The organism is Streptomyces sp. NPDC047525 (genome assembly GCF_040643025.1).
Classification (GTDB): domain Bacteria; phylum Actinomycetota; class Actinomycetes; order Streptomycetales; family Streptomycetaceae; genus Streptomyces; species Streptomyces durmitorensis.
Window position 1 is genome coordinate 115,344 of record NZ_JBEYTL010000014.1, and the last position, 57,671, is coordinate 173,014.

At 70.8% G+C, this 57,671-nt stretch carries 45 protein-coding genes (2 of these 45 cut by a window edge); 21 read left to right on the forward strand and 24 right to left on the reverse strand.

Annotated elements, in window-relative coordinates; all coding sequences use genetic code 11:
• Window positions 1–391, reverse strand: the 5' portion of a protein-coding gene (locus ABZ833_RS33020) for a VOC family protein (protein ID WP_361054403.1). 26 nt of this gene lie to the left of the window's left edge; the window shows 391 of its 417 coding nt (coding positions 1–391); it begins with the start codon at window positions 389–391; its stop codon lies beyond the left edge, outside the window.
• A 161-nt stretch (window positions 392–552) separates the two neighbouring features.
• On the opposite strand from ABZ833_RS33020, the gene ABZ833_RS33025 reads away from it, so the two are divergent.
• Together ABZ833_RS33025 and ABZ833_RS33030 are read left to right on the forward strand one after the other, a co-directional pair.
• Window positions 553–1,227: a DUF4389 domain-containing protein gene (locus ABZ833_RS33025; RefSeq protein ID WP_361054406.1), complete on the forward strand. Its 675-nt coding sequence runs from the start codon at window positions 553–555 to the stop codon at window positions 1,225–1,227.
• Between the two features lie 37 nt (window positions 1,228–1,264).
• A complete protein-coding gene (locus tag ABZ833_RS33030; RefSeq protein WP_361054409.1) occupies window positions 1,265–1,678 on the forward strand; it encodes an NUDIX hydrolase in 414 nt (137 codons plus the stop codon).
• Here the strand turns inward: ABZ833_RS33030 and ABZ833_RS33035 are convergent.
• The 3 genes from ABZ833_RS33035 to ABZ833_RS33045 all read right to left on the reverse strand — a co-directional run bounded on the left by ABZ833_RS33035 (window position 1,668) and on the right by ABZ833_RS33045 (window position 6,872).
• On the reverse strand, window positions 1,668–2,435 hold the full coding sequence (locus tag ABZ833_RS33035; protein ID WP_361054629.1) for a hypothetical protein: 768 nt from the start codon (window positions 2,433–2,435) through the stop codon (window positions 1,668–1,670). The genes ABZ833_RS33030 and ABZ833_RS33035 overlap by 11 nt on opposite strands.
• A 41-nt stretch (window positions 2,436–2,476) precedes the next feature.
• Window positions 2,477–3,856 carry a hypothetical protein gene (locus ABZ833_RS33040; protein ID WP_361054412.1) on the reverse strand — a complete coding sequence of 460 codons (1,380 nt, stop codon included), beginning with the start codon at window positions 3,854–3,856 and terminating at the stop codon, window positions 2,477–2,479.
• Window positions 3,857–3,935: 79 nt separating this feature from the next.
• Window positions 3,936–6,872, reverse strand: coding sequence for a glycoside hydrolase family 2 TIM barrel-domain containing protein (locus tag ABZ833_RS33045; protein ID WP_361054415.1), 2,937 nt, complete (start codon window positions 6,870–6,872; stop codon window positions 3,936–3,938).
• 186 nt (window positions 6,873–7,058) lie between these two features.
• Here ABZ833_RS33045 and ABZ833_RS33050 point away from each other — a divergent pair, with 186 nt between their 5' ends.
• On the forward strand, window positions 7,059–7,739 hold the full coding sequence (locus ABZ833_RS33050; RefSeq protein WP_361054418.1) for a pyridoxamine 5'-phosphate oxidase family protein: 681 nt from the start codon (window positions 7,059–7,061) through the stop codon (window positions 7,737–7,739).
• Window positions 7,740–7,763: 24 nt separating this feature from the next.
• Here the strand turns inward: ABZ833_RS33050 and ABZ833_RS33055 are convergent, their stop codons facing one another.
• The 5 genes from ABZ833_RS33055 to ABZ833_RS33075 all read right to left on the reverse strand — a co-directional run bounded on the left by ABZ833_RS33055 (window position 7,764) and on the right by ABZ833_RS33075 (window position 13,797).
• Complete coding sequence (locus ABZ833_RS33055) at window positions 7,764–9,035, reverse strand: hypothetical protein (RefSeq protein ID WP_361054421.1); 1,272 nt, start codon at window positions 9,033–9,035, stop codon at window positions 7,764–7,766.
• Window positions 9,023–10,258: a hypothetical protein gene (locus tag ABZ833_RS33060; RefSeq protein WP_361054424.1), complete on the reverse strand. Its 1,236-nt coding sequence runs from the start codon at window positions 10,256–10,258 to the stop codon at window positions 9,023–9,025. The genes ABZ833_RS33055 and ABZ833_RS33060 overlap by 13 nt, the downstream gene beginning before the upstream one ends.
• 105 nt (window positions 10,259–10,363) lie before the next feature.
• Window positions 10,364–11,254, reverse strand: coding sequence for an ANTAR domain-containing protein (locus ABZ833_RS33065; protein ID WP_361054427.1), 891 nt, complete (start codon window positions 11,252–11,254; stop codon window positions 10,364–10,366).
• A gap of 24 nt (window positions 11,255–11,278) precedes the next feature.
• Complete coding sequence (locus ABZ833_RS33070) at window positions 11,279–13,201, reverse strand: CheR family methyltransferase (protein WP_361054430.1); 1,923 nt, start codon at window positions 13,199–13,201, stop codon at window positions 11,279–11,281.
• Window positions 13,201–13,797, reverse strand: coding sequence for a chemotaxis protein CheB (locus ABZ833_RS33075; protein WP_361054433.1), 597 nt, complete (start codon window positions 13,795–13,797; stop codon window positions 13,201–13,203). The genes ABZ833_RS33070 and ABZ833_RS33075 overlap by 1 nt, the downstream gene beginning before the upstream one ends.
• 188 nt (window positions 13,798–13,985) lie before the next feature.
• On the opposite strand from ABZ833_RS33075, the gene ABZ833_RS33080 reads away from it, so the two are divergent.
• The gene (locus ABZ833_RS33080; RefSeq protein ID WP_361054436.1) at window positions 13,986–16,535 is read left to right on the forward strand and encodes a polysaccharide lyase family 8 super-sandwich domain-containing protein; all 2,550 of its coding nucleotides are present in this window, start codon (window positions 13,986–13,988) and stop codon (window positions 16,533–16,535) included.
• Between the two features lie 70 nt (window positions 16,536–16,605).
• Complete coding sequence (locus ABZ833_RS33085; protein WP_361054439.1) at window positions 16,606–16,782, forward strand: hypothetical protein; 177 nt, start codon at window positions 16,606–16,608, stop codon at window positions 16,780–16,782.
• 15 nt (window positions 16,783–16,797) lie between these two features.
• Here the strand turns inward: ABZ833_RS33085 and ABZ833_RS33090 are convergent, their stop codons facing one another.
• Window positions 16,798–16,998, reverse strand: a complete 201-nt coding sequence (locus ABZ833_RS33090; protein WP_361054442.1) for a ferredoxin — start codon at window positions 16,996–16,998, stop codon at window positions 16,798–16,800.
• An 18-nt stretch (window positions 16,999–17,016) separates the two neighbouring features.
• Window positions 17,017–18,234 carry a cytochrome P450 gene (locus ABZ833_RS33095; RefSeq protein ID WP_361054444.1) on the reverse strand — a complete coding sequence of 406 codons (1,218 nt, stop codon included), beginning with the start codon at window positions 18,232–18,234 and terminating at the stop codon, window positions 17,017–17,019.
• A gap of 351 nt (window positions 18,235–18,585) precedes the next feature.
• Between ABZ833_RS33095 and ABZ833_RS33100 the strand changes: the two genes are divergently transcribed.
• A complete protein-coding gene (locus tag ABZ833_RS33100) occupies window positions 18,586–19,449 on the forward strand; it encodes a radical SAM protein (RefSeq protein ID WP_361054632.1) in 864 nt (287 codons plus the stop codon).
• Window positions 19,450–19,459: 10 nt separating this feature from the next.
• Entirely contained in the window at window positions 19,460–19,870 is a 411-nt protein-coding gene (locus ABZ833_RS33105; protein ID WP_361054447.1) for an NUDIX domain-containing protein, read from the forward strand.
• Here ABZ833_RS33105 and ABZ833_RS33110 read toward each other — a convergent pair.
• From ABZ833_RS33110 to ABZ833_RS33120, 3 genes are all read right to left on the reverse strand, one after another.
• Window positions 19,842–21,542 (reverse strand): hypothetical protein, encoded by a 1,701-nt coding sequence (locus ABZ833_RS33110; RefSeq protein ID WP_361054449.1) that lies wholly within the window; start codon window positions 21,540–21,542, stop codon window positions 19,842–19,844. The two genes, ABZ833_RS33105 and ABZ833_RS33110, sit on opposite strands and share 29 nt — an antisense overlap.
• A gap of 43 nt (window positions 21,543–21,585) precedes the next feature.
• Window positions 21,586–22,356, reverse strand: a complete 771-nt coding sequence (locus ABZ833_RS33115; protein ID WP_361054451.1) for a serine protease — start codon at window positions 22,354–22,356, stop codon at window positions 21,586–21,588.
• Window positions 22,357–22,487: 131 nt separating this feature from the next.
• Window positions 22,488–23,057 carry a hypothetical protein gene (locus tag ABZ833_RS33120; protein ID WP_361054453.1) on the reverse strand — a complete coding sequence of 190 codons (570 nt, stop codon included), beginning with the start codon at window positions 23,055–23,057 and terminating at the stop codon, window positions 22,488–22,490.
• A 174-nt stretch (window positions 23,058–23,231) separates the two neighbouring features.
• Between ABZ833_RS33120 and ABZ833_RS33125 the strand changes: the two genes are divergently transcribed.
• Complete coding sequence (locus tag ABZ833_RS33125; protein ID WP_361054455.1) at window positions 23,232–24,074, forward strand: dienelactone hydrolase family protein; 843 nt, start codon at window positions 23,232–23,234, stop codon at window positions 24,072–24,074.
• Here the strand turns inward: ABZ833_RS33125 and ABZ833_RS33130 are convergent.
• Complete coding sequence (locus ABZ833_RS33130; protein WP_361054458.1) at window positions 24,044–25,069, reverse strand: AraC family transcriptional regulator; 1,026 nt, start codon at window positions 25,067–25,069, stop codon at window positions 24,044–24,046. The genes ABZ833_RS33125 and ABZ833_RS33130 overlap by 31 nt on opposite strands.
• A gap of 70 nt (window positions 25,070–25,139) precedes the next feature.
• Between ABZ833_RS33130 and ABZ833_RS33135 the strand changes: the two genes are divergently transcribed.
• From ABZ833_RS33135 to ABZ833_RS33145, 3 genes are all read left to right on the forward strand, one after another.
• Window positions 25,140–26,786, forward strand: coding sequence for an NAD(P)/FAD-dependent oxidoreductase (locus ABZ833_RS33135; RefSeq protein WP_361054461.1), 1,647 nt, complete (start codon window positions 25,140–25,142; stop codon window positions 26,784–26,786).
• Window positions 26,787–27,004: 218 nt separating this feature from the next.
• Window positions 27,005–28,135: a ribosome small subunit-dependent GTPase A gene (rsgA, locus tag ABZ833_RS33140; RefSeq protein WP_361054465.1), complete on the forward strand. Its 1,131-nt coding sequence runs from the start codon at window positions 27,005–27,007 to the stop codon at window positions 28,133–28,135.
• A gap of 98 nt (window positions 28,136–28,233) precedes the next feature.
• Entirely contained in the window at window positions 28,234–29,595 is a 1,362-nt protein-coding gene (locus ABZ833_RS33145; RefSeq protein ID WP_361054635.1) for an AlkA N-terminal domain-containing protein, read from the forward strand.
• A 245-nt stretch (window positions 29,596–29,840) separates the two neighbouring features.
• On the opposite strand, the gene ABZ833_RS33150 is transcribed toward ABZ833_RS33145, so the two are convergent.
• From ABZ833_RS33150 to ABZ833_RS33165, 4 genes are all read right to left on the reverse strand, one after another.
• The gene (locus tag ABZ833_RS33150) at window positions 29,841–30,209 is read right to left on the reverse strand and encodes a PPOX class F420-dependent oxidoreductase (RefSeq protein WP_361054468.1); all 369 of its coding nucleotides are present in this window, start codon (window positions 30,207–30,209) and stop codon (window positions 29,841–29,843) included.
• A 9-nt stretch (window positions 30,210–30,218) separates the two neighbouring features.
• On the reverse strand, window positions 30,219–32,564 hold the full coding sequence (locus ABZ833_RS33155; RefSeq protein WP_361054471.1) for a Tat pathway signal sequence domain protein: 2,346 nt from the start codon (window positions 32,562–32,564) through the stop codon (window positions 30,219–30,221).
• Window positions 32,565–32,733: 169 nt separating this feature from the next.
• Window positions 32,734–33,216: a DUF456 domain-containing protein gene (locus tag ABZ833_RS33160; RefSeq protein WP_249586990.1), complete on the reverse strand. Its 483-nt coding sequence runs from the start codon at window positions 33,214–33,216 to the stop codon at window positions 32,734–32,736.
• Window positions 33,217–33,285: 69 nt separating this feature from the next.
• A complete protein-coding gene (locus ABZ833_RS33165; protein ID WP_361054475.1) occupies window positions 33,286–34,269 on the reverse strand; it encodes a helix-turn-helix transcriptional regulator in 984 nt (327 codons plus the stop codon).
• A 204-nt stretch (window positions 34,270–34,473) separates the two neighbouring features.
• Here ABZ833_RS33165 and ABZ833_RS33170 point away from each other — a divergent pair, with 204 nt between their 5' ends.
• The 3 genes from ABZ833_RS33170 (at window position 34,474) to ABZ833_RS33180 (ending at window position 41,668) form a co-directional block, all read left to right on the forward strand.
• A complete protein-coding gene (locus ABZ833_RS33170; protein ID WP_361054478.1) occupies window positions 34,474–38,229 on the forward strand; it encodes a S8 family peptidase in 3,756 nt (1,251 codons plus the stop codon).
• Between the two features lie 130 nt (window positions 38,230–38,359).
• Complete coding sequence (locus ABZ833_RS33175; protein WP_361054481.1) at window positions 38,360–39,862, forward strand: protein phosphatase 2C domain-containing protein; 1,503 nt, start codon at window positions 38,360–38,362, stop codon at window positions 39,860–39,862.
• A 63-nt stretch (window positions 39,863–39,925) separates the two neighbouring features.
• Window positions 39,926–41,668, forward strand: a complete 1,743-nt coding sequence (locus tag ABZ833_RS33180) for a pyruvate dehydrogenase (protein ID WP_361054484.1) — start codon at window positions 39,926–39,928, stop codon at window positions 41,666–41,668.
• A gap of 7 nt (window positions 41,669–41,675) precedes the next feature.
• Here ABZ833_RS33180 and ABZ833_RS33185 read toward each other — a convergent pair whose 3' ends face one another.
• Window positions 41,676–44,732 (reverse strand): glycoside hydrolase family 38 C-terminal domain-containing protein, encoded by a 3,057-nt coding sequence (locus ABZ833_RS33185; RefSeq protein ID WP_361054487.1) that lies wholly within the window; start codon window positions 44,730–44,732, stop codon window positions 41,676–41,678.
• Between the two features lie 217 nt (window positions 44,733–44,949).
• Between ABZ833_RS33185 and ABZ833_RS33190 the strand changes: the two genes are divergently transcribed.
• On the forward strand, window positions 44,950–45,432 hold the full coding sequence (locus tag ABZ833_RS33190; protein ID WP_361054490.1) for an ATP-binding protein: 483 nt from the start codon (window positions 44,950–44,952) through the stop codon (window positions 45,430–45,432).
• Between the two features lie 39 nt (window positions 45,433–45,471).
• Here the strand turns inward: ABZ833_RS33190 and ABZ833_RS33195 are convergent, their stop codons facing one another.
• A complete protein-coding gene (locus ABZ833_RS33195) occupies window positions 45,472–46,536 on the reverse strand; it encodes a DUF2637 domain-containing protein (RefSeq protein ID WP_361054493.1) in 1,065 nt (354 codons plus the stop codon).
• Window positions 46,537–46,768: 232 nt separating this feature from the next.
• Window positions 46,769–47,620 carry a (2Fe-2S)-binding protein gene (locus ABZ833_RS33200; RefSeq protein WP_361054496.1) on the reverse strand — a complete coding sequence of 284 codons (852 nt, stop codon included), beginning with the start codon at window positions 47,618–47,620 and terminating at the stop codon, window positions 46,769–46,771.
• A 180-nt stretch (window positions 47,621–47,800) separates the two neighbouring features.
• On the opposite strand from ABZ833_RS33200, the gene ABZ833_RS33205 reads away from it, so the two are divergent.
• The gene (locus ABZ833_RS33205; RefSeq protein ID WP_361054638.1) at window positions 47,801–48,538 is read left to right on the forward strand and encodes a GntR family transcriptional regulator; all 738 of its coding nucleotides are present in this window, start codon (window positions 47,801–47,803) and stop codon (window positions 48,536–48,538) included.
• Window positions 48,539–48,679: 141 nt separating this feature from the next.
• Here the strand turns inward: ABZ833_RS33205 and ABZ833_RS33210 are convergent, their stop codons facing one another.
• Together ABZ833_RS33210 and ABZ833_RS33215 are read right to left on the reverse strand one after the other, a co-directional pair.
• Entirely contained in the window at window positions 48,680–49,441 is a 762-nt protein-coding gene (locus tag ABZ833_RS33210; RefSeq protein ID WP_361054499.1) for a hypothetical protein, read from the reverse strand.
• Window positions 49,442–49,595: 154 nt separating this feature from the next.
• Window positions 49,596–51,296, reverse strand: a complete 1,701-nt coding sequence (locus tag ABZ833_RS33215) for a PucR family transcriptional regulator ligand-binding domain-containing protein (RefSeq protein ID WP_361054502.1) — start codon at window positions 51,294–51,296, stop codon at window positions 49,596–49,598.
• Window positions 51,297–51,634: 338 nt separating this feature from the next.
• On the opposite strand from ABZ833_RS33215, the gene ABZ833_RS33220 reads away from it, so the two are divergent.
• The 5 genes from ABZ833_RS33220 to ABZ833_RS33240 all read left to right on the forward strand — a co-directional run.
• Window positions 51,635–52,525, forward strand: a complete 891-nt coding sequence (locus ABZ833_RS33220; RefSeq protein ID WP_361054505.1) for an FAD binding domain-containing protein — start codon at window positions 51,635–51,637, stop codon at window positions 52,523–52,525.
• Window positions 52,525–53,118 carry a (2Fe-2S)-binding protein gene (locus tag ABZ833_RS33225; RefSeq protein WP_249586978.1) on the forward strand — a complete coding sequence of 198 codons (594 nt, stop codon included), beginning with the start codon at window positions 52,525–52,527 and terminating at the stop codon, window positions 53,116–53,118. The genes ABZ833_RS33220 and ABZ833_RS33225 overlap by 1 nt, the downstream gene beginning before the upstream one ends.
• A 2-nt stretch (window positions 53,119–53,120) precedes the next feature.
• Complete coding sequence (locus ABZ833_RS33230; protein WP_361054509.1) at window positions 53,121–55,511, forward strand: molybdopterin cofactor-binding domain-containing protein; 2,391 nt, start codon at window positions 53,121–53,123, stop codon at window positions 55,509–55,511.
• Between the two features lie 287 nt (window positions 55,512–55,798).
• Window positions 55,799–57,277 (forward strand): NCS2 family permease, encoded by a 1,479-nt coding sequence (locus tag ABZ833_RS33235; RefSeq protein ID WP_361054511.1) that lies wholly within the window; start codon window positions 55,799–55,801, stop codon window positions 57,275–57,277.
• A gap of 39 nt (window positions 57,278–57,316) precedes the next feature.
• On the forward strand, window positions 57,317–57,671 hold the beginning of the coding sequence (locus tag ABZ833_RS33240; RefSeq protein ID WP_361054514.1) for an XdhC/CoxI family protein. It continues 803 nt past the right edge of the window; 355 of the gene's 1,158 nt are visible here — the first part of the coding sequence; its start codon is at window positions 57,317–57,319; the stop codon falls past the right edge of the window.

Genomic DNA, 57,671 nt, shown 5'->3' on the forward strand with positions numbered 1-57,671 from the left:
CGAACAGGTCGACGCCGTTGCCGTCCGGGTCGAGGACCGAGGCGTACCGCTGGCCCCAGAAGGCGTCCCACGGCTTGAGCTCACCGTGGTACCCGGCGCCGACCAGCTCCTCGTACGCCGCGTCGACGCCCTCGGGGGTCTCGCAGTGGAAGGCGAGCCCGATGCGGCCCGCGCTCTGCGGCGGCTCCCAGTTCTTGTCGAAGGAGCGGATGGTCTCCTCCGTGTCGAACGCGATGCGCAGACCGCCGGGCAGCGCCGCCTCGACGTGCGGCTGGCCCTCGGAGCCCTCGGGGAACTCCAGGCCGAGTCGGCGGTAGAAGGCGAGCGTGGCGGCCATGTCGGAGACGACGATGCCGACGAGGTCGAAGCGGGGTGTGATGTTCGTGTTCATGCCTCGCAGCCTAGGCAGCCGCCATCGGCCCGTCTTGAAGAAAACGGACCGCGCGTAGGGGCACCGCGCAAACGGACGCCGCGCCACTCCTTGCCGCCGCCCGCACATGGCCGTACATGTGCAGGAGGTCCACAGCACGGGGGCGAGGGGAGCTGACCGCCATGTCCGCCACGTCCGCCGCCGTGCCCGCGTCGACCACGCTCGACAAGCACCCGGCAAGTCCGGTCCGTCTGGAGGCGCGGGACGACGACGAGGTGCTGTCCCGCTGGCTCTGGCTGGTGAAGTGGCTGCTCGTGGTCCCGCACCACGTCGTCCTGCTCTTCCTGTGGATCGGCTTCCTGCTCGTCACCGTGGTCGCCTTCTTCGCGATCCTGATCACAGGCGGCTATCCACGGGTGCTTTTCGACTTCAACGTCGGTGTGATGCGCTGGACTTGGCGCGTGGAGTACTACGCGTACGGATCACTCGCCACCGACCGCTATCCGCCCTTCTCGCTGCGCGAAGTCGCCGACTACCCGGCCCACCTGGACATCGCCTACCCCGAGCACCTCTCCAGGGGACTCGTCCTCGTCAAGAGCTGGCTCCTGATCCTGCCGCAGCTCCTGGTGGTCGGTCTGTTCACGGGCGGCATGCGCGTCAGCTTCGGCCTCGCCGGGATCATCACCTTCTTCGCGGGCGTGTCCCTGCTCTTCACGGGCCGCTACCCCCGCGGCATGCACGAACTCAACATCGGTCTGCACCGCTGGGCCGCGCGCGTCCTGGCCTATGGCCTGCTGCTCACGGACGTGTACCCGCCGTTCCGCCTCGATCAGGGAGACCGGGAGCCCCTTGGCTGACTGTCCTGGCCCCCGAATCCTCGCTACGGTGGGTGCCATGGACTTGCCGAGCGACAACCGACTGGCGGCTGCCGTCGTGGCGCACCGCGGGCGTGTGCTGCTCGTGCGGCGCAGTGAGACCGAGCGGTTCCTGCCCCGGGTGTGGGGTGTCCCCTGCGGGAAGCTGGAGCCGGGCGAGAGTCCGCTGGACGGCGTGCTGCGGGAGTTGAAGGAAGAGACCGGGCTGCGCGGCGAGGTGCTCCGCAAGGTCGGCGAGTCGTCCTTCGTCAGCCGGTACCGCGGGCACGAGGTCAAGAACTGGCAGGACAACTTCCTGGTGCGGCCGTTGAGCCTGGAGGTGTCGCTGCCGCATCCCGACCAGGACCACCGCTGGCTCGCCCCGGCCGACCTCGGCACGGTCGAGATCGACGACTACAACCTGGACATCGTGCGGCAGGCGTTCAGCGGCTGAGCAGTTCCGCGAGCGACTCCAGCTCCGCCAGGTACTCCTTCACGTCCATCGGCCGCTTGACGACCGCTTCCGCGCGGCCGCCCGCACCTGAGCCTGAGCCTGATTCGGTCGCGTCGGCGAACACGTCCGTGTACCGCCGCCGCCCCGCCCCCGTCTCCAGGAACAGGGTCACCGCCGTCCCCGCCGAGGCGCACCACGCGCGGTGCAGGGAGTACGACGGCAGTCCGTAGCCGCTGCCCGTGCCGTACTGCGCGGTCTGCGTGAGCCGCAGCCGCGCCGGGCCCGCCGGTTCCAGGAGCCAGTGGCCCTCCACGTCCGACAGGGACTCCCGGTACCAGGACGCCGCGATGCCGCTCCCGTCCGGGTCCGCGGTGTTGTGCAGCGGCTCGTACAGCTCCATGCCGAGCGTGCCCCGCACCACGTAAGAGGCAAGCGGCGAGCGGTGGTTGTGGATGTCCTCGCGGCCCGCCGAGCGTGTGCCGGGGTGCCAGACGTGGGCGCGCAGCATGTGCCCCGGGCCGCCGTCGATCAGGAGCAGCTTGTCGAAGCCGAGTACATGGCGGTACGAGAGGGGTGCGCAGGCCGAGGGGGCGCCGACGCCCGTCGCCAGTTCGCACACCAGGCCGAAGAGCCTTTCGGGGGAGCCCAGTTCGGCGACGACCGCACGCGCCGCCCGCACCAGCTGGTCCTCGGGCAGCGCCGCGTCCAGGGTCCCTTCGAGGAGATGCCGGGCCCTGTGGACGTGCCGACCACCCATGCGGTCACTCTCCCCCTCGGTCGCGAGCGCGCCGCCGGGGATCATCCGCCCGGCTGATACATCCATACGGCATGGGCCCGCAGCGCCGAAAGCCCTTGATAGGTCATCCACAGGGGGCGGCCGAGATCGTACCCGTCCCAGTTCCAGATCCCGTCGTCCTGCTGGCGCCACACCGCGCCGACCGCGCCGGCCACCAGCGCGTGCCACGCGTCCTCGCGGCCCTCTTCCGACGCGATCTCCCAGGCGGCCGGTGTGAGCAGCGCCCGCATCATCCACGCGGCGGTGAAGTGCCGTACGGAGAGCACCTCTTGGCGCCAGGAGTCGACCGGATGCGGGCGGCGCACCTCCTCCTGCGTGTTGCGCAGGTCGGCGCAGTCCTCGTGGGCGGGGGCAGGGCAGGCGAGCAGCCAGCGGATGCCGTCCTCGCGTGCGGCGCGGGTGTTGTTGTCCTCGCCGAGCACGCGGGCCGCGCGGTCGAGCGCGACCACCGCCTGCGCGGTGTGCACCGCCGAGGGGCGTGTGACCGGGGCGCGCAGGGCGGGGCCCCAGCAGCGCCGGTGCTCCCGCAGGGGATCGGTGACCGTCCGGTCGACCAGCTCGGCCCGCAGCCGTGCGAGGTCGGGGGAGTCCGGGGCCGCGCGCAGCAGTCCGCGCAGCATGGTGGTCACGACATGGGTCCTGCCGAGCCCCGACGGTTCGCGCTCCTCGGTGAAGCGCGCCGCGCACTGCGCCGCCTCCTCCGCGAGGCGCCCCGGATCCGCTCCCGCCCGCGCGAGCGCGCCGAGCACGAGGGCGGTCACCTCGGGGCGCGCTGTCGACCCTTGCGAGCGTGCGGCCCAGCCGCCGTCCGCGAGACGGAGGCGCCACAGGGTCTCCACCAGTTCCGATGCCCTCAACCTGCCGTCGTGCACGCCGAGTTCGAGCACGATGTGCAGTCCGTACGCGGTGCCGGTCGGGGTGGGCCGCACCGGCAGCGTCGGCTCGTCGAGGGCGTGTGCCCAGCCGGTGAGGCGGCCGCTCCCGGGGGCGTCGACGGTGGCGAGTTCCGCGGTGAGCGTGGCATACGTGGCGGCGGCGAGCCGTGGGAAAGGGCCGGGGGCGGGCGCGGCCTGCGGCCCCGGAAGGGCGGGCCGCCGGGTGCTGTCGTCCGCGTCCGCCCTGGCCCGGATCAGCGCGGCGGCCAGCCAGGCGGCGACGCCCGTGCCGATGCCGCTGACCGCCGCGATCGCATAGCGGGCGGTGTCGCCGGAGATGGCGTCCGGCAACACGCCCACCAGGGACTGGAACACCGCGTACCCCGCAGCGGCGCAGCCGAAGCCGCCGAGCCAGCCCACGAACCGGCCGGGGCGCGAGTCGCCCGGCGGGGGAGGAGGGGTGGACGGTGGCCTCAACGGACTGCGGCCCAGCCGCGGTTGTGACAAGGGGTGCTCCCTCCCCCCAAGGCGGCACGTGGTTCGACGGTGACTTCCAGTCTAGTGCTGAGTCACCGGAAAACCCCGGTCAGGGCGAGGTTCGCCCCGGCGGAGGTCCCACCGGTGGCGGCACCTGAGGCACGGCATCGCGGCGCGAGAAGGTGAACGCGAACTCGGCCGGTGCGGCGTGGAGTTCGTGCTGCAGCAGCACCCCTGGCCCACAGGACTGCGAGCCGATGCCGTGCTGCCCGTGGTCGAGATGGACCCAGACCGTGTCGCCGGGCACGAGATCCGTGCGGTGCGTGGCCGCGTCCAGCTGCTCGGTGGTCCAGCGTCGCGCCGTGAACCAGAAGGTGGGCTCGCCGACCACGCGCACCCCTTCGCCGTCGAAGCCCGCCTGCAGCTCGGCCCAGCGGACGTCCGCGCGGGCGCCGTTCTCCTGCGGGCGGACGTAGGGGGTCTGCATCCGGTCGACCTGCATGAACCAGGTGCCGATGCCGGAGGCCGCCGCCGTGTCCGGATACGCCTCCTGGGGGCCGCCGCCGAACCAGTGCGCGACCCCGTACGCCGCCGGAAGGCCGAGCCGGACGCCGAGCCGGGGCAGCGGCACGGTCCACTCGCCCTCGGGCATCACGGACACGGTGAGGCGCAGCCGGGTGCCGTCGGAGGTCCAGCGGTAGACGGTGCGCAGACCGATGTCGCGCGCGGCGGGTGCCACGCGGGTGCGGACGGTGAGTGTGTCGTCCGTCAACTCGACGGCGTCCAGGCGGTGCTGCATCCGGTGCAGGCCGAGCTCGCGCCAGACGAGCCCGTTGCGCCGCCCGCCCTGCCAGGAGGCCCCGTTGTCGTTGTCGGTGGGGGCGCGCCAGATGTCCAGGCGCGGCGCGCTGGTCAGGGGGATGTCGTTCAGGGTGTGCAGCTCGCCGGTGCGGGCGTCGAAGGCGCCGGGGCCAAGAGTGATCAAATCCCCTTCGCGCTGCGGACGTTCGCCGGTGGCGGGCCGGATGACAGGTCGTGGCGAGACGCGGAACTGGGCCCGCGCGACGCCGTGGTCCAGCTTCGTCCAGTTCGTCGTCGTGACGCCCACCACCGCCGCCAGGTGCAGGAAGGTCTCGGCGTCGCGGCTGGCCAAGGGCGGATCGGGCAGCTTCAGTTCGACGGATTCCCCGGGGCCGAGCTCCGGCGGCACGGCCAGCTCCCCGCCTTCGGAGGCCTCGTCGTCGCTGATGTACGTCCACTCGAAGGACAGATGGGAGAGGTCCGCGAAGTCGTGCAGATTGGTGACCCGGACCGTCCCCGCTCCCGCGTCGTACGCGAAGCCCACCGGCTGGATGACCCGCTTGTACGCGTCCAGCCCCGGCGACGGCATCCGGTCGGGGAAGACGAGGCCGTCGCAGACGAAGTTCCCGTCGTGCAGCTCCTCGCCGAAGTCGCCGCCGTAGGCGTAGCCGAACTCCGGGTGCGAAAGGCCGTGGTCGATCCACTCCCAGATGAAGCCGCCCTGATTGCGCTCATGGGCGTCGAACAGCGCCTGGTACTCGCTCAGGCCGCCGGGGCCGTTGCCCATCGCGTGCCCGTACTCGCAGAGGATGAAGGGGAGTTGGCGTCGCGACCGCGGGCCGTCCGTGTCCTCGCGCCGGCCGATGCGCTCGACCTCGGCGTGGTCGGCGTACATGCGGGAGTACAGGTCGGTGTCCGCGCAGGTCGCGTCGCCCTCGTAGTGGATGAGGCGGTCGGCGTCCCGTGCGCGGATCCAGCGCGCCATGGCGGTCAGGCCGCGGCCCGTCCCGCACTCGTTGCCGAGGGACCAGATGATCACCGAGGCGTGGTTCTTGTCGCGCTCGACCATGCGGGCGGCACGGTCCAGGAGGGCGGGCGTCCAGCGGTCGTCGTCGACCGGGTTGCCGCGCCACCCCTGCTCGGTGAAGCCGTGGGTCTCCAGGTCGCACTCGTCGATGACCCACAGGCCCAGCTCGTCGCAGAGGTCGAGGAACGCGGGGTGCGGCGGATAGTGGCTGGTGCGCACGGCGTTGATGTTGTGCTGCTTCATCAGCAGGACGTCGGTGCGCATCGTGGCGAGGTCGAGCGCGCGGCCCGTCTCCGGGTGGAACTCGTGCCGGTTCACGCCGCGGAACAGGATCCGGCGGCCGTTGACCTTGATGGCCCCGTCCTCGACGGCGACCGTGCGGAAGCCGATCCGCAGCGGGACACGCTCGCCCGCCGTGGCGAGGACCCCGTCGTACAGGCGGGGTGTCTCGGCCGTCCAGGGCTCGACGTCCACCGTCACCGGCTCACCCGTGGCGACGTCGACGCCCAGCTCGGGCACGGTGACCCGGCCGTCCACGTCCGAGTCGACCCGCAGCGTCCCCGCCCCCGCGCGATGGTCGTACGAGGCGTGCGTGAAGAAGTCGAGCGCGCAGCCCTCGGGGCGGTGCAGCAGGGTCACGTCCCGGAAGATGCCGGGCAGCCACCACTGGTCCTGGTCCTCCAGGTACGAACCGGACGACCACTGGTGGACGCGGACCGCGAGGACGTTTCCCGAGGGCTTCAGGAGGTGGCCGACGGTGAACTCGTGCGGAAGCCGGGAGCCCTTGAACTCGCCGAGCTCCGTGCCGTTCAGCCAGACGCGCGCGCAGGACTCGACGCCGTCGAAGCGCAGCGTCGCGCCGCCGACGGTCGTCGTGGGCCAGTCGTCCGGCAGGTCGAAGGTGCGCAGGTGGTCGCCGGTCGGGTTCTCGGTGGGAACGCGGGGCGGGTCGACCGGGAAGGGATAGACCATGTTGGTGTAGATGGGCGCGCCGTGCCCCTGCAGCACCCAGTGTCCTGGCACCGCCACGGTGTCCCAGGCCCCGGCGTCGTAGCCGTCCGAGGCGAAGGAGTCGTCGGCGGTGTCGGCGGCCGGGGAGAGCCGGAAGCGCCAACTGCCGTTCAGGGAGAGGGAAGTGGCGTCCGACCGTGCGTACCACGCGCGGGGCGGGAGGCTGCCGGTGCCGGGGGATACGTCCTCAAGGTAGGGGAGCTCCATGGCTTCCATCAGACAGCGGGGAGGTGGGACGTCACAACCGTCACGCGGCGGGGGTTGTTGGATTCTCGGCGGCGGAGTTGGACGAAAGGTGCATGGGCTGCGGATTTCGTCGTACGCCGTCGATGTGCCGGTTGCAATTCGTTGAGGTATGGCATTTCGGGCGCGATATCGGTAGCTTGCGGAGGCGTGACCACCAGCAAGCAGCAGACCACGCTCCAGGAGACCGACCGCACCCGCCACAGGCGCCTGCGCGAACAGGGCAGCCTGAACCGCGCCGACCTCGAAGCGATCCTCGACGCGGGGTTCATCTGCCATCTGGGCGTCGTCGTCGACGGCCACCCCATGGTGGTGCCCACCGTCTACGGCCGCGACGACACCCAGCTGTATCTGCACGGCTCGGTCGCCAGCCGCAGCCTGGCCGCCGACCCCGGCGCGACGATATGCGTCACCGTCACCCACGTGGACGGCCTGATCCTGGCCCGCTCCGTCTTCGAGCACGGCGTCAACTACCGCAGCGCGATGATCTACGGCGTCCCGCGCAAGGTCACCGACCCGGACGAGAAGCTGACGGGCCTGCGCCTGCTCACCGAGCACGCGACCCCCGGCCAGTGGGACTACGCCCGGAGCCCCAGCCGCAAGGAACTCGCGGCGACGACCGTGCTCGCCCTCTCCCTGGAGGAGGCGTCGGTCAAGACGAGCGTGGGCCCTCCGGACGACGGCGAAGGGCCGGACGCCGGGCTCGGCATCTGGGCCGGGAACCTTCCCCTGACGGCCAGTTGGGGCACCCCGGTCGCCGACCCGCTGCTCCCGTCGGGCATCGCCGTCCCGCCGCACATCGCCGAGCGCGGCGGGACGCGGCACGGCTGAGCCGCGTCAGTCGTGTCCGTCGCGTCAGGGTTTGGCGGCAACAGGCGTCCCGCAGCCGTGCGCCCTCGCCGAGCCTTCCGCGAAGGCCTTGAGCGCGGCGCGCTGATAGGCCCGGTCGGCGGGCGTGGGCTTGTCCTTCTCGTCCTGTTGGTACGAAGGGGAGTCGGACCCCGGCGGCTCGACGGTGAACAGGGCCCGCTCGCCGTCCTTCTCGCACTCCGCGCTCACCCAGTACCCGCCCTCCGGAAGGCGGCCGGAGGGTGCCGCGCCGGGGATGCGGTCCTGCGCCAGGTAGTCGTAGCGGTCCTGGTAGCGATACCGCTCGTCCTGCGCGTACGGGCCGTAGGAGGCGCTCAGCCGATAGTGCCCGCCCACGTCGTCGGTCGACCTGGCGACCGGCAGGCCGTCCCCCGTCACGGTGCCGGGCCCAAGGACACACACCTCGACCGGCGTCCCGCCGCGTGCGCCCTCCCACACCCGCGCGACCTCGGAGCCACGCCCCGGAACGCCCCGGCAGGACGCGGTGGCATCGGCAGGCGGCACCGCCTCGTCCGAGTTCACGGGCAGTTCCACCGTGCGCGGGGCCCTGCCCAGGTCGGCGTCGCAGCCCCAGTGGCCGGAGGCGTTCGCCGCCGTGGCGGTGGCGATCCGGGCGAAGGCGGTGCGCTGCCGGGGGGCGTCGAGGGTCACGCCCTCGTCCTCGGCGTCGACCGTGACCAGGAGCCCGCCACGGCCGCGCGCGCAGTCGAGCAGGACGGCGGTGGTGGCCGACGCCTTGCCGCCGCTCGACTCGTCCGTGGAGAAGACGCCGTTCCAGCCGGGGCCGACCGCGACCGGCGGCAGGGAGGAGTACACGTCCGGGTACACCCCGTCGTACTCGCCGGTGAAGTCCTCGCGCCGCCGCTCCCGTGCCGCAAAGCCGGTGTCGTCCTTCGCGACCCGCTCCGGCACCGCCCGTACGTTCACCTTCACCGAGCCGGCGCGCGTGGACGTGCCCGTGTGGTGCTCGGTGTCGCGGGCGATCGTGCAGTTCACGCGCAGCGAGGCATCGCTCAGCTCGCCTTCAGTCCGGCCGCGCGTGTCGTCCTGGAACGGCCCCTCGCCCAGTACGTCACGTACTTCGGCGGCCGGGAGCACTCCGTCGCAGGCCCCGGCCAGCAGACGCTGTGCCACCCACCGGTCGTAGCCTCCGCTGAACCAGAAGTACCCGCCCGCCACCAGCGCGAGGGCGAGCACCGCGCCGGCCGCCGTGGTGAGCTTCCTTCCCGCCCCGGACCGCCAGGTCAGCCCTGCCACTGCTCCACCTCTCCCATGATCTCCGTGTCACGGCAGTGCGAGCGCCGGGGCCAGCCGTCGTCCGCGGCCAGATAGCGGTCGAGCACGGCCCGCGCGTCCGCCGAGATCCGCCGCCATTCCTTCTTGTCCACGACGACCTCGTTCTGGTGCCGGAAGTCGAGGGCGGGCGTGACCGTGACCCGGTGGAAGGTCGGCCCGCCGTCGCACACCGACCGTGCCCAGAGCGCGAGCAGCGGATCGTCGCCCGGCATGTCGAAGGTCAACTGGCCCTCAGGGCCCCGCTCATGGCGGCTCTGTTCGGTCCCGGGGACGTGTCCGCTGTCGCCGAAGCTCTCGTACGCGCCCGACGCGAGGACACCGGACCAGCTCTGAGCGCCCGCCGCCTTGACCTTCAGACCGGCGGCCCAGCCCGCCGTGTCGTCCCACTGCCCGCCGCACGTACCGGCGCGCTCGCTGTACACCGTGTCGTTCTCGTCGAACCGCCAGCCGCCCCGCGCGAACTTCAGCGCCTTGGGGGAGAGCCAGTCGCAGAGCGCGGCGGCGCTCCTCGGCTTCGCGGCATCGGCCAACGGCTCTGTCCCGCAGCCCTGTTCGCGGCTCACCCAGTCGGCGACCCGGACCGCGGTGCGGGACGCCAGGAGCCGGTCGGACCTGGGGATGTCGTACTCGCTGTCGGCGTGCGAGGGCAGGTCCACGGAGACGAGCAGGTCCTTCGACGGCCGGACCCGGCCGCTCAGCCCCTTCGGGCACCCGGTGAGCAGGGTGGCCGACACCTGGCTGCCGTCGAGCCGGTCCTCGCTGGAGCCCGTGCCGCCCAACGTGCCGCTCGGCAGGGGCAGTTCGAAGTCTCCGGCCGGTGCTTGGGCCTTGCCGAGCACGGCCTCGGCCCGGACCCGCACCTGTGCGTCGGGCTCAAGGCCGCCGGCGTCGCCGCCCCACGACAGCGTGCAGTCCAGCAGTGCCCTGCTCTGCTGACGTGACGTCAGGAGCGTGCCGTATTCCTCCAGTACGCCCGCCGAGTCGTCCGGCACGAAGGAGCTCAGCTCCTCGGGGAGCAGGCCCGCGCAGGCCCGGTTCAGCTGGTCCCGGTTGGCGGCGATGAGGTCGTCACGCCCCTGCGACTGAGAGACGGCGATCCCGGTCCCGGTGGCCGCGAGCGCGAGGGCGGCCACTCCGGCGACCACCAGCCACGTACGCCTCCGGACGGCACGCACCCTGGGCATGGCGCTCCCCTTCCCCCGCGAGCCACGTCAGGCGACACGTTCAGATGACATGTCAAGATCAGAGGAGCGACGCTATCAACCGGGGGCAAGCCTCCCGGACGAGGGTCAGGCGAGCTTCAGTTCCCCGGAGATGACCCGCCGGGCCACCGAATCGAGGGACTCGCCCACGGCGTACGCCCGCGCCTGGATGAGGGCCAGGGCGTCATCGACCGAGCCGCCCGTCTGATGGGACAGCACGCCCGCGGCCTGGTGGACCACGGCACGCAGGTCCGTGCCGCCGTACAGGCCCGGGTCCGCGTCCGGGCCGAGCAGGACGGACTCGGTCAGCGCGTCGGCGACGGCGTCGAAAGCCCTCGTCCGGACCAGTTCGGGCGGGGGATCGAAGACGGTGAGTGCCCCGAGGCAGCCACTGTGCACTCGGAGCGGCAGCGCGGCGACGGAGCTCAGGCCGAGAGCCGCGAGGCCGGAGCCATAGCCGGGCCAGCGCCTCTCCAGGTCCGCCCCCGACGCGTGGACCGCACGGCGGCTGTGGGTCGCGTCACGCCCGGGGCCCGAAGTCAGGATGTACTCCAGGTCTTGGGCGCCGCGGGAAGGCCGGTCCGATGCGGCGACCGCGAGCTGGTTCAGGTCCACCCCGACGAGCGTGAGCGCGGCACTGAGCGTTCCGCAGGCCTCCGCGACCCCGGCCATGAACAAAGGGCGGTGGTCGTCCTCGCCTCCCGCGCGCGGAGGGTCGGTGCGGCCCGCCGCCCATGCCCTGGCCCGGCGGGCGTACGTCTCCTGGAGCCTGGCCGCCGTGCGATGCCGTTCCTCGACCGCGCGGTGCCGCTCCGCCATCGTCGCGTGGAACTCGCGTCCGGACTGCGCGTAGAGCCTCTCGTGCCGCTCGGCGGTCAACGATGACAGCGCCGCGCGTTCGCCCGCCGATACAGCACGCTGCCAGGCGGCGTCCGCCCGGCCGTCATCTGCGCACGAACTGCCTTTCATGGCGCTCATGTTCACAGGATACGACCGGAGTCGTCAGCTGCCTTCTCCGTTGGCGAGGTCTTCCATCAGGAGGACGACGCCGCCGTTGTGGCCGTCGAACGGAGAACAGATGATCGAACAGTTGATGCTCCGCCCGATGCGGTTCACCGCGGGGATCGTCACCGGGCCCGCGCGCTTGCCGGACGCGACGCACTCCTGGATGATCTCGCGCAGGCTGTCGGTGGGGAGCCCGAAGTCCAGGGCGAAGAAGTGCTCGCCAAGCACCTCGTCGGGCCGGAGCCCCCAGAGGTCGACCGCGCCGCGGTTCCAGCTCTTGGCCCGCATGTCGGCGGAGAGCACCACCACCCCCGCCGCGATGCTGCTCACCACGCCCTCCAGGAAGGCGCGCGCCTCGTCCAGGTCGGTGGTGCGCAGGCGCATCTCGTCGTTCATGGTCTCGAGCTCTTCGTTGCCGGACTGGAGCTCTTCGTTCGTCGTCTCCAGCTCCTCGTTCGTGGACTGGAGCTCTTCGTTGGTGGTCTCCAGCTCCTCGATGCTCGACTGGAGTTCCTCGTTGGTGGTCTCCAGCTCCTCATTGGTGGACTGGAGTTCCTCGTACGCGGTCTCCAGGTCCTCGCGTACGCGCTTGACCTCGGCCTTGAGCTGCATGGCCAGGGTGACGTCCGTGAAGGTGATGTTGGTGGCGACCGGAAGGCCTGGGCCGCTCGCGATCGGCTGGATGACGATGTCGAAGTACTGGATCTCGGTGCCGATGCGCCGCTCGGCACCGTTCACCCGCAAGGTCCGGCGCTCATGGACGGCCTGGTCGATCAGGGAGCGGAGCTCGGTGGGCCGGTAGGAGAGCTCCAGGTCCTGGAAGGGGCGTCCCACGTCATGGGCCGTGAGGCCGAACTGGGACCGGGCCTCGTTGTTGATCATCACCAGAATGCCGTCGCCGTCCAGGGCGACAGCGGCACCCGGAGCCGCGTCGAGGATCAGGTCGCGCAGTTGGCGGGTGCGCGTGGCCGCCTGCATCTCGATGCCCACACCGGGCCTGATCTTCACGGGAATCGAGGGGTAGGGAGCGGCGCTGCCGCCCGGCCGGCGCCGGAAGACGCGCTGGCGGATGCTGACCGCCTCGAACCGCTCGCCGTCATTCAGGAGCATCTCGGCCTTGCCGAGGAAGAGGTAGCGGCCCTCGCGCAGGGCGAAGTGGAAGCGGTCGACGATCTGGGCCTGCGCCTCGACGTTGAAGTACATCAGGGCGTTGCGGCAGACGAGGAGGTCCAGGCGGGAGATCGGGGCGTCGCGGGTGATGTCGTGGCGGCCGAAGATCACCCGGCGCCGCAGGTCGGGGCGGAAGACGTAGTGGTTGTCATGCTGCTCGAAGTACTTGTCGCGCAGCTCGACCGCGAGCGATTCGAGGCTCTTTTCCGGGTACTGCCCGGCGCGGGCGTCGCGCAGCGCCTCCTCGTCGACGTCCGTGGCGTAGATCTTGACGCGGTTCAGGCTCTCCTCGATGCCGAGCGCCTCCGCGAAGATGATGGCCAGGGAGTACGCCTCCTCGCCGCTGGAACAGCCCGCGCTCCACACCCGGATCTCGTCGTCGGCACCCAGGTCCGCGATCAGCTCCGGCACCACCTCACGCTGGAGAAGCTCCCAGGCTTCCGGGTCGCGGAACATCGAGGTGACGTTGATCAGGATCGTGTTGAAGAGAGTGCGGAACTCCACCGCGTCGGCCTCGAGCAGATCGCGGTAGTCGGCGTAGTCACGGGTGCCGACGTCGTCCATCCGCTTGCGGATGCGGCGGCCGAGGGTGGACCGCTTGTAGCCGGTGAAGTCGAATCCGCGCGAGTCGCGAATGAAGCCGAGCAGGTCTTCAAGACCCTGGTCGACAGCCGTGCTGGGCGCACGCTCGGATTGTCCGGCTTGCGGCTCGGCGCCCTCATCGGTAGCGGCGCCGGACGACTCACTCATCACTGCCTCTTGTCCTCGACAAGTCCGCGGACCGCCGCGGCGATTTTCTCAAGACGGAGTACGAAGTCCGCTGCTCCCGTGGCGACCGCCGCCTGGGGCATTCCCGCGAACTGCGCGGTCTCCGGATCCTCGACGATCACGGTGCCGCCCCGGTGCTTGACCGCGGCCACGCCCGTCGCGCCGTCCACGCCCGTGCCGGTCAGGACGCAGGCGATGGCCCGCGACCCGTACGAGTCGGCGACCGACTCGAAGAGCAGATCACCGGAGGGGCGCACGAAGTGCACGGGGTCCGTGCTGGTCAGCGCGAGAACCCCGTCGGGCCCCACGAGGAGGTGCAGGCCGGGCGGCGCGATATACACCGTCCCCGGCTCCATGTGCTCCTGGTCCTCCGCGAGCTTCACAGCCAGCTCCGTGCGCCGCGAGAGCACCTCGGGGAGGAGCGTCCGGTGGCGTGGATCGAGGTGCTGGACCACGAGAACGGGCACGGGAAGGTCGGGGCCGAGGCGGCTCAGGAGGGCCACCAGGCCTTGGATGCCACCGGCTGATGACGCGACAGCCACGACGGCGTACGGCCTTGAAGTGTGCTGTTCCGACATCACATGACGAGCCTAGCCGCTGGCAGTCCGGCAAGCTGCACATGGACGGCCGGGCACCGGCCCTTGTCGGCGCCCGGGGCATCTGCTTGACTCCGCCCGCCCAGCACGCCAGAACACCAGCTCGACCAGAAGAGCAGAACACCAGAACGCCACATCGCCACATCGCCAACGCACCGGCGGAGGACGCCATGGAGATCACCCGCAGACGCCTGTTGTCCGCTCTCTCGGCCGCCGGTCTCCTGGCGGTGATCCCCACGCTGCCGGTGAGCGCCGCAGCGGCCGCCGCTGACACCGCGCGGCTCCTGGCCAACACCGTGGGAATCTTCGCGGGGACCGCCGAGTCCAACGCGCGCCCCGAGACGGCCGCCAAGCTGGCCGCCGTCGACAAGACCGCCCGGACGAACCTGAAGTCGATGGACGACGCGGGCGAAGGGGAGCTCTTCGACGGCCTGGTGCTCGGCACGGACGACGCCAACCTCAACACGGCCTACAAACGCCTGTACGAGATCGCCCTCGCCACCCGCACCCCGGGCACCCCCTCCGATCTCCACGACAACACCGCCGTGCAGCGCCGCGTCATCGACGGCCTGGTCTGGCTGCACGAGCGCCACTACGGCGACCAGTCCAAGGGCTATTACGGCAACTGGTTCAACTGGGAGATCGGCATCTCCCAGTCCGTCAGCAAGACCCTCGTACTCCTTGTCGACGAGGTGCGGACCTACAAGCCAGGCCTCATCGCCATCTACGTCGCCTCGATGGACGCCTATCTGCGCAACGGCACCGACGGGGACGTGGACCTCGACTCGCGCTTCCACACCGGCGCCAACCTCGCCGACATCACCACCAACCGGATCCTTCAGGGCGCGCTCATCGGCGAGGGCGGCGAGGCCCGCATCCGCAAGGCGCTCACCGATCAGCTGACGGTCTTCGTCACCATCGACCCCTATCACCTCAACCACGGTGTGACGGACGGCCATTACGCGGACGGCTCCTTCATTCAGCACGCCTCCGTCGCGTACACGGGCTCGTACGGAAAGGGCCTGCTCACCCGCGTGATCCAGACACTCAAGATCCTCGACGGCACGGGCTTCGCGCACGGCGAGGAGCTGGTGCCGACCGTCCAGAGGTGGGTGCGCGACGGCTTCGCGCCGGTCATCTTCGAGGGCTGGATGATGGAGATCGTCAAGGGGCGCGCGGTGTCGCGGCCGGACGGCGGTTACACCGACGTCGCGGTCGTCGTCGAGGCCGTCGTCGACCTCTCCTCGCTGGCGAGCGGCGCCGACGCCACCGCGCTCAAGAGCTACGTGAAGCACATCCGCGCGACCTCGCGCGCCACGCTCAACCCCACCGGCTTCGTCTCACCGGTCAGCATCGTGCGCTACACCGACATCATCGGCGACGCCTCGGTGCCGCCCGCGGACCTGAACCCGGCCTCGCGCAGCGTCGCCTTCAACGCCATGGACAAGACCGTCCACCGCAGACCGGGCTACGCCTTCGCCCTCGCGCGCAGCTCCGACCGGATCAGCAAGTACGAGTACATGAGCGGCGAGAACCTCATGCCGTGGTTCCAGGGAGACGGCGCGTACTACCTCTATCTCTCCGGCCAGGACCAGACGCAGGCGTACGGGGTCGACTACTTCACCACGGTCTCTCCGTACGGCCTCGCGGGTGTGACGGCGCCGGTCGAGCAGCGCAGGACGGTCCCCGAGCTGTACGGGAAGCCGTACTACGACAACCCCGGCCACCCGCTGAACTTCACCTCTTCCTCCGAGTCGCAGAACAAGTACGTCTACTTCCCGCGCGGCACCAACCAGTACTCCGGTGGTGCCGTCCTCGGGGCGTACGGCGCGGCCGGGGCCGTGCAGTCCAGCGATGTCGCCTTCCAGGACCGGGAGTTGCTGCCGGACGACTTCGTGGTCCACCGGGGCGCGACGGCGACGAAGTCGTGGTTCCTGCTCGACGAAGAGATCGTGGTGCTCGCCGCGGGGGTGGGCGACGGCGCGGGGCGGGCCGTGACGACGACGGTCGACGCGCGGACCGCGGCGCCGGGCGACCAGGTCTCCGTGACGGGGGAGCTGCGTGACGGCACCCCGTGGAAGGGCGCGGGCACGGGTGACCTGCGGTGGCTGCGCCACGCCAACGCCACGCAGCGCACCTCCGTCGGCTATGTCTTCCTGGACACCCCGAAGGTGCGGGTCACCCTGGACGAGGTCACCCGCAGCCGCCGGGTCGTGCGCACCGCGAACCCGGACACCCCGGTGACCCGCAGGGTCCTTGGCGTGACGGTGGACCGGGCGGCCGGGGCGAAGCCTGTCTCCCTCGCCTACGCGCTGGTGCCGAGCGCGGGTGAAGCGGGGCTGAGGTCGTACCGGGGCGGGCGGCCGCTGAAGGTCCTCGCGAACACGGTGCGGTTGCAGGCGGTCAGCCACGCGGGCCTCGGCTTGACCGCCGCGAACAGTTTCACGTCAGGCCGCCATGAGGCCGCGGGGATGGGGATGCGGATCGAGGGCCCCGCTTCGGTCCTCGTACGGCGCGAGCGGCGCGGCCCGACCACCGTGGCGGTGTCGGACCCGACGATGGACCGCGACAGGGTGAGCGTGCTGCTCCGCGGCCGTGCGCTGCGGGAGGTCACGGCCGACGAGGGGGTGCGCGTGAGCCGGGTCCAGGGCGGGACCCGGATCGATGTCGAGACGCGGCACGCCTACGGACGGAGCTTCACGGTGACGCTGCGCGGATAGGGCGCCCGGCGGGCCGCCGCATCCCGGCCGGCTGCCGCGCCTGGCCGGGGACGCGCGCCGCTTTCTCGCGGTGGTCGTCGACCTGGTCGTCGCTCTGTACGGCGCGGTGGGGATCGCCCGGCTGACCCCGGAGACCAGCCCGTGGTGGACCCTGAGCTGGACGGGCGAGCTCTACGACACCGACATCGCCGGGCTCCGTTCCGTGTGCCGGGTGGACCTCGCCGCCTGGCGGCGGCGGGGTCACTGAGCCCGCGAGGAGCGTTCAGGAGTCGTCGACGGTGACGGTCACGGCCTGCACCGGGCAGGCCCGCACGGCCTCACGCACCAGGGGGTCGCCGCCCCCGTCCTCGCGGCCGGGGAGCACCTCGCTGAAGCCGTCGTCGTCCTGGGTGAAGACGCTCGGTGCGGTGAGTGCGCACATGCCCGCACCCACGCACCGCTCGGATTCGACATGGACCCGCACGCTCATCTCCTCCAACTCTTACCAGGTGACGGGGAGTTCGAGCATCCCCTGGATCGTGTCGCCCGGCTTGAACGGAATCTCCCGCGCGGGCACGGCCAGGCGGAGCTCCGGCAGCCGGTCGAAGAGCGTCCGCAGGGCGATCTCGATCTCGGCGCGGGCGAGGTTCTGGCCGAGGCACTGGTGAATGCCGAACCCGAAGGCCAGGTGGTGGCGGTTGTCGCGGTGGAAGTCCAGTTCCTCCGGGGTCTCGTAGGCCGAGCCGTCGCGGTTGATGAGGGAGGTGGAGAAGATGACGCCGTCGTCCGCGCGAATGGTGCTGCCCGCGACGTCGATGTCCTCCTTCGCCACCCGCAGCATTCCGTCCGCGATGGACAGGAAGCGCAGCAGCTCCTCGACCACAGCGGGCATCAGCGTCCGTTCGGTACGCAGTTCCGCGAGCTGCTCCGGGTGCTGAAGGAGGGTGAACGTACCCAGGGAGAGCATGTTCGCCGTGGTCTCGTGCCCCGCGACCAGCAGGATCGTGGCCAGGCTGACCAGCTCCTCGCGGTCGAGCGCACCCTCGGCGAGCTGCCGGTGGATGAGCTCGTCGAGGAGCCCGTCCCCGGGCTCCCGGCGCTTGCTCTCGATCAACGCGTGGAAATACGCGTCCAGTTCGTCCCGTGCCCGCTCGGTGTCCTCGGCCCGGGGGCCGCGCAGCAGCCGGCGCGACTGCTCCTCGAAGAACTCGTGATCGGCGTAGGGCACGCCGAGCAGGGCGCAGATCACCATGGACGGAACCGGCAGCGCGAACGCGCCGACCAGCTCGGCCGGAGCACCCTTCGTGATCATGGTGTTGATGAGCCGGTCGACCGTCTCCTGGATGCGCGGCCGCAGCGCGGCGATCCGCTTGACCGAGAAACTGGGGATGAGCATGCGGCGCTGCGCGTTGTGCTCGGGGTCGTCGACGCCGAGCAGGGCGACACGGCGGTTGCGTACGTTGGCGAAGCGCTCGGTGGGCGCGGGGAACGCCTCGTTCTCGCGATCGGTGGACAGGCGCGGGTCGACGAGGAGGTCACGGGCCGTCCCCTGCCCGGTGACCACCCAGACGGAACGTCCGTCGAAGAGCCGGACCCGGGAGAGCGGCCGGGCCTCGCGGAGCGGTTCGTACGACTCCGGCGGGTGGTAGGGGCAGGTGCGGTCCTGCGGGAAGGCGACTGATGCGGACACGACTGATTCGGGCACGACTGATTCCGTCATGGACGTACCTCACAAGCGGAGGGGCTCCCTTTACCTGTTCCAGTAGATGCCTGGGGCATCTAATTGGTCCACGGCAAACCAAGCCAGAAAGCGGGCGGTCCAGCGGTCGAATCTGGCCGGAATCATCTCCTCCGCTCAACCCCTCCGCGTCGGGGGCCTCCGGTCGGCTCCGGTCGGCTCCGGAGCACGCGGGGCGTACGGTCGCGCCGTGGGGGCGTGCGGTTCGTGGGTAGGCTTGTCCGGCGTGTGCCGAGGGCAGGTGTTCGGTGTGCGACCCCTTGGGGGATTCGGCGGGATCCGCGCCCCAGGTGTCGCTAAAGTCCCCCCATGCTCATCCCCGCCTTCGTCGATATGCGGCCCATCGGAAGGTGCAATCTCAGCTGCCCCTTCTGCTTCGGCCCGAGGCATGAAGTCCCCTCCATGCCCAGGGAGACCGCACTCCGGGTCGCATCCGCGCTCAAGGCCGGGGGAGTGCGTGGCGTCGTCATCTCCGGGGGTGAGCCGACCTTGCTCTCCTATCTCGCGGAACTCGCCGCGGCACTGCGCCGGCCCCAGGGCGACCACCCGTCGCCGCAGGTCGTCCTCAGCACGAACGGCCTCGCACCGCTGCGCACGATGGAGCGCGTACTGCCGAGCCTCTCCTGGATCGCGCTGCCCCTGGAGTCCGCGGACGCGGCGGAGCACAGCGCCCTGCGCACCGGAGTCGCCCCGCACCGGGAGAAGATGCTGACCCTCCTCGGCGAGGTCCGCAAGAACCACCCGCACGTCCAGGTGAAGCTCGGCACGGTCGTCACCCGGCTGAACGTCGGGGGCGCGCCCGACGTACTGAGCCTCATCGACGACGCCTGCCTGCCCGACGTATGGAAGGTCTACCAGATGTCCGAGACCAACTACGGTTCGGACAACCGGGATTGGCTCGCCCTCGGCGACGAGGAGTTCGAGGACGTGGTCCACCGCTGCGAGGCGGCGGCGCGGGAGCGCGGAGTGAAGCTGAGGGTCTATCGCAACAAGACCCGCACGGGCAGCTACTTCTTCATCGACCCGGACTGCGAGGTCGTCGTCATCGACGAGGGCGGGGAGCGCAGGATCGGGAACTTCTTCGCACGGCTCGCGGACGGCGACTCACCGCTGTCGCACCAGGTCACGGGGGACAGGAACGTCGAGAATTTCACCGGCACTTACCCGATGACACGGGACACGCACCCGGATGCATGAGGAGTCCGCGATGACGACACAGGTACGCGTAGGGGTCCAGGCGATCGTCCGAGCGGGCGGCCGCGTCCTGCTCGGCCTGCGGGCCAACACCTTCGGCGACGGCACCTGGGGACTGCCCGGCGGCCATCTCGAAGTGGGGGAGTCCCTCGCCGGCGCCGCCTGCCGCGAGCTGGAGGAGGAGACGGGCCTGCGCGCGATCGGCACGCGCGTCGTGTGCGTCACCGACCCCGACCCGGCGGCCAATCACCACATGCAGGTCGGCGTGGAGATCCTGGACTTCGCCGGTGAACCCCGGGTCCTTGAGCCCGAGCGGTGCCTGCGCTGGGAGTTCTGGCACCTGGACGAGTTGCCGGACCCGCTGTTCGTAGGCTCGGCGGGGGTGCTGCGCAGCATCAGGGACGGTGCTCTGCATCTGCCTTGAACCGGTCGTCCGACTGCGCGCGCACGGCGTCCCGCAACGCGGTCTTGTGCTGTTCCTCGCTCGCCTCGAACTGGTCCAGGGTGCTGGCCAGTTCCCACTGGATGTCGAACTCGGCCCGGCTGTCGGAGTAATACCTGCTGTCCTTGTGGAACTCCACCTCAAGCACATTGAGTTTGCGCCGGGTCCTGCGCTCCGGATTGGAGGTGATGTAAGGCTCGAAGAATCCGCGGTCCGTGGTGAGCAGGGTCGACCCGGGGATGTCGATGTGCGTGAGGCGCAACTCGATCCGGTCGTGATACGTCTCCCGGAGCGTGCGGTAGGCGTCTATGACATGGAGAAAAGTCTTTGAGTAGTAGTCGCTCGCCGCGATGATGTCCACGATGTTGTGGGAGTTGGGGCGCTCCGCCGTCGCGTCGTGTTTGGTGAAAATGGCGAGGTTGTTCCAAGGGCTGCTGATGATGACGTAGAAGTAACTGCCCTGATTCAGGGCGTGGATGACCTGCGGATGGAAGAGTTTCAGGTCCTTCAGGAAGAAGGACGCACCCGCGTGCGCGACCAGCCTGATCACATTGCGCTCCTGCCGAAGGGCCTGGCCCTTGGCCTTGTTGCGGGCGCTGTTCTCCTGGGGTGTGTAGACATGCTCGATGAGATAGGGGAGTTCGTCCGACGGCGTGGTGGCATCGCGCATGTCCGCGAGCGCCGCGCGCAGCGCGAGCGTCTGGGAGTGGTCACGGCCCAGGGTCCTGGCGGCCGTGACGGCCGCCGAGTCGAGCAGGGACACGGCCTGCTGCCTGCGTGACGCACAGAACGCGGTGCCGTCGGCCGCGTCGAACTCGGCCGTGGCGAGCGCCGCCTGGGCGACCAGCGTCTCCTGGTGATCGGCCCCGAGGAGCGCGGCGGCGCGGAGATGAGAGATCTCGAGCTCGGCGAGTTCCGCCTCGATCCGCTCCTCGTCCTGCACCGCCTTGGCCGCCTGGAACCTCGCCTGGGCCAGCGCCGAACGGGCCGCGACGGCCTTCGGGTCGTCGTCGTCCGTGAAGCTCGTGTACCAGTCGACCGAGGAGGCGAAGTCGCCGAGGGTGCGGGTGAGTTCGGCGGTGTCCCGGCGGATCGAGGCCACTTCGACCCGCACCCAGTCGGCGGTCAGCCGCGCCTCCGGGTCGCCGCCGTAGTACTTGCCCAGTACGGTGACCGCCTTCTGCGCCCAGACCCTGGCGTCCTCCAGATGCCCGGCCCGCAGGCTCACGGCGCTCAAGTTGGCGAGGATCCTGGCGAGTTCGGGGGCCGCCGCGCGCTGTGCGCGGTTGAGGGCGTAGTTCAGGACCATGCGGGCCCGGTCGAGATCGTCGTGCTCCGCGAGCAGCGAACCGAGTTCGTTCCAGGTGTCGGCCGCGAACAGCTCCTGGTCCGCCTCGGCAAGCTCCATGTGGCGCAGGGTCACGGCGGCCAGGGCGTGCGAGCGTTCCCTCATGTCGAGCGCTAGGAGGAGCTGCGCGAGATTGATGTGCTGGCGGGCGTGGGGCCGAAGGAGCGCGTAGGGCGCTTCGGGGCTGGTGAGGCGCTCCACATAGCCCGCGAGTGATTCCTTGAGGTCGGACCGGGCCGTACCGTCCGCATCCAGGGCGTCCTCCGCTGCCGCCAGCCCCTCGCTGACGTTCGCGATCTTGGTCATGTCCCCTCCGGGAGACGGGCCGCCGTGGTGGGCGGCATGCTCTTCACGGCCGGGGCCGGTGCCAGCGCAGGTTCACATAGCTGGTCACGGCGGCCAGGCCGGCGGGCACCGTGCGGTCCTTGCGGGCCAGTGCTTCCGCCTCGTGGTCCTGGCGCACCTCGTAGATGCGTTCGGAGCCGGACAGTGCCTGTTGTGGTGCGGGGCGGAACTTGAAGGTGTCGAATCGCCGCACCGCCTCGTCGATCGTGCCGGCGAACAGCGTGTCCTGAGGCGCGTCCGTGGTGGCAGGCCGTGCGACGAGGAGCCCGAGCACGACCGAAGGCCGGTCGGGGTCGGGCTCACCCCGGCCGACGGGGCTGCCGGCGAACTTCCGTACGTCGTCGTGCGCACCGTCGTGCCGCAGCCGGTGGCAGTTGACGGCCTGCTCGCCCGTGCTCTGATAGATGACCGATACGTCGCTCACGGTTCCGCGCAGCATGCCGTCGTCCGGCCGGGGGTGGACCGCCGTCCACGATTCGCCTTCGCGCGCGACATCGAAGTGGATGCCGGGAAGGGGCACCCTTTCGCCTTTCTGGAACACGATCTTCAAGAGGGCCATGTCGGCGAGGAGATCGAATTGCTGCACCTCGCCGTCCAGGTGCCTGCCGTCCGGAAGGCGGAGGAGGACCGGGCGCATGCGATTCTCTCTGTCATCTCCCAGGCAGTGTGCGGCAGTCAGGGCGAAATACCTGGTGAGGCGCACGCCGGAACCGATGTGATCGTTGTTCCGGAATACCTGGATCAAGTGCTTCTGGTGCGGCTCGTGATGCGACATGGGTTCGTCCCCCCGTCCGATCCCAGGAGCGAGCAACTGCCCCGTGCAGTCGGCTGCTGCTCTTGCGCTGTGAATATGCAATGGTAGCCACGAACGGTTCCAGGGCGGGAGCAACCGCACAAGAAACGTTCTCAGGCCCCGAGTTGAGGAGATCCATCCGGATCCGCACGCCGGAAAGGGCGCCACTTCCACCACGATCTTCTTGGTTTCCTCTTTCCGTGCACCTCATCGCGCAGGATGCCCAGGAGCTGGTGGTCGGAATCCTCCGATTCCTCGACGAGCTTGGTGAACTCCGCCCACAGCGGGTCCGTCTGGCTCACCCGGGGATTGGTCCCCTCCTGGTTGTCCCAGTCGTGCCACGCGTTGATCCAGGCACGCATCGCCTGGAACGCCGTCCAGTGCGCTTCGCGCACCCGATCCGTGGCGTAGATCTCCAGCCGGGCGGCGAGCACATGCACGTCGCTCACCGCGGCGCCGGTGTCGTCCGGCCACTCTCCCGTGCTCGACAACTGCGCGCGCAGGTCGCCGACGCGGTGGACGGCGACCATGGCTTCTTCATAGACGTCCATGCACCGCGACCACACGCGGTTCTCGCGCTCGCGCCTGTCCGTCGCGTGCTGGGTGAGCCAGGCCCCGGAGAAGGAGGCGATGGCGCCCAGGGTCATGCCGGTGATCGCCGCTTCGGCCGGATTGAGTCCCACCCCGCAAGCATGAGGGGTCGGCCGTGACGGCGCCGCACGGTTGCGGCTGGATTTCCTGCTGCGGGGTGGGCCCGCATGGCGCCCTTGTTGTACGTTCCGTCCAGCAAGCCTCGGCCGCGAGGGTCGTACGCGGCAACTCCGGGAGGCAGAAGTCGAGTTGGAGGACGTTGATCCGTGGCTGACCACGACCTGACGGGATTCACGCGGAGCCTGTTCACGCACGAGGGCACCACTCGCAAGGTCCTGCGGCGCGGGGAAGGGCCTGCCGTCATCGTGATGGCGGAGGTCCCCGGGATCACGCCCAAGGTCCTTGCCTTCGCCGAGAAGGTGGCCGCCATCGGATGCACGGCCGTGCTCCCCGTCCTCTTCGGCACGCCGGGGCGCGACGCCAACCCCAAGGCCCACGGGGTGCTGAAGTCGAATCTCTACATCGCGTCGACCATGCTGAAGGTGTGTGTGAGCCGGGAGTTCACCGCATTCGCCACCGGTCGCAGCTCGCGCGTGGTGACCTGGCTGCGGGCCCTGGCCGCGCACGAGCACAAGCGGTGCGGCGGCCCCGGGGTCGGCGCCGTCGGCATGTGCTTCACCGGTGGCTTCGCCCTGGCGATGGCCACCGACGACCGGCTGCTCGCCCCCGTGCTCTCCCAGCCCTCGCTCCCGCTGCCCGTCAACGGCCGCCGCGCGTGCACCATCGACATCTCGGACGACGAACTCGCCGTGGTGAAGGGCCGTTGCGAGCGGGACGGACTGCGGGTCCTGGGGACGCGCTTCAAGAGTGACCGGCTCGTTCCCGACGACCGGTTCGCCTTCCTGCGCCGCGAACTCGGCGATGCGTTCACCGCCGTCGAACTGGACGACAGCGACGCGAACCCCGAGGGCGTCCTGGCGCCCCACTCCGTCCTGACCGAGCACCTCATCGACGAACCCGGACAGCCGACGCGGGCCGCCCTTGACGAGGTGCTCGACCTCTTCCGTACGCGACTGCTTCAGGAGACCGGCGGCCCGGCCGCCCCGTAGCCGCCCGCCCGCACCGCCCGCGGTGTCGTGCCCCACCAGCGTCGGCAGCAGCGGTTCAGGGCCGACTGCTCGGAGAGGCCGAGCAGCAGGGCGACCTGGCCCAGGGGCAGGTCGGTCCCGGTGAGATAGCGGCGGGCCGCGCTGCGCCGCTCCTCGTCGATGATCTCGGCGAAGGTCGTCCCGGCTGCGCGCAGGCGGCGCTGGAGCGTCCGCGCGTGGACGTTCAGGAGCCGGGCGACGGTCCCGATCTCGGGCGGCGACGTGCCGAGCGACCGCCCCACGACGGCGCGGACACCGCTGACGATGTCCGTGCGCTCACTGGGCAGTTGCTCGTCGAGGTAGGCGAGCGCGAGGCGGCGCAGATGCGCGTTGCCGCCGCCGAGCGGCCGGTCGGCCAGGCTGAGCGGGACACGCAGCAGGGCCGCGGGGCGGTCCGCCTTCACGGGTACGCCGAAGAAGTCCTCGTACACCGACAGCGGGGCGAGCAGCGGATGCGGGAGCTCGACCGAGCCCAGGCCGTAGGGGCCGACCAGATAGACGATGGCCCGGTGCATGAACCCCAGGGAGAGGTCGATGCCCTGGGGCGGTGCCTCGACCCCTTCGCGCACGCCGTAGCGCAGGGCGGCGACCCCCGGCGTGCCGTAGGGGTCGGGCTCCAGGCTGAGGCTCAGCGAGCGCGCGTGGACGAAGAGGTAGCGGGTGGTGCACTCCAGGGCGTCCCCGAGCGTGGCGGAGTTCTGGATGGCGAGCGCCAGGGCGCCGAGCATGCCCAGGTCCTGCCGGGCCGCGATACGAAGACCGAGATCCGGGCAGCCGAGATCATCGGCGGCCAGCTCGAGTACCGTGGCCATCGCCTCCTCGGGCACCAGGAGGTCGTCCCCGTCGAGTGCGGCCGCGGGGCAGCCCGCCTGCCGGGCATAGGCCTCGGCGTCACCGCCGAGCTCCGCCACCGTGGCGCGGAACCCGCGAAGACCCGCCGATCTGATCACGGACATGTCGTCCAGGGTCAAAGATCTGTCGTCCCGGGTCAATTCCTGCGGGGTGTGCTTCCGGACACTGAGAAGCATGACGCACACCGCAGACTCCAGCACCGACGGCACTGCAGACACCGACGGCACCGACGGCACCGCAGGTACCGGCACCCCGGCCGAGCACATCGACGTCGTGATCGTGGGCGCCGGTCTGTCCGGCGTCGGCGCCGCCTACCGGCTGCAGACCGAGTGCCCCGAGCGTTCGTACGCGATCATCGAGGCGCGGCAGTCCATGGGCGGGACGTGGGACCTGTTCCGCTACCCGGGTGTGCGCTCGGACTCCGACATGTTCACGCTCGGCTATGCCTTCAAGCCCTGGCGCGAGTCGAAGGTGCTCGCCGACGGCCGGTCCATCCTCGACTACATCAAGGAGACCGCCGCCCAGTTCGGCATCGACCGCCGGATCCGCTACGGGACCAAGGTCGTCGGAGCCGACTGGTCCACGGCGACGGCCCGTTGGACGGTGACGCTGGAGCGCACCGATGAGGACGGCGGCCGCACCCTGACCACCGTCACCTGCGACTTCCTGTACTCCTGCGCGGGCTACTACGACTACGACCAGGGACACGCCCCCGAGTTCGCCGGCGCCGACTCCTTCACCGGCACGGTCGTGCACCCGCAGTTCTGGCCCGAGGACCTGGACCACACCGGCAAGCGCGTGGTCGTCATCGGCAGCGGCGCCACCGCCGTCACGCTGGTGCCCGCGATGGCGCGGAGCGCCGCGCACGTCACCATGTTGCAGCGCAGCCCGACCTGGATCGGCTCGCTGCCCTCGCGGGACAGGCTGGCCGACGGCATCCGCGCCGTACTGCCCGCGAACGCGGCCCACCGGGTCGTACGGACGAAGAACATCCTCTTCGCCATCGGCCTCTACCAGTTCTGCCGGCGCAGCCCGAAGGCCGCGCGGAAGCTGCTCACCGGGCTCAACAAGCGCATCGTCAAGGACGACCGGCTCGTCGCCGACCACCTCACGCCGTCGTACGACCCGTGGGACCAGCGGCTGTGCGCGGTGCCCGACGCCGACCTGTTCGAGGTCCTGAAGACGGGCGAAGCCGAGATCGTCACCGACCACGTCGACCGCTTCGTCCCCGAGGGCATCCGGCTGAAGTCCGGCCGCGTCCTGGAGGCCGACGTGGTCGTGACCGCCACCGGACTCCAACTCCTGGCCTTCGGAGGCATCGAGCCGCGTGTCGACGGTCAACCCGTCGAGCTGAACCGGCAGTTCGTGTGGCGCGGCGCGATGATGACGGGCGTACCGAACTTCGCGGTCTGCATCGGCTACACCAACGCGTCCTGGACGCTGCGCGCCGACCTCACGTCCCGTCTGGTGTGCAAGGTGCTCAACCACATGCGCGAGCACGACTACGCGGCCGTGGAACCGAGGCCGACGAGCACGCTCAACGAACGCCCGCTGCTCGACCTGGCCTCCGGATACGTTCAGCGCTCCATCGACGCCTTCCCCCGGCAGGGCGACCGCGGCCCCTGGAAGGTCCGGCAGAACTACGTGCTCGATGCCGCGTCGACGATGCGCACCAACCTGCGCAAGACGCTCGCGCCCACACCGCTCTCCGCCGTGCGAGGGGCCCGCGCCGCGTCCGAGAAGTCGGCCGCGGCAGAGCAGCCCACCGCGTCCGGGCAGCCCGTCGCCGCCGGGCCGGAAAAGAGGTGGCGCTCCGCCTGAGCCCGAAGCTAGGGTTCCTTCTGTTCGCCGGTGGCCGCTCGGCCGCCGGTGCCGGTTGAGTGCGATCCAGGAGGTGTGACCGATGGCTGTCGTTGAGATGGGCGCTGCCCGCATCGAGAAGTCCGTTCATTCCACCTCCGTGGTCACCGGCTGACCTTCCTCTTTTCCACGCGCCACAGTGCGCGTGCGCCGGGGCCACCCCTGTGAAGGGTCACCCCTTGTCTTCCTCTGCATCTCCGCAGCCTTCTTCTCCGTCTTCCTCTTCCTCTTCGTCGCACGCTCTCGCGCCTTACGGCTGGGACGAGGACTGGGAGGCCGACTTCACCCCGTACGCGGCACAGGGTCTGCTGCCCGGCCGCGTCCTGCGCGTCGACCGTGGCCAGTGCGACATCGTCACCCCGGTCGGCACGGTGCGCGCCGACACCGAGTTCGTCGTGCCCCGCGACCCGATGAAGGTCGTGTGCACGGGGGACTGGGTCGCCGTCGACCCCGAGGGCGGTGACCCGCGGTACGTCAGGACACTGCTGCCGCGCCGCACCGCCTTCGTGCGCTCCACCTCCTCCAAGCGGTCCGAGGGACAGATCCTCGCGGCCAACGTCGACCACGCGATCATCGCGGTCTCGCTCGCCGTCGAGCTCGACCTCGGCAGGATCGAACGGTTCCTCGCCCTGGCCTGGGAGTCCGGGGCCCAGCCGCTTGTCGTCCTCACCAAGGCCGACCTGGTCCCGGACGCCACCGGCCTGTCCTACCTCGTCGAGGACGTGGAGACGTCGGCCCCCGGTGTCCAGGTGCTCCCGGTCAGCGCCACCACCGGGGAAGGTGTCGACATCCTGTGCGCCGTCGTCTCCGGCGGTACGTCCGTCCTGCTCGGCCAGTCCGGAGCGGGCAAGTCGACCCTGGCCAACGCGCTGGTCGGCGAGGACGTCATGCAGGTCAACGCCGCCCGTGACGTGGACGGCAAGGGCCGCCACACCACGACGACCCGCAACCTCCTCGTGCTCCCCGCGGGAGGCGTCCTCATCGACACGCCGGGCCTGCGGGGCGTCGGCCTCTTCGACGCCGGGAACGGTGTCGGCCAGGTCTTCTCCGAGATCGAGGAGCTCGCGGCCGACTGCCGCTTCCACGACTGCGCCCACACCGCCGAGCCTGGCTGTGCGGTACTCGCGGCTGTGGAGGACGGCACACTCCAAGGCCGCCGCCTCGACAGCTACCGCAAGCTGATCCGCGAGAACCAGCGCATCGTCGCCAAGACGGACGCGAAGCTCCGGGCGGACATGCGACGCATGTGGAAGCTGCGGGGCGCGGAGGGCAAGGCGGCCATGGAGGCCAAGCGGGGCCGGATCCGCTAGAGAGCGGCAGCGTTGCGGGGGTGCTCGGGCGCCCCCGCAACGTGGTGTCCGATTTCCGCCAGCCGAAGCGCCGGCGAAGCCGCACACTGGAAGACGTGATCGATGAAGAGACCAGGTACGAGGCGGTTCGCAGCCGCGACGCGCGCTTCGACGGGGAGTTCTTCTTCGCCGTCGAGACCACAGGGATCTACTGCCGGCCAAGCTGCCCCGCCGTCACCCCCAAGCGCAAGAACGTCCGCTACTACACCACCGCGGCAGCCGCCCAGGGCTCCGGATTCCGGGCCTGCCGACGCTGCCGCCCGGACGCGGTGCCGGGGTCCGCGGAGTGGAACGTACGCGCGGACGTCGTAGGCCGCGCCATGCGCATGATCGGTGACGGCGTCGTCGACCGTGAGGGCGTCCCCGGTCTCGCCGTGCGGCTCGGCTACAGCTCCCGGCAGGTGCAGCGGCAGCTCACCGCCGAGCTGGGGGCGGGGCCCGTCGCCCTCGCAAGGGCCCAACGGGCGCACACCGCGCGGGTGTTGCTCCAGACCACGGGACTGCCGATCACGGAGATCGCGTTCGCTGCGGGGTTCGCCAGCGTGCGGCAGTTCAACGACACCATCCGGGCGGTGTACGCCCTGACGCCCACCGCGCTGCGGGCCGCCGCGCCGCGTGGCGGGGGCGCGGGGCGGGCCACCCCGTCCGCCGGGGTTCCGCTGCGGCTCGCCTACCGGGGGGCCTATGAGGCGGGTGCCGTCTTCGACCTGCTCTCCGATGAGGCCGTCGACGGGGTGGAGCAGGTCTCCGGGGAGCGGGGCGGGCGCACCTACCGGCGTACGTTGCGGCTGCCGTACGGCACGGGGATCGTGGCCGTCGAGGAGAGCGATCACGGGGTCGGGGGGTGGCTGGATGCCCGCCTCCACCTGACCGATCTGCGGGACCTCACGACCGCCGTGCAGCGCCTGCGGCGGCTGTTCGACCTGGACGCGGATCCGTACGCCGTGGACGAGCGGCTTGGCGCCGACGCGCGGCTCGCTCCGCTGGTCGCGGCGCGGCCCGGCCTCCGCTCGCCGGGGGCGGCGGATCCCGAGGAGTTCGCGGTGCGGGCGCTCGTGGGGCGCGAGGAGGCCGCGCGGCTCGTGGAGCGGTACGGGAAGGCGTTGGACGCGCCGTGCGGATCCCTCACCCACGTCTTCCCCGAGCCGGGAGCGCTGGCCGGGGAGCCGGGCCCCTTGGGGGAACTGGCTGCTGCGCTTGCCGATGGGCGGGTGCGGCTTGATGCGGGGGCGGATCGGGAGGATGCGGAGGCGGGCCTCGTGGCCTTGGAGGGGGTGGGTGCGGGGACTGTGGCTTCGATTCGGATGCGGGCTCTCGGGGACCCTGATGTCGGGTTGCCGGGTGAGGCGGTGCCTGATGCGTGGCGGCCTTGGCGGTCGTACGGGGTGAGGCATCTGCTGACCGCGGGCGGTGCGGGGTAGCCGCCTTTTCTTTTCCCCAACCCGCCCCTTCCCGGCTGCATCTATTGGCGGCTCCGCCGCGCAGGGGGCTCCGCCCCCAGACCCCCGCTCCTCAAACGCCGGAGAGGCTGACACATCTAGCCCGTCCGGCGTTTGAGGACGAACTCGGCGAAGCCGGTGATGACGGCGACCAAGGCCCCCGCGCCAGCGGCCCGCGGCGGAGCCGCCAATTGATGCAGCCGGGAAGGGGCGGGGTTGGGGACTACTTACTGCTCCAGCCCCCAGCTATGGATCCGCCGAGGATGAATCCGGATCAGCTCCTCACTGAAGTGAGGCCCCAAGTCATGCGGTCCCGTGAGGAGTTCCGCATCGCCCCGGATGTCGACCCCCCGCACCTTCCACGGCCGCTCACTCACCATGTCGTCCACGACCAGCGACACCTTCGGATTCCCCTGAAGATTGCGCCACTTCTTGGTGGTCCCCAAGGCGTACCCCCCGATCAGGATCGTCCCGTCGTCCTGCGGGAAGAACCCGACAGGATTCGCCTGCGGCTGCCCCGTCGCGTCGACGCTCGCCATCCGCCCCAGACGCTGGGACTTGAGGTACGCCCGCTCGGCCTCGCTGAATTCGGTCATGACGCGAGCCTAAGCCGCAGGCAGCCCCCATCGCGGCGCCGCCTCGTTCGGTTCGACCGGCGCGATCCGCAGATCCGGGCGGTCACCCTTCGCGGTGATCAGCGCCGAGCCGCCCCGCCTGAGGGGGATCTTGACGGCGCCCCCGCCCACATCCTCGTACGACAACTGGCGCCCCCGCTCGTCCCGCACCTCGATCGCCCCCGCGATCCCGTGCCGCACCACGCACGGCGCCCCCGCCTCGCTCACGAGCCGCACCCACCGGGTCGTCCCGCCCTCCCGCACCGCGCTGAGCAGAAACGCCCCCTGCGTACGGAAGTTGTGCACCGTGAGGTCCGCCCACGCCGACGGCAGTGCGGGGAAGACGCGGATGGCATCGCCCCAGGACTGGCAGACCATGTCGTGCAGGGACTGCGCGGCGGAGAGCGGGGTCTCGATGACCGGTCCCGACTCCTTGTACATGGTGTTGGGCTGGATGAACCGCGTCATCAGCTCGCCCAGGTACTTCAGCGCGTCCTCTCCCTTGCCGAGCAGCGCCGACATCGACGCGGCGCCCGTGAACGTGTAGCCCTGAAGGGCTCCCTCGAAGCCGACCCAGTGCGCCAACGATCGCTCGATCAGGGCGCGTTCGTCCGCCGTGCGGCCCGTCACCTCGTACAGCGGGTACACCGCGAGCATGTGGGAGTAGTGACGGTGCGACTTCGCGAAGGGGATGTCCGCACCGATCATGTAGCCGTTCGGGTCGGTCGGGTACGCGGCCAGTCTGCTGCCGACCTCCCTCCAGCGCGGCGCCAACGTGTCGTCCACACCCAGGAGTTCAGAAATCTCCAGCAGCGTTCTGCAACCCCACTTCACCAGCATCAAGTCGTAGTTGCAGTCCCGTGAGTTGCCGCCGTACTCGGGCGAGTAGGTCGCCGGTAGGTGCAACTTGCCGTCCGTGCCCGGCTCCAGGAAGTGCAGGTAGTAATTGATCGCCTTCCGCAGCAGCGGGAAGAGGACGTCGCGCAGGATCGACTCGTCCATCGTGTGCCGGTAGCTCAGCCAGACGTTGTGCAGCGCCCAGGTGAGGTTGCCGACCTCGGGGGTCGGCGGGTCCTGGCCGGGGATGCCGACCCCGTAGCCGCCGTCCGTCACCGATGCGCCGTTGACGAGCGACGGGTCCGTGGTGCGGGGGATGCCGAGCGAGTCGGCGCGGTAAGGGGCTGCCATCTCCTTGGTGAGGTTGGACCGGAATTCGCTCAACGCGCGGGTGACCGCGTCCAGTTCGAGGTGGTTGGAGCCGTGGATCAGCCAGTACTCCAGCTGCACGTTCAGGTTCCACCAGGTGTTGGGCCACGGCGTCGGCTCCAGCCACGGGCCGCAGGTCGCCATCACCGGGGCGTCCCGGCGGGCGGCGGCCGCCGTCTTGTAGAGCTGGATCCAGTAGAAGCGCTGCATCCGGGCGTCGGGCAGCGACAGGAAGCTCTTGCGGTAGTACGCGTGCCACCAGGCCCGGTGCGACGCCGCGAGCCCGTCGTACGAGAGTCCCGCCGCGCCCCGCACCGCGCGCATCGCACGGTCGCGGGCCGTGGTGCCCGGATGCGAGTGCGCCACGTTCACGTACAGCGTCCTGGCCCCGCCCCGCGTCCGCTCCCGCCACGCGGTGACGTGCTGCCCGCCCGCGAGCAGCGGCTGCACGGCGGCCGTGACGCCGTCGTGCTCCTTCACCTCGGCGGGCGGGTTGCCCCCGTACCCCTCCGGCAGCGGCTTGAAAGCGGCGCGAGGGCTGATCGCCTCCGCCGGGTGGAACACCCAGCGGAAGCCGCGCTCGCCCGCGCTCGGGGTGACCTCGACGGCCAGGACGGAGCGCGCGTTGTGCACCTGCGCGCGGAGGTTCAAGGTGCCCTTGTCCGTGGTGAGGGTGCCGGTCAGCTCGGCGTCGCGCAGCCGCAGGCGCCAGTCGATGCCGGTGATCTTCCCGACGGGCTCGAGGGTGAAGTGGCCGATCGGCAGGCGGGCGAGGCCGAAGAGGGAGCCGAACTCGGGGCGGTGGTCCTGCACCTCGGAGTGCTGGACGTTGAAGCGCAGTGCCGTGGTCGTGCCGTCCGGCTGCGCGCTCGGCTCGGCGTAGATCCCCGAGCCGAGGAAGCCGTTGCCGAGGTAAGGGCCCTCGTACCAGGTCTTCGGCAGCTCCTGCCAGACCAGATCGGCGTCGTCGAGGACGGTGCGCCAGGGGTCGCCCGGCGCGCTCGCCTCCGTCGCCTCCGTCGCCTCCCGGGTCGCGGCGGTGGCCTGGGCGGGCAGGCCGCCGGACAGGAGTGCGCCGCCGACCGCGGTTCCGGTGGTGGCGAGCACGGTTCGTCTGGACGGGCTTGGCATCGCTTCTCCCGGAGTCATCGGAGCTTTACCTCGCCTGAAAGCTAGAGAGGGTGCGGCGTCCAGTCAATGAGTCGGGAGAGATCCGATGGGAGTATGTGTATGTGAACGCGTGCTGTGTATGCGTAGCGCCACGGATGGTCCAGCCGGGGGCTCGGTCGGCTCGGCCCGCTCAGCCCCAGATCACGGCCCCCAGCCACGCCCCCGCGATCAGCAGGCACGCGAACAGCTCGGTCAGCACGCTCCAGCCGCCCGCCCGCATGGCCGTCCGCGTCGCCGTCACCGCCTCCCCGTGCCTGCCGAGCCGCAGCCGTTCGCCCAGGTAGATCCCTCCGATGAACCCCGGGATCGACCCGATCACCGGCACCACGCAGAACCCGACGAGCGCCCCGGCCCCCGCGTACACGGCCGTCCGGCGCGTGGCACCGCTCTCCCGGAAGCGCCGGGGCGGCAGCAGCCATCGGATGCCCTGCGCCACGAGAAGTACGACGGACGCGCCCACCAGGACCCACCAGGCGACCGGCTCGGGATCCTGCAGCGCCCACCACAGAACCGCGGCCCACACCAGCCACGGCCCCGGCACGCCGGGCACAAGCACCCCGCCGATCCCGAGCAGCAGCACCACCGCGACCAGCAGGAGTTCCCACGCTCCCATCTGCCAAGCGTGCAGGAAACGCGGCAAACCCGCAGGTCGCGCAAGTCCCCGCAGGCCTCGGGACGGGACCTAGCGCGCCACCCAGCCCCGCTCGTACGCGTGCCAGCCCAGCTGGAGGCGCGTCGTCACGCCCGTCAGCTCCATCAGGCGTTTGACCCGGCGCTGCACCGTCCGAAGCCCCAGGTCGAGCTGTTTGGCGACGCTCGCGTCCGTCAGGCCCGCGAGCAGCAGCGAAAGGATCTCCAGGTCCGCGCCGTCAGGGCCGTCGGGGGCGTCCTCGGTGACCGAGCGGCCGTCCTCGCCGAGCCGCAGCGGCAGCGCGTCGCGCCACACCGCCTCGAAGAGCCCCGTCAGGGATTCGAGCAGGCCGCTCGCGTGCACCACGAGCGCGGCGGGCTCCGCCGTGCGCGAGGTGAGCGGCACCATCGCGAGCGAGCCGTCGGCGATCACCAGCTTCGTCGGGACGCGGTCCACGACCCGCACCTGTTCGTCGCGGCCGATCGCCGTCGACAGTTCGATGAGGCCGGTGGGGAGCGCGAGCACGGAGCGCTCCACCACCACGCGGTAGGTGACGCCGCGGCCCGCTGCCTGCGCCTCCGCGTCGTTCTCCATGCCGGTGATCGCCACGGGGTTGCCGGTCACCAGGGCGCACACCTCGTCGCTCGCCCCCAGCTGGAGCTGGAGGAACCGCTGTGAGACCGCGCCCGCGCCGGTGACCACCTCGACCAGGTCGTGCACCGCGGGCTCGGCGGCCTGCGCGCGGTACTCCTCGGCGAGCAGCTTCGCCGCCAGCTCCGCCTTCTCCAGTTCGTGCCGCTGCTGGGTCAGGAGCGCACCGAGCGCGACACCCGGCGGGGCCGCCACCCACCGCCCCGCCTTGCCCGACGCCTGGGCCGCGAGGCCGTGCAGCTCCAGATGGCGCAGCGCGCGCACGGTGTCCGGTTCGCCCAGCGAGAGCCGCCGCGCGAGATCGGGCACGTCGGCGGCGCCCACCGCCACCAGGGCGCGGTACGCCGATTCGTGCGTCTCGTCCAGGCCTATCGAAGCCAGCATGCGGCGACGTCCCTCCCCAGGATCCGTTCCGACGGCGCCCTGGCGGAAAGAAGCCACGGCGTAAACCCGCCCCGGGACATCATCCCCGCACCTCCCGCCTCTCTGCCAAGGTGACGCCACCGCAGCACCAACGGCAGCCGCTAATACGGCCTTTGGTCCGATATCGGCTGTGGTTCCGCATGCCCGACAACCTTGGGGAGAGCGATGCGCCCGATATCGCGTACGGCCTTGGGGGCGGCGTCCGCCGCCGTCCTCGCCGTCACCGCGGCCGTCCCGTCCGTGGCCGAGCCACGCGCTGCCGCGGCGGACACGAGTCCGCTGGTGGGGGGTGCCCCGCGGGGTGAGGGAAGCTCCGTCGTCACCCTCGTCACCGGTGACCGCATCCTGGTGACGTCCGACGGCAAGGACCGCGCGGGCGCGAGCGCGCTGCCCGGCGCCGACGGCACGGTGCCCCTCATCCAGACCAGGCAGTCCGGCAAGGACCTGTACGTCTACCCCGAGGGCGCCGTCCACGCGATCGCCGAGGGCAAGGTCGACGAGGAACTCTTCAACGTCACCGGGCTCGTCCGCCAGGGCTACGACGACGCGCACGCCAAGAAGCTGCCGCTGATCGCCGTGTACGACACGTCCGTCGACGTCACGCGCTCGGTGCCCGCGACGCCGCGCGGCGCCGAGCGCGGTCTCGTCCTCGAACCCGTCGACGGTGTCGCGCTGAAGGCCGACAAGAAGAAGGCCGCTGACTTCTGGGCGGACATCACGTCGCCCAAGTCCCGCTCCGCGTCCGACCTGAAGAAGCTGTGGCTGGACGCCAAGGTCAAGGCCACTCTCGACCAGTCGACCAAGCAGGTGCACGCCCCCGAGGCCTGGGCCGCGGGCTACGACGGCAAGGGCACCAAGGTCGCCGTGCTCGACACCGGCGCCGACGCCGAGCACCCCGACCTCAAGGGCCGGATCGGCGCGACCAAGAACTTCACCGACTCGCCGGACAACGAGGACCGCCAGGGCCACGGCACCCACACCACCTCCACCGTCGGCGGCACCGGCGCGGCGAGCGACGGCAAGAAGAAGGGCGTCGCGCCCGGCACCGAGCTGCTGCACGGCAAGGTCCTCAACGACAGTGGTTCCGGAGCCACTTCGTGGATCATCGCGGGCATGCAGTGGGCCGTCGACGAGAAGGCCGACGTCGTCTCCATGAGCCTCGGCAACCCCGCGCGGACGGACTGCACGGACCCGATGAGCACGGCCACGGAGGAGCTCGCGCAGTCGAGCACGGACACCCTCTTCGTCCTCGCCGCGGGCAACACGGGACCGAGCCTCAACTCCGTCTCCTCGCCCGGCTGCGCCCCGAGCGTCCTGACCGTCGGCGCCGTCGACCGCGACGACTCGACGGCCTCCTTCTCCAGCAGGGGTCCCGCGTACGGCTCGCACACCCTCAAGCCGGAGATCGCCGCGCCGGGCGTCGACATCTCCGCCGCGGCGGCGGGCGGCAGAGGTGTCTACGCCTACCAGTCCATGAGCGGTACGTCGATGGCGACCCCGCACGTCGCGGGCGCCGCCGCCCTGGTCAAGCAGCGCCACCCGGACTGGAGCGCCCAGCAGATCAAGTCGGCGCTCGTCTCGTCGGCGGACAGCGCCATCCCCGGCGACGTCACCGAGACGGGCGGTGGGCGCCTCGACGTGAAGGCGGCCGTCGACCAGAAGGTCCTCGGCTCGCCCGCCGTGCAGGGCGGCACCTTCGGCTGGCCCCAGGACAACTCGGACCGCACGACGATCGACGTCCCGTACACCAACACCACGGACAAGACAGTGGAGTTGAAGCTGTCCGTGCAGGGCGTCACCGGCAACGACGGCTCGGTCGTGCGCTCAAGCGTCGCCAAGCTCGGCGAACGCTCCGTCAAGGTCGCCGCCGGTGCCACGGTCAAGGTCCCGCTGAAGCTGGACCCCGCCGCGGACCTCAAGAAGGCGCAGTACGGCGACGTGACCGGCCGCGTCCTGGCGAAGGCCGACGGGGGCGTCGCGGTCTCCACGCCCTTCTCCCTCTACGTCCAGCCGGAGACCGTCAGCCTCCGCGTCAAGCTCGTCGACCGCGCAGGCAAGCCCGCCGACGGCCCGTCGTCCGTGGACCTCATCGGCACCGACGACGCCAGCGGTGAGCGCCGCTTCAACGAGGGCGCGAACGACCAGACGTACCAAGTCCGCCCCGGTGCCTACTTCCTGACCGGTTTCGTCGCGACCCCGGACGCGGACGGCGGCACGCTGACCGACTCGCTCACGCACATGGCCCGGCCCCAGGTCGAGGTCAAGAAGGACATGACCGTCACGCTCGACGCCCGCAAGGCGCACCGCCTGACCGTCAAGACGGACAAGGAGTCCGAAGTACGCGGCGCCACCCTCGGGTTCGCCCGCACCTGGGGCACCGACAACTGGCTCCACGCGGGCACCGCGGCGGGGCCGCGCTCCATCCGCGGCTTCTACCAGTCCGTCGAGGGCAAGGCGACCGACGGCACCTTCGAGTCCGGCAGCTACTGGCGTGCGGCGGCTCCCCTGCTCTCCGAACTCGCCGTCGTGGGCGGCAAGTCGCTCCATCCCGTGACCGCGTCCACCGGCTCCGCCAACCTCGACGGCACGGGCAGGGCGGCCCTCGTGGACGCCAAGTCCGGTACGCAGGAGGAGCTCGAAGCCGCCGGGGTCAAGGGCAAGATCGCCCTCGTCAAGGTCCCGGACAGCGGCAGCGCGAACGCCGTCGCGGCGAACGCGAAGGCGGCGGGCGCACTCGCCGTCATCGCCCACCGCGCGGCCCCCGGCCGCTGGTACCCCTCGACCGGCTTCACCGGATCCCCGCTCCCGGTCCTCGGCGTCCAGACGGCCGAGGCGGCTTCTCTTCTGGCCCAACTGGCCAACGGAGCAGTCGAATTGAAGTGGAAGGGAACGGCGAAGAGCCCCTACGTCTACAACCTCGCCTTCCCCGAGACCGGCCAGATCCGCGACGACCGCACCTACCGGGTGCGGGACAAGGACCTCGCCGCGAACGAGGCGACGTACCGCGCGATGGGCACGGCCACGGACTACGTGGACCTGCCGTCCGCCGTCCGCCCCTCGGGCCTGGAGGTGTACTTCGCCGACATCGAGTCCGTCCCGGCCCCCGGCAAGCGCACCGAGTACTACTCGGCGGGCACGACCGGCTGGGGCCACCAGGTGTCCAGCAGCTTCCCGTTCGGGGAATTCATGATCGACCCGGTGCGGACGTACGAGAAGGGGGAGCGGCGCAGCGAGAAGTGGTACGAGGGTGTCCTGACGCCCGCGGCACCGCGTGACGCCCAGGGCAAGCAGGCGCTCGCGGCCGAACGGCAGGGCAACCTGATCGGTGTCGCCCCCGGATTCTGGGACGACGGCCAACACGCCGGAGTCCAGGGCAGTTTCGGCGACATCGGCGGCCTGGAGCTGAAGCGGGACGGCGAGGTCGTGGGCGATTCGGGCTGGCCGTTCGGGGCGTTCTCGGTCCCGGCCGACGACGCGGCGTACGAACTCACCCTCCACACCAACAAGATCGGTTCGAAGGTCTGGCAGCGGTCCCTGAGCACGCAGACCACCTGGGCGTTCCGCTCGCACCTCGACGAGGAGGTCTACTCGCAGGGGATCCCGATGCTCTTCCCGCGCTATGAGCTGCCGGAGGACGGCATGAAGACGCTGGCGGCGAAGGACGGCCAGCGGATCGGGCTCACGGCGACGGGCCACGCCGGCTACAAGCCCGGCGCGCTCAAGTCGGCGGCCCTGTCCTACTCGTACGACGAGGGCAAGACCTGGACCGAGGCCAAGACGTCCGGCTCGCAGGGGAAGTGGACCGCCACCGTCAACCACGCGGGCGCCTCAGGAAAGCAGGTCTGGCTCAGGACCGAACTGACGGATGCGAACGGAAGTTCCGTCACTCAGACGGTGGCTCGCGCCTACGACGTGCGCTAAACACACAGACACCGCCGGGCGGTCCTCCCGTGGGGGGTGGGCCCGCCCGGCGGCCATCATCACTCTTCCGGTGGCCGGAATTTCCGGATGAACCGTTTTCGTACGGCCTCTGCGGTGGACAATAAGGGGCATGAGCCAGCAGGGGGAGAGGCACGACGGGGCCTCCGGCCAGGAGGACGACTGGTGGGGTCAGCTGTACGACGACTCCGCTCATGACACGGGTCCGGCCGAGGCGGCCGACACCCTCGACGACAGGTTCGCCTCGGCGGTCTCCGCGGCGGGCGACGGCGGCTTCCCCGACCCGGAGCCTCGGGCGCCGGATCCCGTGCCTCCGGAGGAACTGTCCGTCCGCGGCGCGGGTCCTCCGCCAGCTGAACCGTTCGCTCCACGCGAGCCACTGGCTCCACGCGCGCCGGTGGCGCCGCCCGAACCCCCGCCCGCCGCCCGCACCCGCCCGGGCGCCGCCCCCTGGGAGCCCCCCGCCGCACCCACGGGTCCTGTGACCTTCCCGGCGGGGCCGCCGAAGCCTCCCGGCGACCCGAGCCGCACCACCGCCGTCCCGGCGCCCCGCGCGCCCGAGGAGTCCGCGGTTGCGGATCAGCGGGAACCCGCCCCGGTGGAACCGGAGCCCGCCCCGGCGGCAGCAACGGCGGCGGACGCCGTCTCGTACGTCGGCGACGGACCGCCCACGTACGACGCCGAGCCCACCGTCCTGCCCGCCGCCGACCCCGACGACCTCGGCGATCTGGTCGCCGACACCGTCCTGGACGGCGCCCGCTACGGCACATCCACCCTGCGCGCCGTCTCCGTGCGCGGGGACTCCGCGCGCTATCGGGGCGAGCCGCGGCGCGACTCGCTGCTCACCGCGCGGTTCGGGACCGGGGAGGGCGCCCTCGTCCTGGTGGCCATGGCCACCGGCGCGCGGGCCACGCCCGGCGCCCATCGCGCCGCCGCCGAGGCCTGCGCGTGGATCGGCCGTGCCGTGGGGCGCAGTCATCAGCGGCTGTCCGAGGACATCAGGGCCGCCCGGCGCGGGGACCTCAAGAGCGGTCTGCACCGCCTCACGGACCGCAGCCTCGGCAAGCTCCGCGCGCACGCCGTCGACCTCGGCATCGAGCCCGAGGAGTACGCGGCGTCCCTGCGCTGCCTCCTCCTGCCCGCCGACCCCGAGTGCCGCACCCGCGTCTTCTTCGGCGTCGGCGGCGGCGGACTCTTCCGGCTCAGGGACGGCGCATGGCAGGACATCGAGCCCCAGGTCAGCGACTCCGCGGGTGAGGCGGGGCTTCCTGTCGTCGGCTTCGGTTCCGTGCCCACGGAAACCCCGGACGGCGATCGGCTCACCATGGACATGGGGATCATCACGCCCCCGAGTCCGTACGAGCCCGCCCCCGAGCCCCCGGCCCGCGAACCCTTCCGCTTCCGGGCCTCCGTAGCCCGCCCGGGTGATGCCCTGATGCTCTGCAGCGGCGGCCTCGCCGAGCCCCTGCGCGGCGAGCCCGAGTTCGCCGCGCACCTCACGCAGCGGTGGGCCAAGAGCGGTCCGCCGGGTCTCGCGACCTTCCTCGCGGACGTCCAGGTCAGGGTGAAGGGGTACGCGGACGACCGAACGGCGGCCGCCGTTTGGGAGGCGTGAGCGCCCTCACTGTGAATTCATGGACCCCAAGAGAATCAAGGGGACTGAAGGGTTCGTGAAGCCATGGCCAAGCAGAACGTCGCCGAACAGTTCGTCGACATCCTTCACCGCGCCGGTGTGCGCCGCATGTACGGGGTCGTGGGCGACAGCCTGAACCCGGTCGTGGACGCGATCAGGCGCACCAAGGGCATGGACTGGGTGCAGGTCAGGCACGAGGAGACGGCCGCCTTCGCGGCGGGCGCCGAGGCCCAGATCACCGGCAGCCTCGCCGTCTGCGCCGGTTCCTGCGGCCCCGGCAACCTCCACCTGATCAACGGCCTCTACGACGCCCACCGCTCCATGGCGCCCGTCCTCGCCCTGGCCTCGCACATCCCGTCGAGCGAGATCGGCCTCGGGTTCTTCCAGGAGACCCACCCCGACCGGCTCTTCCAGGACTGCAGTCACTACAGCGAGATGATCTCCAACCCGAAGCAGATGCCGAGGCTGCTCCAGACCGCCATCCAGCACGCGATCGGGCAGTCCGGCGTCAGCGTCGTCACCCTGCCCGGAGACATCGCCGACCAGCCCGCCCCGGACAAGTCCCCCGAGAGTGCCCTCGTCACCTCGCGGCCCACCGTGCGCCCCGGCGACACGGAGATCGACAAGCTCGCCGCGATGATCGACGAGGCCGACAAGGTCACCCTCTTCTGCGGCAGCGGCACGGCCGGCGCGCACGCCGAGGTCATGGAGTTCGCCGAGAAGATCAAGTCCCCGGTGGGCCACGCCCTGCGCGGCAAGGAATGGATTCAGTACGACAACCCGTACGACGTCGGCATGAGCGGGCTCCTCGGCTACGGCGCCGCGTACGAGGCCACGCACGAGTGCGACCTCCTCATCCTCCTGGGCACCGACTTCCCGTACAACGCCTTCCTGCCCGACGACGTCAAGATCGCCCAGGTCGACGTGCGGCCCGAGCGCCTCGGCCGCCGCTCCAAGCTGGACCTCGCCGTCTGGGGCGACGTACGCGAGACCCTGCGCTGTCTCACCCCGCGCGTCACGCCCAAGACCAACCGCAAGTTCCTCGACAAGATGCTCAAGAAGCACGCGGACGCGCTCGAAGGCGTCATCAAGGCCTATACGCGCAAGGTCGAGAAGCACATCCCGATCCACCCCGAGTACGTGGCGTCCGTGGTCGACGAACTCGCCGCCGACGACGCCGTGTTCACCGTCGACACGGGCATGTGCAACGTCTGGGCGGCCCGCTATCTCTCCCCGAACGGCAAGCGCCGCATCATCGGCTCCTTCAGCCACGGCTCGATGGCCAACGCCCTGCCGCAGGCGATCGGCGCCCAGTTCACCGACCGGGGGCGCCAGGTCGTCTCCATGTCGGGCGACGGCGGGTTCTCCATGCTGATGGGTGACTTCCTCACCCTCGTCCAGTACGACCTGCCGGTGAAGGTCGTCCTCTTCAACAACTCCTCCCTGGGCATGGTCGAGTTGGAGATGCTGGTCGCCGGGCTCCCTTCGTTCGGCACGGCCAACCACAACCCCGACTTCGCCGCCGTGGCCCGCGCCGCCGGTGCCTACGGCGTGCGGGTCGAGAAGCCCAAGCAGCTCGTGGGCGCCCTGAAGGACGCCTTCGCGCACAAGGGGCCCGCCCTCGTCGACATCGTGACGGACCCCAACGCCCTCTCCATCCCGCCCAAGATCAGCTCCGACATGGTGACCGGCTTCGCGCTCTCCGCCAGCAAGATCGTCCTGGACGGCGGAGTCGGCCGGATGGTCCAGATGGCACGCTCCAACCTGCGGAACGTGCCCCGCCCCTGACGCCAGGTCAGGCAGGCCGCAGACGCAGCGTCAGGATCTGGAACGGACGCAGCGCGAGCACGAGCCCCGCGTCGTCGGTGTGGGCCGGTTCGAGCGGACGCTCCAGGAGATCGGTCACCTCGGCCGCGCTCACCGCGAACGACGTGGTGAGCGCGGCCGCCGCGCGCCCGCCCCGGGACTCGTAGAGACGCACCACGACATCGCCGCTCCCGTCGTCCGCGAGCTTCACCGACTCCACGGTCACCGCCGGGTTGTCGACGCTCACCAGGGAGGGCAGGACGGGCGCGGCGGCGACCCGCAGCGGCAGGTTCAGCGCGAGCCCCTCCGCGACGGCGTCGCCCGTCGTGGCGCCGGGCAGCAGCGCGTACGTGAACCGGTGCACGCCCAGGTCCGTCTCCGGGTCCGGGCTGTGCGGGGCGCGAAGCAGCGTGAGCCGCACGGTGGTGCCGAGACCGTCGCCGTGCGGCGCGCGCGTCACGTCATGGCCGTACGTCGAGTCGTTGAGCACCGCCACGCCGTACGCCTCCTCGGCGACCCGCAGCCACCGGTGCGCGCAGATCTCGAAACGGGCCGCGTCCCAGCCGGTGTTGGCGTGCGTGGAGCGGTGCACATGCCCGAACTGGATCTCGGCGGCGGACCGTTCGGCGTGCACGTCCAGGGGGAAGGCGGCCTTGAGCACCTTCTCCGACTCCTGCCAGTCCACCTCCGTGACGACGTCGATGCGACGGCTGCCCGCCGCGAGGCGGATCTCCTGGGTGATCCGGGAATTCCCGAAGACCCGCACCACGCGGACGGCGACCCGCAGCGGCCCGTCCTCGACCAGCTCCACGGACTCGGCGTCCGTGAGGTCGGTGTGCGTGTTGCGGTAGTGCTTGTCGAGGTCCCACGCGTCGTAGTGCGTGGGGTGGTCGGGGTGCAGCTGGAGGAGGTTGCCGCGCGCGCCGGGGGACAGGACCTCCCGCTGTGCGTCGACGTCGTGCACGGAGGTCAGCAGACCGTCCGCGTCGATGGCGACGCGCAGGTGCTCGTTCAGGAGCTGGATCTCGCCGTCGGCGAGCAGGGCGGTCGCCCCGGTGTCCCGTGTGTACGAGGCTGCCTCTTCGAGACTCTTGCTCCCCAGGGCCGGGACATCGACGTGCACCAGGGTGCCGTCGTCGGCCGTGACGACCTCACTGCGCGCGTACGGCGACGCGTTGAGCGCGGCGGGTCCACCCGGGCCGAGGGAACGGACCGCCGCTGCAGTGATCTCATCGAGCTCGGCGAGCACGCGCTCGTACGTGTCGCGGGCCTCGCGGTGCACCCAGGCGATCGACGACCCCGGCAGGATGTCGTGGAACTGGTGCAGGAGAACGGTCTTCCAGAGCCGGTCGAGGGTCGAGTACGGGTAGACGTAAGCGGGGTCGCGCACCGCGGCGGCGGCGCACCACAACTCGGCTTCGCGCAGGGCGTGTTCGGTGCGGCGGTTGCCGCGCTTGGTGGCCGCCTGCGTCGTGTACGTCGCGCGGTGCAGCTCCAGGTAGAGCTCGCCGGACCAGACAGGCGCCTGCGCCCCGTACTCCTCCTCGGCGGCGGCGAAGAACGCCGAAGGACGCTCGATCTCGACGCGCGGCGAACCCTCCAGGGAGCGCAACCGCCGTGCCTTCTCCAGCATTTCGCGGGTCGGGCCGCCGCCTCCGTCGCCCCAGCCGAACGGCACGAGGGAGCGGGACGCGCGGCCCTTCTCGGTGAAGTTCTTCTCCGCGTGCGCGAGTTCGGCGCCATGGATCTGGGAGTTGTAGGTGTCCACCGGAGGGAAGTGCGTGAAGACGCGCGTGCCGTCGATGCCCTCCCACCAGAAGGTGTGGTGCGGCATCTTGTTGGACTGGTTCCAGCTCAGCTTCTGGGTGAGGAACCAGCGGACGCCCGCGAGCTTCGCCAGCTGCGGGAACGCCGCCGTGTAGCCGAAGGAGTCCGGCAGCCAGATCTCCTCCGTCTCGACCCCGAGCTCCTCGCGGAAGAAGCGCATCCCGTGCGTGATCTGCCGGGCCAGGGCCTCGCCGCCCGGCATGTTGGCGTCCGACTCGACCCACATGGAGCCCACCGGCGACCAGTTCCCGTCCGCGACGGCCTTCTTGATGCGCTCCCAGATGTGCGGCTGGTGCTCCTTGACCCAGGCGTACTGCTGGGCCTGTGAGCAGGCGAAGACCAGCTCGGGATAGTCCTGGGCGAGGGCCGTCACATTGGCAAAGGTGCGGGAAGCCTTGCGCACCGTCTCGCGCAGGGGCCACAGCCAGGCCGAGTCGATATGGGCGTGCCCGGTGGCCGAGACGCGGTGCGCGCTGGCGTGGGCGGGGCTCGCGAGGACCTCCGTCAGCTCGGCGCGGGCCGCCGCCGCGGTGCCCGAGACGTCGTGCAGATCGAGCGCGTCGAGCGCCCTCTCCAGGGCGCGCAGGATCTCGTGGCGCCGCGGACGGGCGGCGTCCAGTTCGTACATCAGCTCCGAAAGGACCTCGATGTCCAGTGTCAACTGCCATACGTCCTCGTCCAGTACGGCGAGATCGGCAGACGCGAATCGGTAGATGGGGCGATCGCCCGCGGTCAGTACGTCGCCCAGGGGCGTGGGTTCGAAATCGTGCAGAACGGCCGGGTTGGCGGCCGCCTCCAGGAGGAGGTGCACCGGCTCGCCGCCCTGTGCGGAGGACGCCACGGGGATGTGCCGGTTGCGGGGGTGAATGCCCTTGATGGGCACGCCCGCGGCGTCGTACACGAGCCCCTCCGCCTGGAAGCCGGGACCGTCACCGGTGAAGCCGGGGTCGACGACCACCTCGACATGGCGCCCGCGCCAGGAATCGGGCACCTGACCGCGCAGCCGGAACCAACTGGTTGACCAGGGTTTTCCCCACTCGGTGCCCGTCTCGAAGGGTTCGTACGAGGCGTCGATGGCCTCGGCGACGGGGACGGGTTCGCCCGGCGCGTGCCAGACGGAGAGGGAGAGCGGCACACGGTCCGCGTACTGGGCGGGGCGGATGAACTGCCGCAGGGCGCGCTCCAGGCGTCCCTCCACCAGCAGTCGGTCGTCGTGCACGGCGGCTCCTCGGAAAGCTCGGGCGGGCCCGGTGCGGCGCGGTCGGGTCCGGTCGGGATCATGCGGAAACGGTCCACCGCTTCACTTCCCCGTCGCGCTCGGGCGCACCCACTCCGAACGTTGATGAATGGACATGAGTGCCGCCAACCGGGTGGGGAATGCATTCCGTGAGCGTGTTCGAGCAGGAAGGAACTGACTCGTTTTGTGGGCGGGGGTCATGACAAGGCAGGTAAGAGGGGGCGGTCCCATTCATCTCGGGACTTCTTCGCCGAAAGCAAGGGACGAGCCGACCGACAAGAAGCCGGACGAGCTCCATCGGGCTCAACTCCGGCGCAGATTGGGGCGATCCGACCTGCGGGCGGTGCCTGAAGTGAGGGGTGCGCTGCGCGAACTGCTCCGGTCCTGGGGGAGGCCCGGAAGATCCGAGATAGCCGAGTTGCTGACCAGCGAACTGGTCACGAACGCACTGGTGCACACCGACCGGGACGCCGTCCTGACGGCGACCCTTCGGCCCGGCAGGCTGCGGGTCGAGGTCAGGGACTTCGTGGGACGCCGACCGAAGCTGTGCGTGACGAACGCCGACTTCAGCACGCACGGCCGTGGCCTGATGCTCGTGCAGTCACTCGCCGACGCGTGGGGTGTGCGGGCGCACGGGGTCGGGAAGGTGGTGTGGTTCGAACTGGACGGCGGCCCGGCCTGAGCCGCGCCGCCGTCCAACTCCCGTCCTGCGCTGCTGACATCAGCCGAACTGTTGCTCCAGATCCTTGAGCTTCTGCTCCAGGGAGTCGAGCCGTGGCAGCGTCTGGGTGTCGTCCTCGGCGGTGAGGTCGACGGTGACGGGTTCAGAGCCGTTCTTCACGGCCTGGAGGGAGGGACGGGAGCGCAGCGGCAGTTGTTCCTGCGGCTGCGCCGCTATGGCAGGGTCCGCGCCGACTTGCGCGGACCCGGCGGCCGGCGCGACCGCCGGCAGGTCGACCTGCCGGCCCTGGCCACGGCCGGGGAGGCTGCGGTGGCCACGGCTGATCGCCTTGAGCTGCGCACGCTCCAGCTTCTCCCGGTCCCGCCTGGTGATCCGGGTGCGCTCCTTCTCGCGCCGGTCCTCGCGGACCTCCTCGACCGCCTCGTCCAGGGTGCGTACGCCTTCGAGGAGCATCAGCGACCAGGCGCCGAAGGTCTCCCGGGGCGCGCGCAGCCACCGCACGATCCGGATCTGCGGCAACGGCCTGGGCACCAGGCCCTGTTCGCGCAGTGCCGCGCGGCGGGTCTGCTTCAGCGCGCGGTCGAAGAGCACCGCCGCCGACAGCGACATCCCGGCGAAGAACTGCGGGGCACCCGCGTGGCCGAGGCCCCTGGGCGCGTGCACCCAGTTGAACCACGCCGCCGCGCCCGCGAACGTCCACACCAGGAGCCGTGAGCCGAGGGCCGCGTCACCGTGGCTCGCCTCGCGCACCGCGAGCACGGAGCAGAACATCGCCGCGCCGTCGAGCCCGAACGGGACCAGGTACTCCCAGCCGCCGGTGAGGTTGAGGTTCTGGCGGCCGAAGCCGACCAGGCCGTGGAAGGAGAGTGCGGCGGCGACCGCCGCACAGCAGAACAGCAGAACGTACGAGGCCGTTCCATAGACGGCTTCCTTGCGCCTGCGGCGCTCCTCGCTGCGTTCCCAGGTGTCGTCGCTGGAGGCACTGGCGGCCGCCTTCTGGCCGGCGCGCTTGCCGCGTGCGAGTACCGCCACCGCCACCAGCATGCCCAGGAGCAGGACGCCACCCGGAAGCAGCCAGTCCAGCGATATGTCGGTCAGTCTCATCTGGGGTCCCTTGCGTCGCGGTAGGGCGTTCGGGCGCAATAGTGACCCAATCCCGACGGCCCCCAGAGGGGTTTCGGGGCAAGAGAACGCCAAGGGGGGTGCAAAGGGGTGCGGCGCGCGCCGTTTTGCTCGAACTCAAGGCCCGGCAGGGGGAGTTGAGTTCGATTAAACGAACACGAAAGGGTGGTTCAAGGGGGAGGGGTTGCGGTTTCGGCGGGGAGAGGGACCCCGGTCAGGCCGCCGCGGCGGCACTGAGGCGCTCGACGCGCTCCGCGTCACAGGTGCGCGGGCAGGTCACACAGGTGTCCTCGGGGCGCAGCGTGTAGAACATGCAGCAGCTCGCGCGGTCACGCGTCGGCAGGGACTCGCCGTTCGGCCCCCGCAGCTCACGGAAGCCCGCCGTCCCCACGTACGGCTTGGTGGCGCCCGGAAGCAGCCGTTCGAGCTCGGCCGTGGCGCGCTGCTCCTCGCCGAGGAGATGGGCGATGTACCAGAGTCCCTCGACGATCTCGTCCGTCGCGACGCTCCACAGGGCGCGCGAGCGGCGCCGCATCCGGGGTCCGAAGGCGTCGAGGAGCGGTCCCAGATGCTCGGCGACGGCGGCCCGCACCTCCCCGCGCAGCGCCTCCTCGTCCGGCACGACGCGGGCGCCGGGCAGCGAGGCGGCCGGGTCGTCGGGCAGGCAGGCGAAGCCCGTGCTGCGGACGGCCAGGCGGCCCAGGGTGCGCTGGAAGGAGACGTTCTGTACGGGATAGCGGGGCACGCGGCGGTGCAGGAACCACGGCATGGTGATCAGGAGGGTGGCCGGCCAGGCGTAGCGGTGCAGCGCGAAGCTGGCGATGACGTCCGGACGCCCCGCCTGCCCGTAGTCCTTCAGCACCTGTGACTCGTCCCACGCCATGAAAGCGTCGAGGTCGGCCCCGCCCTCCGCGAGCCGGGAGGCGGTGACCCAGCCGCCGCCCTGTGGGGCCTGTTCCTCGTTGCCGAGCTCGGTCACGCGCAGTCCGGGGAACACCTCGGTGAGGCGTGCGTAGGCGTCCGCGAGGGCGCTCGGGGCGCGCTTGGCCAGGGTGGGAACGGACATAGGGGGACCACCGAATCGCGATCGATTGCAGGTAAGCCTAACCTTACCCGGAATGATCGAGGTTTCAACTGCGGGGCTGTCCGCCTATGGTGCCTCTCGTACCTTTCGGACCGAGCGGACTTTGGGGTGGACCTCGTGGAGCAGGCCAGAGCGCATGACGCGTACCGCCTCGCCGTCCGTGTGCCGGAGCAGGTGCGGGCCTCGTCGGCCCCGGCCCCGGCGTCGCCCCCGGCCCGTGGTGAGCACACCCACGGGGAGGCGGCGGGAGCGGCGGTGCCCGCACCCCGCAAGACGGTGCAGCGGAACTCGGTCCGCGGACAGATCCTGGACGCCCTGCGGGCCGCGCTCGTCGGGGGCGACCTCGCGCCGGGCGAGGTGTACTCGGCGCCCGTGCTCGGCGAGCGCTTCGGGGTCTCGGCGACTCCCGTGCGCGAGGCGATGCAGCAGCTGGCCATCGAGGGAGCGGTGGAGGTCGTGCCGAACCGCGGCTTCCGTGTCACCGAGCGGAGCGCGCGCGAGCTGGGGGAGCTCGCGGAGGTGCGGGCGCTGATCGAGGTGCCGGTGATGCTGCGCCTGGCCCGTACGGTGCCCGCGGCGCGGTGGTGCGAGCTGCGGCCGCTGGCCGAGGCGAGTGCGGTGGCGGCGGCGGGCGGGGACCTGGCCCGGTACGCGGAGGCGGACCGGGCGTTTCACGGGGCGGTGCTCGGCCTTTCGGGCAATCAGCAGCTGGTGCAGGTGGCGGATGACTTGCACCGCCGGTCGCAGTGGCCCCTCGTGAGCGGCCCCGTCCATGCCCGCCGCGCGGACCTCGTCGCCGACGCGGCGGAACACATGGCTCTCCTGGAGGCGTTGGTTGCCCAGGACCTGACTGTCGTCCAGTCCCTGGTGCGGGAGCACTTTGCGGGGGCGGGGGGCTAGGTTCGGGCGGTCCCTGCGGGGCTTTCCCCAAGCCCGCCCCTTCCCGAAACTGGGGCTCCGCCCCAGACCCCGTACAAGATGGCCTCAAACGCCGGCCGGGCTGAGATAGCCCGTCCGGCGATTGAGGTCAGTGCTCCTGCCTCAAGCCGCCGGCGCCGGCGGCGACAACTGCTGCGCCAGCCACGACGGCACCCCGCCCATCAACCGGAACAGCCGCGCCGCCTCGGCCCGGAGGCGCCCCGCCTCAGGCTCCGGCTCGGCATCGGCCAAAGCCGCGAGCGCAGGCGCCGTACCCACCAGATACCCCAGCTCCTCCCGGATCCGCAGCGACTCCGCGAACCCGTGCCGCGCCTCCGCCAACTCGCCCTCCCTCAGGGCCAGTCCGGCCAGGTGGCGCCAGGTGAAGGAGAGCAGCAGGGGATCCGAGTGCGCCGTCGCCCCCGCATGCGCCCGCCGGTAGGCGGCCCGCGCCGCCTGGGGCGAGTCCGCGATGTGCTCGGCGATCAGACCCCGGCGGAAGTCGAGGAGAGGCCGCCCCGAAGCATTCGGGGCAAGCAGTGCCGCAGCCCGCCCCAGCGCCGTACGCGCCTCGTCCGCCCGGTCCCGCACGGCGAGCACCGTGGACGCGTACGCCAGCTGACCGCGCTCGCACGCCGCGGCCCCGCGGTCGTCGTCCTCCACGGCCTGCGCCTCCGCCGTACGCAGTCCGTCCTCCGCCTCGGCCCAGCCCTCTCCCGTGAACAGGCACCGCTCCACCAGGAGCGATGTTCTCTGGAGCGCTGCCGCGGGCCCCTCTCGTGAGGCGAGCAGCGCGGCCGCGTCGGTCCAGCAGCCGCGCGAGCGCAGCCGCCATACCGCGGTCTGGAGTGGATCGTCCCCTGCAGTCGTTCCGGAACCAGACATGGCGGTATGCGCCACGTTGCCCTCCCCGAGCACGCCATTGAGCTGTTGAGTCGTGGGCGCATCTCAGCATGGATCGGCGCACCCGGCCAAGGGGCTGGGTGAAAGAATTCACAAAGGGCGGACCATGAAAGGGGTTTGACCGAGGCCGCTCGCGTCAGCTCATCCGCAGTGCCAGGAAGAAATCGAGCTTGTCCTCGAGCCGCGAAAGGTCACGACCCGTCAACTGCTCGATACGGCCCACCCGGTAGCGCAGCGTGTTGACGTGCAGGTGGAGACGGGCCGCGCACCGCGTCCACGAACCGTCGCAGTCGAGGAACGCCTCGAGGGTCGGAATGAGCTCCGCCCGGTGGCGCCGGTCGTAGTCCCGCAGCGGGTCAAGCAGCCGGGCCGTGAACGCCCGGCGCACGTCGTCCGGGACGAAGGGCAGCAGCAGGACGTGCGAGGCCAGCTCCTGGTGGCCCGCCGCGCAGACCCGCCCCGGACGCGCCGCCGCGACCCGGCGGGCGTGCCGCGCCTCCTCCAGGGCGCCGCGCAGACCCTCCGCCGAGTGCACGGACGCGCTGACGCCGAGCGTGAGGCGTCCGTCGCCGTCGAGGCCCGCGGAGAGCGGGTCGCGGACGGACTCCAGGAGGGAGTCGGCCAGCAGGCCCGTCTCCGAGCCGTCGTGCTCCGCGGAGACGGCGGGCAGCGGTACGAGCGCGATCGCCTCGTCACCCGTATGGGCCACCGCGATGCGGTCGGACGGTTCGGGGCCCGACGAGAGGGGGTCGACGAGAATCTCTTCCAGGAGGGACTGGGCCACGGGGCCGCCCTCGATCTCGCCGCCGTCCCACTCGACGCGGGCCACCACGACCTGCCAGTGCGGTGCCGCGCCCAGGCCCGGAAGGAGCACGGGCGCGGCGACCCGCAGGCGCGCCGCGATCTCCGCAGGGGCCGCGCCCGTCTGGACCAGTTCGAGGACCTCCTGGGCCAGCCTGCGCCGCACCGTGCGGGCGGCATCGCGCCGGTCGCGCTCCACCGCGATCAGCTGGGTGACCCCCTGCAGCAGGTCGAGCCGCTCCTCGGGCCAGTCGCCGGCGTCCGCCTCGACCGCCAGGAGCCAGTCCGAGAGGACCGTCTCGCGTACGTCACGCAGGGCCGCCGTGCTCGCCGCGGTCGCGGCGGAAGCCGAACCGCGCCCACTGCTCCGGATGGGGAACAGGGAGTACGCCGTGCCGTCCACCTGGACCCGGTGCGGGCCACGGCGCCCCGTGCGGGCGGCGGCCAGGTGCTCGGCCGCCAGGCGCGCGCACACCGCCGTGGGGAGGGCGGGGCCCGCCGCGCTCGACCCGGCGATGGCGCGGCCCGCGGGGGACAGGACCCAGGCCCGCAGGTCCAGGTCGGTGCCGAGCAGGTCGAGGACGACGTCGGGGCCGCCGCCCGTCGGGCCCGAGGTCATCAGGCGGCGGTGCCGGTCGACGACGGCCGCCAGATCACCGGCCCGCTCGCCGGAGACCTGCCGGACGACGTGCTCGGTGATCGTCGCGAAGGCGACCCGCTCGTTCACGGCGAACAGGGGCAGGCGGTGCCGCGCGCAGGCCTCGACGATGTCGTCGGGGATGTCGCCGAGCTCGGCCTCGCCCGCGGCGAGGGCCGCCACCCCGGCGCTCGCGAGGAGGCGTACGAAGGGTTCCGTGTCCGAGGCGTCGCGGCGCCAGGCGAGGCCCGTCAGGACCAGCTCGCCGCCCGCGAGGTAGCGGCTGGGGTCGCGCAGGTCCGTGGTCATCACACCGCGCACGGTGCGGTCGAGCTCTTCCTCACCGCCGAGCAGCCGCAGGCCCAGCGCGTCGGTGTCAAGGAGTGCGCGCAGCCGCATGGTGGTCGCCGCCGATCTTGTCTCGAATGGGATGTACAGACAGTCCAGGTCTGTCGACTCTCCGTCGACCCGGGCCCCCGTGTCCTGGGGTGCCTCCGGTTTCCAGGGGGATTCCGCGAGGTTGCTGAGGCCCGTTCTTCATACGAATCTACAAGACGCGCACCTTGGCCAGCCAACTCCTTCATGGTTTCGGTGACTGACCGCAGTGGACGGCGGGGCGGTGTACTTGCCCCACTCCGCGTTAACAGCACATGAACGAGCAGTCGAGGGACGAATGGCCCGAGTGGCCGGAACGAAGTCCCCCGAAGCGAATGACCCACGAAGAAGAAGAGAGCCTCATGGACTTCCTTCGCCCCGCCAGCTGGGAGGAGGCGCTCGCCGCAAAGGCCGAGCACCCCACCGCTGTGCCGATTGCGGGTGGCACCGATGTGATGGTCGAGATCAACTTCGACCACCGTCGTCCCGAGTACCTGCTTGACCTCAACCGCGTCGCCGAGCTGAGCGAGTGGTCGGTGGGCGAGGAGACGGTCCAGCTGGGCGCCTCGGTTCCCTACACCACGATCATGGAGGAGCTGCGCACCGAGCTCCCCGGGCTAGCGCTCGCCTCGCACACGGTCGCCTCCCCGCAGATCCGCAACCGCGGCGGCGTCGGCGGCAACCTCGGCACGGCGTCCCCGGCCGGTGACGCCCACCCGGCGCTGCTCGCCGCCGACTGCGAGGTCGAGGTGGAGTCCGTACGCGGCTCGCGCCTCATCCCGATCGACGACTTCTACACTGGTGTCAAGCGCAACGCGCTCGCCGCCGACGAGCTGATCAAGTCCGTCCACATCAAGAAGGCGGACGGCCCGCAGCAGTACTCGAAGGTCGGCACCCGCAACGCGATGGTCATCGCCGTGTGCGCCTTCGGCATCGCCCTGCACCCCGAGACCCGGACCGTACGGACCGGCATCGGTTCCGCCGCCCCGACCCCGATCCGGGCGAAGGCCGCCGAGGAGTTCCTCAACGCGGCGCTCGAAGAAGGCGGCTTCTGGGACAGCAAGAAGATCATCACCCCCTCGATCGCCAAGCAGTTCGCGGAGCTCGCCTCCGGTGCCGCCAACCCGATCGACGACGTCCGTGGCACGGCGAACTACCGCCGGCACGCCGTGGGCATCATGGCCCGCCGCACGCTCGGCTGGACCTGGGAGTCGTACCGCGGCAACGGCCGCAGCACTGAGGGAGTCGCATAATGCGCGTGAACTTCACGGTCAACGGCCGTCAGCAGGAAGCCGACGACGTCTGGGAGGGCGAGTCCCTTCTCTACGTCCTGCGTGAGCGCATGGGGCTCCCGGGCTCCAAGAACGCCTGTGAGCAGGGCGAGTGCGGTTCGTGCACCGTCCGTCTCGACGGCGTGCCGGTGTGCTCGTGCCTGGTCGCCGCCGGTCAGGTCCAGGGCCGAGAGGTCGTCACCGTCGAAGGCCTCGCGGACTACGCCAAGCACCGCGAGGACTCCCACCCCGGCGGCGCCTGCGGCTCCGTCTGCGGCGGCACCAGCCTCCAGGAGGCCCGCCAGTGGCAGGCCAAGGGAACGGACGGCCAGACCGGTGAGGGCGGCGAACTCTCCCCGATCCAGCAGGCGTTCATCGACGCCGGCGCCGTCCAGTGCGGTTTTTGCACCCCCGGTCTCCTCGTCGCGGCCGACGAGCTGCTCGAGCGCAACGACTCGCCGTCGGACGCCGACATCCGCGAGGCGCTCTCCGGCAACCTCTGCCGCTGCACCGGTTACGAGAAGATCCTGGACGCGGTCCGCCTGGCGGCCGCCCGTCAGGAAGAGACGGTCTGATCATGGCTGGAACCAAGACCACCACGGGCGCGCCCACCGACGTCACCCAGAAGCACAACAAGGGCGGCATCGGCGAGTCCACGCTCCGCCCGGACGGCACCCTGAAGGTCACCGGCGAGTTCGCCTACTCCTCGGACATGTGGCACGAGGACATGCTCTGGGGCCAGACGCTCCGCAGCACCGTGGCGCACGCCGAGATCGTCTCGATCGACACCGTCGAAGCGCTCAAGACGCCCGGCGTCTACGCCGTCCTGACGTACGACGACCTGCCGGCCGAGATGAAGAACTACGGCCTGGAGATCCAGGACACCCCGGTGCTCGCGCACGGCAAGGTACGTCACCACGGTGAGCCGGTCGCCCTCGTGGCCGCCGACCACCCGGAGACCGCCCGCCGTGCCGCCGCGAAGATCGTGGTCGAGTACAAGGAACTGCCCGTCATCACCGACGAGGCCTCGGCGACCGCTCCGGACGCCGTCCTCGTCCACGAGGGCCGCAGCGACGAGTACATCGAGCACGTCCCGCACCCCAACATCGTGCACAACCAGCCGATCGTCCGGGGCAACGCCGAAGAGGCCGCCAAGAAGGCCGACTTCGTCGTCAAGGGCGAGTACACCTTCGGCATGCAGGACCAGGCCTTCCTCGGCCCGGAGTCCGGCCTCGCCGTACCGGCCGAGGACGGCGGCGTCGACCTGTACGTCGCCACCCAGTGGCTGCACTCCGACCTCGAACAGATCGCCCCGGTCCTCGGTCTTCCCGAGGACAAGGTGCGCATGACGCTCTCCGGCGTCGGCGGCGCGTTCGGCGGCCGTGAAGACATCTCGATGCAGATCCACGCCTGCCTCCTGGCGCTGCGCACCGGCAAGCCGGTAAAGATCGTCTACAACCGCTTCGAGTCCTTCTTCGGCCACGTGCACCGCCACCCGGCGAAGCTCTACTACGAGCACGGCGCCACCAAGGACGGCAAGCTCACGCACATGAAGTGCAAGATCGTCCTGGACGGCGGCGCCTACGCGTCGGCCTCCCCGGCGGTCGTGGGCAACGCCTCGTCCCTGTCCGTCGGTCCGTACGTGATCGAGGACGTCGACATCGAGGCGATCGCCCTCTACTCCAACAACCCGCCGTGCGGCGCGATGCGCGGATTCGGCGCCGTCCAGGCCTGCTTCGCCTACGAGGCCCAGATGGACAAGCTCGCCGACAAGGTGGGCATGGACCGGGTCGAGTTCCGCCAGCTCAACGCCATGTCGCAGGGCACGCTCCTGCCGACCGGACAGCCGGTCGACTCGCCTGCCCCGGTCGCCGAGATCCTGCGCCGCGTCAAGGCCCGCCCGCTGCCGCCCGAGCGCCAGTGGGAGTCCAGCGAGGGCGCGGACGTCCGCGCACTGCCCGGCGGACTCTCCAACACCACGCACGGCGAAGGCGTCGTCCGCGGCGTCGGCTACGCGGTCGGCATCAAGAACGTCGGCTTCTCCGAGGGCTTCGACGACTACTCCACCGCCAAGGTGCGCATGGAGGTCATCAACGGCGAGCCGGTCGCCACCGTGCACACCGCGATGGCGGAGGTCGGCCAGGGCGGCATCACCGTCCACGCGCAGATCGCCCGCACCGAACTCGGCGTCCAGCAGGTGACCATCCACCCCGCCGACACCCAGGTGGGCAGCGCCGGTTCGACGTCCGCGTCCCGTCAGACGTACGTCACCGGTGGCGCGGTCAAGAACTCCTGCGAGCTCGTCCGCGAGAAGGTCCTGGAGATCGGCCGCCGCAAGTTCGGCTCGTACCACCCCGCGTGGGCCACCGCCGAACTCCTCCTGGAGGGCGGCAAGGTCGTCACCGACGGCGGCGAGGCCCTCGCGGACCTGGCCGAGCTGCTCGAAGGCGAGAGCGTCGAGGTCGAGGCCGAGTGGCGGCACCGTCCGACCGTGGCCTTCGACAAGAAGACCGGTCAGGGCAACGGCCACGTCCAGTACTCGTTCGCCGCGCACCGCGCGGTCGTCGAGGTGGACACCGAGCTGGGCCTGGTCAAGGTCATCGAGCTCGCCACGGCCCAGGACGTCGGCAAGGCGCTGAACCCGCTCTCCGTGGTCGGCCAGATCCAGGGTGGTACCACCCAGGGCCTGGGCGTCGCGGTGATGGAGGAGATCATCGTCGACCCGAAGACCGCGAAGGTGCGCAACCCCTCCTTCACGGACTACCTCATCCCGACCATCCTCGACACGCCGACCATCCCTGTCGACGTGCTCGAACTGGCTGACCCGAACGCGCCCTACGGCCTCCGTGGCATGGGCGAGGCCCCGACCCTCTCGTCCACCCCGGCCGTCCTCGCGGCGATCCGCAACGCGACGGGTCTGGAGCTGAACAGGACGCCGGTACGACCCGAGCACCTCACCGGCACCTGATCCCACGATCTCTCCGGGCGGCGCGTGCCTCCCGCGGAACGTCACACTTCCTGTCGCCCGCGCCGCCCGGAGAACACCAGTACCGCTGCCGCACCGCTCGCGGTCAGCGCAGTACCGAAGCAGTACCGACGCAGCACCCACGCTCTTCGGAGCCCCAGTTCGTCTCGGGCCGTCCCCCGGGTCGTGCAGCCAAACGCACCATCCCAAATCCCGCAGTCTCCACAGGCCCGACCCTTTATGAAACAGCCTGTTGCGGGTGCCCCTTTGAACCTTGGGAGTTAGGCACCATGACCCAGCAGTCAACGGAGCCGAAGACCACGGCAGAGGACGCGGGCAACGGCTCACGCGTCCCGGCCGGCAGGTCCTGGCTCGACCGGTATTTCCACATAACCCACAGAGGATCGACGGTCGGTCGGGAGGTGCGTGGCGGCATCACCACCTTCATGGCGATGGCCTACATCATCCTTCTGAACCCCGTGATCCTCTCGGTGCCCGATGCCACGGGACACCGGCTCGACGGTGATCAGCTGACCACCGCCACCGTCTTCGCGGCGGCCGCCACCACCATCGTCATGGGCATCCTCGGCAATGTGCCCCTCGCCCTCGCGGCGGGACTCGGTGTCTCCGCCGTCATGGCCTTCCAGGTCGCCCCGGAGATGACCTGGGGCAACGCGATGGCGATGTGCATCATCTATGGCGTCATCATCATCCTGCTGGTCCTGACCGGTCTGCGGACCCTGATCATGGACGCGATTCCCCTGGCGCTGAAGCACGCCATCACCATGGGCATCGGCATGTTCGTCACGCTGATCGGCCTGGTCCAGGCGGGCTTCGTCACCTCCATGCCGTCCAAGCACGGCGACGTGGGGTCGAAGCCGATCCAGATGGGCATCGACGACAAGCTGATGGGCTGGCCCGTCCTCTGCTTCGCCGTCACCGTCCTGCTGATCTTCCTGCTCCAGGTCCGCAAGGTCCCGGGCGCGATCCTCATCGGCATCGTCGGCGGCACCGTCTTCGCCGCGATCGTCAACCAGGTCGCGGGCATGAGCGAGAAGGACTGGGGCCTGAACGCCCCGGAGCTGAGCGGCTCCGTGGTCTCCTCGCCCGACTTCGGCCTCTTCGGCGAGGTGTCCTTCAGCGGGATCGGCGACATCGGCGGCATCACCGTGGGTGTCATCGTCTTCACCCTGGTCCTCGCCGGCTTCTTCGACGCCATGGGCACCATCATCGGCATCGGCCAGCAGGCCAACCTCGCCGACAAGGACGGCAAGATGCCGGGTCTGAACAAGGCCCTGGCGATCGACGGTGCGGGTGGCGTCGTCGGCGGTTTCGCCGGTGCCTCCGGCCAGACCGTCTTCGTCGAGTCCACCGCGGGCGTCGGCGACGGCGCGCGCACCGGCTTCGCCAGCGTGGTCACCGGCCTCGCCTTCGCGCTGTGCCTCTTCTTCACCCCGCTCGCGCAGCTCATCCCGACGCAGGTCGCCGCCGCCGCGCTCGTCGTCATCGGCGCGATGATGCTGAGCAACGCCCGGCACATCGACTGGACCGACCAGGCCACCGCCATTCCGGTGTTCCTGACCACCGTCCTGATGCCGTTCACGTACTCCATCACGGTGGGTATCGCGGCCGGTGTCATCGCCCACGTCCTGATCAAGGCCGCCCAGGGCAAGGTCCGTGAGATCGGCTGGCTGATGTGGGTGCTCGCGCTCGTGTTCCTCGCCTTCTTCGCGCTCCATCCGATCGAGAACTGGATGGGCGTCAAGTAGCCGCTCATCCTGTAACCACACACCCGTAAGGAGACGGACATGCTGGACATCGCCGAAGAGTTGAACCGGTGGGTCGAGCAGGGACGCGACTTCGCCGTCGCCACCGTGGTGGCGGTCGGCGGCAGCGCGCCCCGGCAGCCCGGTGCGGCCCTGGCCGTCGACTCCGACGGCACGGCGATCGGCTCCGTCTCCGGCGGGTGTGTGGAAGGCGCCGTCTACGACCTGTGCCAGCAGGCACTCGAAGACGGCGAGAGCGTTCTGGAACGCTTCGGCTACAGCGACGAGGACGCCTTCGCCGTGGGTCTGACCTGCGGCGGCATCATCGACATCCTCGTCACCCCGGTCCGCGCGGACTCCACCGCGCGGCCGGTTCTCGCCTCCGCGCTCGCCGCGG

Excerpts from the sequence above, each read along its gene's own strand:
- ABZ833_RS33195 (WP_361054493.1), bottom strand. The coding sequence starts at position 46,536 with ATGAGACTGACCGACATATCGCTGGACTGGCTGCTTCCGGGTGGCGTC.
- ABZ833_RS33030 (WP_361054409.1), top strand. The coding sequence starts at position 1,265 with ATGGACTTGCCGAGCGACAACCGACTGGCGGCTGCCGTCGTGGCGCAC.
- ABZ833_RS33115 (WP_361054451.1), bottom strand. The coding sequence starts at position 22,356 with ATGTCGCATCACGAGCCGCACCAGAAGCACTTGATCCAGGTATTCCGG.
- ABZ833_RS33170 (WP_361054478.1), top strand. The coding sequence starts at position 34,474 with ATGCGCCCGATATCGCGTACGGCCTTGGGGGCGGCGTCCGCCGCCGTC.
- ABZ833_RS33190 (WP_361054490.1), top strand. The coding sequence starts at position 44,950 with ATGACAAGGCAGGTAAGAGGGGGCGGTCCCATTCATCTCGGGACTTCT.
- ABZ833_RS33070 (WP_361054430.1), bottom strand. The coding sequence starts at position 13,201 with ATGAGTGAGTCGTCCGGCGCCGCTACCGATGAGGGCGCCGAGCCGCAA.
- ABZ833_RS33110 (WP_361054449.1), bottom strand. The coding sequence starts at position 21,542 with ATGACCAAGATCGCGAACGTCAGCGAGGGGCTGGCGGCAGCGGAGGAC.
- ABZ833_RS33100 (WP_361054632.1), top strand. The coding sequence starts at position 18,586 with ATGCGGCCCATCGGAAGGTGCAATCTCAGCTGCCCCTTCTGCTTCGGC.
- ABZ833_RS33215 (WP_361054502.1), bottom strand. The coding sequence starts at position 51,296 with ATGCGGCTGCGCGCACTCCTTGACACCGACGCGCTGGGCCTGCGGCTG.
- ABZ833_RS33080 (WP_361054436.1), top strand. The coding sequence starts at position 13,986 with ATGGAGATCACCCGCAGACGCCTGTTGTCCGCTCTCTCGGCCGCCGGT.
- ABZ833_RS33035 (WP_361054629.1), bottom strand. The coding sequence starts at position 2,435 with ATGGGTGGTCGGCACGTCCACAGGGCCCGGCATCTCCTCGAAGGGACC.
- ABZ833_RS33075 (WP_361054433.1), bottom strand. The coding sequence starts at position 13,797 with ATGTCGGAACAGCACACTTCAAGGCCGTACGCCGTCGTGGCTGTCGCG.
- ABZ833_RS33065 (WP_361054427.1), bottom strand. The coding sequence starts at position 11,254 with ATGAGCGCCATGAAAGGCAGTTCGTGCGCAGATGACGGCCGGGCGGAC.
- ABZ833_RS33160 (WP_249586990.1), bottom strand. The coding sequence starts at position 33,216 with ATGGGAGCGTGGGAACTCCTGCTGGTCGCGGTGGTGCTGCTGCTCGGG.
- ABZ833_RS33230 (WP_361054509.1), top strand. The coding sequence starts at position 53,121 with ATGGCTGGAACCAAGACCACCACGGGCGCGCCCACCGACGTCACCCAG.
- ABZ833_RS33155 (WP_361054471.1), bottom strand. The coding sequence starts at position 32,564 with ATGCCAAGCCCGTCCAGACGAACCGTGCTCGCCACCACCGGAACCGCG.
- ABZ833_RS33235 (WP_361054511.1), top strand. The coding sequence starts at position 55,799 with ATGACCCAGCAGTCAACGGAGCCGAAGACCACGGCAGAGGACGCGGGC.
- ABZ833_RS33165 (WP_361054475.1), bottom strand. The coding sequence starts at position 34,269 with ATGCTGGCTTCGATAGGCCTGGACGAGACGCACGAATCGGCGTACCGC.
- ABZ833_RS33210 (WP_361054499.1), bottom strand. The coding sequence starts at position 49,441 with ATGTCTGGTTCCGGAACGACTGCAGGGGACGATCCACTCCAGACCGCG.
- ABZ833_RS33175 (WP_361054481.1), top strand. The coding sequence starts at position 38,360 with ATGAGCCAGCAGGGGGAGAGGCACGACGGGGCCTCCGGCCAGGAGGAC.
- ABZ833_RS33200 (WP_361054496.1), bottom strand. The coding sequence starts at position 47,620 with ATGTCCGTTCCCACCCTGGCCAAGCGCGCCCCGAGCGCCCTCGCGGAC.
- ABZ833_RS33220 (WP_361054505.1), top strand. The coding sequence starts at position 51,635 with ATGGACTTCCTTCGCCCCGCCAGCTGGGAGGAGGCGCTCGCCGCAAAG.
- ABZ833_RS33045 (WP_361054415.1), bottom strand. The coding sequence starts at position 6,872 with ATGGAGCTCCCCTACCTTGAGGACGTATCCCCCGGCACCGGCAGCCTC.
- ABZ833_RS33105 (WP_361054447.1), top strand. The coding sequence starts at position 19,460 with ATGACGACACAGGTACGCGTAGGGGTCCAGGCGATCGTCCGAGCGGGC.
- ABZ833_RS33025 (WP_361054406.1), top strand. The coding sequence starts at position 553 with ATGTCCGCCACGTCCGCCGCCGTGCCCGCGTCGACCACGCTCGACAAG.
- ABZ833_RS33135 (WP_361054461.1), top strand. The coding sequence starts at position 25,140 with ATGACGCACACCGCAGACTCCAGCACCGACGGCACTGCAGACACCGAC.
- ABZ833_RS33095 (WP_361054444.1), bottom strand. The coding sequence starts at position 18,234 with ATGACGGAATCAGTCGTGCCCGAATCAGTCGTGTCCGCATCAGTCGCC.
- ABZ833_RS33060 (WP_361054424.1), bottom strand. The coding sequence starts at position 10,258 with ATGCCCAGGGTGCGTGCCGTCCGGAGGCGTACGTGGCTGGTGGTCGCC.
- ABZ833_RS33180 (WP_361054484.1), top strand. The coding sequence starts at position 39,926 with ATGGCCAAGCAGAACGTCGCCGAACAGTTCGTCGACATCCTTCACCGC.
- ABZ833_RS33130 (WP_361054458.1), bottom strand. The coding sequence starts at position 25,069 with ATGTCCGTGATCAGATCGGCGGGTCTTCGCGGGTTCCGCGCCACGGTG.
- ABZ833_RS33150 (WP_361054468.1), bottom strand. The coding sequence starts at position 30,209 with ATGACCGAATTCAGCGAGGCCGAGCGGGCGTACCTCAAGTCCCAGCGT.
- ABZ833_RS33225 (WP_249586978.1), top strand. The coding sequence starts at position 52,525 with ATGCGCGTGAACTTCACGGTCAACGGCCGTCAGCAGGAAGCCGACGAC.